Raw genomic sequence first — 42029 nt, forward strand, 5'->3', positions numbered from 1 at the left:
GTGCACTGACAACGCCGCCTAGTTCGAGACCCATTCCATTTCGTCGACGCCTGCGACAGGCGTCAGTAGGGAACGGACCTCACCGGCGTACATGGTGCGTTTGATCTCGCCCAGTACCTCACCGCGGGTGCTGGCCAACGCGGCTGCGCGGGCGATGGCGTCGTCGCGCACACGCTCCTGCGTCGAGACGGCGTCGACCAGACCGAGCGCCATGGCGTCGCCACCGCCGTAGCGGCGTCCGGTGGTCAGCGCCTCGTGAAAGGCGTGCGGAACCAACCTCGCCCGCACCATGTCGACGGTTCCGGGGCTGTAGGTCGCACCGATGTTGACGCCGGGGAAGCACAGGAAGCCTCGATCGGAACGCATGATGCGGTGGTCGTGTGCCATCACGAAGAACGCGGCACCGCCGTAGGTGTGACCCTGCATAGCGGCGACGGTCTGCATCGGGAACGTCAGGAAGCGCACCAGCATCTCCTGCACGGTGCCGATGAACCGATTGATCTGATCGAGGTTGTCGGCACCCCACGACAGATCCACGCCGGTGGAGAAGAACTTGCCGGTTGCCGTCGTGACCAGGGCGGCCGGGCCGGAGGAGGACTCCACCTCGTCGAGCAGTGCATTGATCTCGGCAACCCAGTCGGGGCTCATGCGATTTTCGCTGTCGTCCACACCTCGATTGCCGAGGTTGAGCACGAATACACCGTCAACACGATCCAGGTATGGCATATCCCGAACGTACCCAGTTTTTCTTGTTCTAGCTCACAACGCGAACCACGTGGCGATTTTCAGGACGAGGAGGTGGCCGACCGACGACGAATCAACTCGCGATGACCGTAGGTGGCACCGAGAATGTCCTCGCGATCTGCCACCGACGACCCGACTGCACCGGCCACCGTGCCCAGCGACGCAGCGAGCCACGCTAGAGAAAAGTAGTCGCCCAGAGTCGCGGTACGACCGATCTGCATTGCCAGGAATTCCGGTGAGATCACGACCGCCGCCGAGCCCAGCACCACGGCGAACAACAGCGCGTACATACAGAGAGCGCCGGTCAGAACGGTTCCGACGGTGGCTGCGTTGTACATCCAGCGGTCGATCGTGGCACTTCGGAACGATCGCCTCTCCCACAGGCCGTTGGGAAAGATGACCCAGACGGTCATGGCGATCACTGCGGTGAGCCCGATCATGGCCAGTCGGCCGAGGCTCATCGACGCTGCCATCTGCCAGATGCTGGCATAGAACACGCCGAAGGCGGACGCGGCGCTCGCGGCAGCGAGTGCGCTCGACAACGTCGGAACCAATCGCCACGGACGATTGCATCGAATCATCCCCGACACCAACCTGATTCGACCGAAGATGCTCGACGTCAGCAGCACCTCGTCGCCCTCCTCGGAGTCACTGGAAGCCCAGCGAGACTTGAAGTACCTCCGCGGTGGTCGAGACGAATCGTCGGCTTCGATCAACTCGTGCAACACGGCCAGTGCAGCCGCGACGGCACGTCGTCGAACCGCCAGCGTTCCGAAGGAGGGCACGTACAGCGCGCCGGTCGTACCGTCACGGGTCTCGGCGATCACCGGACGCGACCCGAGACGGCGAGGAACCTCCGACACACACAACACGATGTCGTAGTCGGCGTCGGCCTTCACCGACGCGAGCCACTGTCCCAGCGGGGCCGCTCCGGTCGCGGTGGGCGGGAGCGGCACCGATGCTCGGGACACGCAAATCTCTCGCCGCTGCCCGTCGATTCTCGCGTGATCGGGCAACTTGGCGACAATGGCAGACGCCACCGTCGCCGCGAAGCCGTCGTCGCTGACCACCCCCACCGAGAGCGGCGCGTCGTCTGCGTCGGTGGTGTCGTCGTTGCCGGTGGTGTCTCGGCTTGCCGATTGCGGTCGATCCGAATGCATCCCGATCGCTTACCCGATGGAACTCGAAACACACACCCGATCCGCGACGTCGTGCGAGGTTTGTCGCCGTGCAGACCGGGTAGCGCTTCGACACGAACCAATGAAAGGAAGTTCCGATGCCGGCGAAGAAGAGCGACACCGAAGACCAACCACAGCTGAAGGACCAGGGCCTGTACGACAAGCTCCGCGAGGAGGGCAACTCGAAGGAGAAGGCCGCCCGCATCTCGAACGCCGCCGCGAAGAAGGGGCGAGATCAGATCGGTAGGAAGGGTGGAGAATCCGGATCCTACGAGGACTGGACGGTCGACGAACTGACCGAGCGAGCCAAGGAACTGGGTCTCGAAGGCTATTCCAAGCTGAACAAGGAAGAACTGATCGACGCGTTACGTAAGCACTGATTCACCGCGGGCGAAGAGATGAGTAGTACTCCTGCTGTGATGGGTAGTAATCGTCGAAACTCGGGTGTGGGTCGCCGTTTCCGGCGGCGATGAACATGTCCAGGTAGTACTCCCACCCCGGTCCGATGTCGCCCAGACCGTCCGTGCTCGTGCATCTGTGTGCAAGCACGAGAACGGTCGCAGGGCCTGCCTCGGTCAGACGGACCTCGAGTGGCCATTCGACTTCGCCGGTCAACCGCACTGCCAGGAGGCCCGGCGGCTCACACGCGTCGATGATCATGTCCGACGCGGGCGCATTCTCCTCGAATGCCATCGTGACGCGAATGATGTTGTGCGAGATCCGCTCCCATGGACCGAACCACTGTGCCGTCCGGGTCGATTCGGTGAGGCGTGCCCACACGTCCTCACGCGGAGCCGAGATGGTTCTGGTCAGCTCGAGAGCGACGCCGGTGTCGGTGCTGCGCAACGTGCCTGTGGGGGTCGGTGCCATCGACCGATTATGCATCGCGGTCAGCTCGTGGCGTAGAGCTTCTCCACCAGGTCGAGGGTCCACAGCGCGGTCAGCGGGCCGCCGTCGTTGGTGAACTTGTCGGTCCGGACGATGCGGTCGGTGCGCACCGCCGGCAATCCGGTCCAGAGCGGGTTGGCGTTCATCGCCTGCAGATCCTGCTCGGACGTGATGGCGGCAATCATGGCCACCGCGTCGGATGCGGCAGTGACGTTCTCGGGGCCGTACTCGATTTCGGGATCGGCGTCGTTCCAAGCGGAGGCGAACCGGGCTCCCACGTCTTCGAGCACGATGGACGGCACTCGTTGCCTGCCCACCGAAATTCCACCTTCCTCGGACGTACTGATCGGCAGAACCGCGGTGTTCGCGATCGCGTCGGCATGCCGCACGATGAGCTCGTCGACGCGAGAGTCGTACTCGGCCACGATCGTTGCCGCTCGGTCCTGCAGGTTCAGTGCATCACCCACCGTGGTCACGTCCTGTTGCCAGCTGACACCGCTGCCGGTGGACCCCACCGGCAGCACCGGTGCGATGTCGCTGAGCCGGCCGTATATCTCCTCGACCACTTCGTCGCGCCCGATGATCAGATCCGGCGCGACTCGCGCGACCGCCTCGAGGTCGACCGTGTTGCGGGGATACAGCTCCGGCACGCCGTCGGCGAGCAGCATCCGAGTCGGTTCGGTCAGCGGCCCGGCCATCTCCGGCGGAGCCTCGGTTTCCACCGGCATCCCGACTATGGGGAGGTCGAAGGCCAGCGCGATGTCGAGATCGCGTCGGCCGTCGATCACGACCACCGAGTCGATCCGTTCCGGCACCACGATCGTCCCGAACTGTGTGGTGACCGGTCGGCCTGCCGCGTCGTCCGCCGGTTCGGCAGCGGAACTGCACGACGTGATCAGCGATACGGCAACAAATGCGGCAACGGTAACGGGCGCGAGGGGGAGAGTCTTCACTAGTTAAGTAAAGCAAACCTAAGTCGTAAGTGAAGAACCGGTCAGTCGTCGAACTCGATGCGGACCGAGATCGGATCGGTCTGGAGAGCTCGGAAGCCGGCTCCGATGATGCGTCCGAGGACGGGATTGCCGGAGAACGACCGCGCTCTGACGACGACATCGTCATCGGGAACGAATGTGGCTGTGCCGGTGCGCCATCGGTTGCCCACGCGAATTCGGATTCTGGGCTCGTCGGTGATGTTTGCGCCCCAACCGGACCTGGTGCCGTGCTGCGACACCAGCCACGCACCGGAATCGTCGAATGTCGCCGACACCGGCACGCGACGGGCGAGCCCGGTCTTGCGTCCTACGGTCTCGAGGTCGGTCACCAGGGAGGTCGTCACTCCCAGCGACGTCAATCCGTTCACGATGGGATTGGCGACATACTTCCCGATCAAGCGCTCGCGGCGGAACTTCGTCACGGCAGCAGAGGTGTCCACCCGAGCGGAGCCTCGACGATTACGGAACGCGTCCCAGCCGTTGCGCTGCAGCATCGTGGCCGCAGTCTTCCATGCCGGACGGCTCGAATTCGGCTGTTGCCCAGCGCCGATGAGCTGCAATTGGTCGGTGTGCCACTGCAGATCGAGAGCGCCGTTGATCTGCTTGAACGCGCTGGACTTCGACGGGACGCGCAGAGCCACGCGCGGCGATTCGACCCGATCCACTGTGCCGTCGACCAGTGATGTCGCGACGGCCGGGGCGAGGGCAGTCGGACGGCCGAGACCAACCATGTCGCACTCACCCGATTGCACTGCCGCGCTCATGACCGAGCGGGTACGGAAGCCGCCGGTGACCGCCAATGGCACTGTTCCGGCCGCGTCGCGCACCGTCCGCGCGTACTCCAGGAAGTACGCCTCCCGATCGCGCGTGCTCGCGGTGCCCATCATTGCGGGTGATTCGTAACTGCCACCGCTGATTTCGATCAGATCTATCGATTCCCGAACGAGATGCTCGACGGTGATGCGCGATTCTTCCTCGCTGAAGCCGCCGCGTTGGAAGTCCGCCGAGTTCAGCTTGATTCCCACCGCGAAACTCGGCGACACCGCCGCTCTGATTGCGCGGACGACTTCGATCACGAACCGCATGCGTCCGTCGAGGTCGCCGCCCCAGGCGTCGTCGCGCCTGTTCGACAGAGGGGAGAGGAACTGCGACACCAGGTAGCCGTGCGCGCCGTGGATCTGGACGCCGTCGAAACCGGCCGTCTCGGCCACGGCCGCCGCGGTGGCGAATCGGCCGATGATGTCGTGAATCTCGTTCTCGCTCAACGCCCGCGGTGCCGGAATGCCCGGGATGTTGGGGGCGATGGCGGAGGGTGCAACGGGCTTGGTGCGAGTGACGATCGGGTTGGCCTGCCGACCGGGGTGATTGAGCTGCATCCAGATGGGGGCACCGCCGTCGGACGTCGCTTTCGCCCAGCGGGCCAGCGCATCACGGTCTCGGTCGTCCTCGATGACGACATTGCCCGGTTCGCCGAGATGGGACCGATCGACCATCACGTTGCCGGTCACCACCAGGCCGTAGCCGCCCGCGCCCCACTGGCGGTACAGCGTTTCGAGGCGGGAGTCCGGGCCGTGCTCGGCGGTGGACAGTCCTTCGCTGAGCGCTGCCTTCATCACGCGATTCGGCAGGATCTGCCCGCAGGCAAGGGTGAGCGGGCTGCTCAGGTCGATCACATCGGTGTCAGGGGACATGCGTTGCTCCGGTTCCGGGACTGCGGTTCCAGCTATGATGGACAACATAGCTACAGAGCGACTGTAGGTGTAACGGAACGTCACGTCAATCATTGTGGCGTCCACGGGAGGGGTTCGGATGACGAATCGAAGCAGTGCTCGGGACGACATGCTGCGCAGCGCTGCCCAGCTGTTTCGTCGACGCGGCGTCGACGCCACCTCGCTGGCCGACGTCATCGATCACGCGGGCGCTCCCCGCGGCTCGATCTATCACCACTTTCCCCGCGGCAAGCCTCAGCTGGTGGAAGAGGCGACGCGTACTGCGGGAGCCGACATGAGCGCGATGATCTCGGCCGGCCTGGCGTCGGCCGGTCCGTCGGCGACCGTACGGGCCATTCTCGAGGGATTCCGCAGCGAACTGCTGGCCACGGATTTCGTGGCGGGCTGCCCTGTCGCGCCGGCCGCGCTCGAGGGGCTGCATGCGCCGCAGGCGGTGGCCGCGGCAGGTGAGTCCTTCTCGTCCTGGGAGGACGTCATAGCGGCATCCCTGTGGCAGCGCGGATTGACTCGCGAGCGGTCGTACACGTTGGCAACATTCGCGATCGCCGCCATCGAAGGTGCGCTGATCATGGCCAAGGCGCAGCGCTCGACCACGGCTCTGGATCGGACCGAGGGGGAGTTGTCGGCCCTGCTCGAGGCGGTTCTGGAGGCTTCGGCGGGCCGCTGACGTCGACCAGAAAGAGCCGGGCGATGTTGCTATAACTATCAGTTACAGCTAACTTCCCTTCAGGAACTATGCCGACCGTCATAGTCGAAGGGATTCCGATGTCGTCACCCACCACCTCCAGTCAACCGGTGAACTTGCCGCAGTTCCGTCGGCGATACCTCGCGCTGATCGTGATCTGCGCAGCCGAGCTGCTCGTCGTTTTGGACAACACCGTCGTCAACGTCGCGCTGCCTTCGATGGGACTGCAGCTACGTGCCGATATGAGCGGCCTGCAGTGGGTGGTCGACGCATACACACTGACGTTCGCCGGACTGCTGTTGGCGTTCGGTCATCTCGGCGATCGCTACGGCCGCAAGAAGGTCATGATTTTCGGACTGGCGGGCATCGCTGTGATGTCGATCGGCGGCGCTGTCGCCGCCGATCTGGGACAGGTGATCGCGGCGCGCGCGGCCATGGGAGTCTGTGCGGCCGCAGTGTTTCCGGCGACCCTTGCCCTGATCATCAACATCTTCACCGATGCCAAGGAGCGCGCACTGGCCATCGCGGCCTGGACGGCGATGGCCGGGTTCGCCATCGCAATCGGCCCGACTGCCGGTGGGTTTCTGCTCGAGCACTTCTCGTGGCACTCGGTGTTCTGGATCAATGTTCCTGTGGCACTGCTCGTTCTGGTGGCCGCGCTGGCCTGCGTACCGGAATCCAGAGCAGAGCACGTCGGCAAGTACGACCCCCTGGGTATCGCGCTGTCGTTGGCCGGCATCACCGTGCTGGTCTGGGCGATCATCGAAGCGCCACACAATGGTTGGTTGTCTGCAACGAGCATCGGAGCCTACCTGGCAGGATCGGCAGCCATCGTCGCGTTCGTCTGGTGGGAGCTGCGGACGCCGTCTCCGGTACTGGACTTGAACCTGTTCCGGAATCGACGATTCTCACTGCCCGCCTTGGCCATTGCCGTGGCGTACTTCGGCATGTTCGGCTTCCTGTTCATGATCACCCAGTACTTCCAGGGTGTGGTGGAGCTGACCCCACTGCAGTTCGGCGTTCACTCACTGCCCTTCGCAGTATCCATCGCCATCGGCGCGCCGCTGGCGACCATCATTGCGCAACGCATCGGAACCACGGCGGTGATCGTTTTCGGGCTGATGGTGATGAGCATCGGGATGTTCGTCGCCGGTCAGGTGGAGGTCCAAACGCCCTATCTGGGGCCGGTTCTCGTCTCGATGGTGCTGATGGGCCTCGGCTTGGCGATCGTGCAGGGCCCTGCCACCGAGTCGATCATGTCCTCGGTGACGCTCGACGAAGCAGGTGCGGGCTCCGCGGTGAACGACACCACCCGAGAGGTCGGTGGAACGCTCGGAGTTGCCGTGCTCGGATCGATCGTCGCGTCGATCTACACCTCACAGGTGAGTCCGAAGATCGACGCGATACCCGACGCGATCATGGAGCCTTACCAGAAGGCGTTCGCTCGCGAAACGGTCGTCAGCGTCATCGAAATCGTGAAAGCGCCCACCAACCCGATCTTCGCGACGCAGAAGGCCGAGCTGATCCACGCGATGAAAGCGGCCTCGCTGGAGGGCTTTCAGCTCGCGTCGTTCGTGACCGTCGGTGCCGCTGTGGCATGTGCGCTTGCCGTCGCATTGTTCCTACCGTGGCGACGACCGGAGGGAAACGGTGTGCTGCTTGCGTGGCGCGACACCGCAGAGGGCGACAAGATCAGTTGAACGGCGTGCCGCCGGTGACCGCGATGGTCTCGCCGGTGATGTAGCTCGACTCGTTCGATGCCAGGAAGACATATGCCGGTGCCAGCTCTGCGGGTTGACCCGGTCGTCCCAGCGGGACGGTCTCGCCGAACTTCTCGTACTTCTCCGACGGCATCGTGGCCGGGATCAGCGGCGTCCAAATAGGCCCGGGTGCAACGGCATTGACGCGAATTCCGCGTTCGGCGAGATCACCGGCGAGACCCTTGGTGAACGCCACGATTCCAGCCTTGGTGGTGGCGTAGTCCATCAACTCGGGAGAGGGATTCGATGCCTGGATCGAGGTGGTGTTGATGATGGTGGAACCCGCGTCCATGATTTCGGCGGCGCGTTTCGAGATCCAGAACAGGGCGTACAAGTTGGTCTTGAGTACGCGATCGAACTGCTCGGTGGTGATGTCTGCGATCCCGCCCATCTGCGCCATCTGAAACGCGGCATTGTTGACGACGATGTCGAGCCCGCCGAGAACCTCGGACGCGGTGTCGACCAATTGCACGCACTGCAACTCGTCGGTGAGATCACAGGCGATGGCTCTACCTGCGCTGCCTGATCCCTCGATCAGGTCGACAGTGGTCTGCGCGTCCGGACCTTCGGATTCGAGGTGTGCAATGACGACATCGGCACCCTCGCGCGCGAATGCCAGTGCAACGGCACGGCCGATACCCGAGTCGCCGCCGGTGATCAATGCTTTACGGCCGTGCAGGCGATCCGATCCACGGTAGGAATCCTCGCCGTGATCGGGAGCGGTGACCATGTCGCGGGTCAGACCGGGATGCTCGAGACGACTCTGTTCGGCCCGATCGGGCATCGGAAACGCGCTGGTCGGGTCGGATTTGCTGAACTGGTCGGACATTGTCGATCCTTGCCTCGGTGTGCGTGAAATGCTCCACGCGGCAAGTCGAACGAGCCGCTTCGATTCCGTGGAGACGACTCGCGGCACATGTGCCGTCCGGAGTCGCTGTCCTCCTCGGGTTTGCCGAATCGGCCGGACCGCAAACCTCCACCGGTCAGGCAGCGCGCGGATCCGCCCCGATCGTCGCCGCGCCCAGTGCGTCGAGAACGATGCGCGCGGGCCGCGTCGGAGCAAAGACCTCGAGGCGGCCAGCGCTGCGGGCGACAGCGTCGAGGACCACGCACGCAGACCCCGAGTACATGAAGGTGACCGCAGACAAGTCCAGCAGCACAACCGTTTCGCCGCGCAGAGCGTCGTCGAGCGCCTGTGCCAGATCGGTACGAGCCCGCAGATCGACATCGCCCGTCGCGCGGACGACAGTCAGGCGAGGGGAGTAGAACTCGGTGCGGATGGAGTAACTAGCATTGCCGCGTTCGACGGGTGCGAGGCGAGAATCGAAGTGGTCGGTGACAGTCACGGTGCGAACCTCTCAGTTCGGATGGCCTAACGACCGACGTGCACGGGGTGGAACCCGAGGGCTACAGGTTCCGGTGCATGCCGTGCGGTAATCCTGACAGCGCAACGTCACCGAACCGAGGCCTGATCATCACGGACCGATAGCTAGTCGGTAACGAAAAGGTAACGGCAGATGTGACGCCGCTGAGCCTCGTTCAGGGCAATGTGTGGCCTGCCGTCCGGAACAGGCGGTACCACTCCTGCCTGGTCAGGCGTAGGTCCGAACCGGCGGCGGCTTCGACGACTCGATCGGGATTCGTGGTTCCGAGCACGACCTGGATATCGGCCGGGTGCCTGGTGATCCAGGCCGTTGCCACCGCCGACGGCGTCGACCCGTAGACGTCGGCGATCTCGTCCAATGCCACGTTCAGATCCGGGTAGTTCTCGCGGTCGCCCACGAACACGCCGGACGGCGTCCCGCTCTGGAACGGAGACCACGCCTGCAGGGTGATGCCGCGCGTTCTCGCGTAGTCCAGTAGACCGTTGTCGCGGTCGATCGACTGGTCCTCGGTGCTCATGTTGGCGGTCAGGCCCGCCGCGATCAACGGCGAGTGCACGATGCTCAGCTGTATTTGATCGAACAGAATCGGTTGATTCACTGCAGTTTTCAGCAACTCGATCTGGCCGGGCGTGTGATTGGAGACGCCGAAGCCGAGGACCTTGCCCGACGCGTGCAGGTGGTCGAACGCTGCTGCGACCTCCTCCGGCTCGACGAGGGTGTCCGGGCGATGCAACAGAAGGGTGTCCAGGTGATCGACGCCGAGGGCTTCGAGTGACGCCTCGACCGTGGTGACGATGTGATCCCTGGAGAAGTCGAACCAGCCCTCGCGAATACCCACCTTGCTCTGAATGCTGATGCGCTCGCGTTGCGACGGGGTCAACGTCACCGCATCGCCGAATCGTTTCTCGCACGTGTGCGGTGACCCGCCGTAGATGTCGGCGTGGTCGAACACCGTCACGCCCACATCGAGCGCGGTGGCCACCAATCTCCTGATCCGGTCGTCGTCCAGATCGGTGATGCGCATGAACCCCAGCACGATGCTCGAGACTTCGGTCCCGGTGTGGGGGAGGGAGAAGGTTCGCATGTCGGTTACTCGAACTCCAGACGCATGGATTGGGTGGTTGCCTGCAGCAGCAGGGCGAAGCCGGTGAAGGAGATGACGATCGGAGCCCACAGAACCACTGCCACGAACGTATCCACACCGCGCTCGACGACGATGTAGACCGCGACGACCGTGGTGCCGAGCAGGCAGAGAGCAATGTGGGTGGCCAGCCGCCACTTGTCGAAGAAGAAGCCGACCAGCATGCCGATCGGGATGAGGAACGCGCATTTGCCGAGCGTGACCTCGGGTGCGAAATCTGCCGTGATGGTGGCACCGAAGATTGCGAAGTTGGCGATGACGACGAAAGCGAACGCCTGCCCGAGCGTCGGCCATGGACCGAACCACCAGAACGCGCCCATGATGTACGCGGCGATCATGCACGTCCACTGCACGATCGACGGGATCGCCGTCGTGGCTCCGTAGCCGAATGCGAGCTCGAGGGTCACGACCACAGCCATGGCCAGGGCTGCAGCAGAGACGATGCGTTTGACGGCGGTGGTCAACGCGAGGCTGGTCATCACGCCGATACACCATTGATAATGCTCGTTGGATCTCGTCACGGCGCGAGTCATATCAGCCCCCATCGTTCCCATCGGGCCCCGATTGAAACACAGCCGTCTGTGCCGGGGGTCGGCTTCGTTCGATTTCCTAACCGAATACGCGCGGTCGGGCGGTCTGTCAGTCGGTGAGACGGTGCAGAAGTTCGGGCAGTGTCCGGCCGATGTCGTGGCAGCTGGCAACACGGTCTCTCGCAGTGTCCCCGAGTGCGCGTCGTCGGTTCGAATCGCCGATGACCGTGGAAATGGCTGCGGCGAGGGCTGCTACGTTGCCGGGTTCGACGAGAATCCCTGCACCGTCGGCGAGGAACTCGTGGGTGCCGCCGTGGTCGGTTCCGATCACCGGCAGCCCGTGTGACATCGCTTCGAGCACCGACAACGGGCCCGCCTCCGGCGACGTGCTCGAGGAAACGACCACGTCCCACCTCTGAAGCGCCGATTTCGCGTCGGTGTGCCCGAGGAATTCGACCCGACCCGCGAGGTCCGATCGAGATGCTCGCTCGTGAAGTTCTGCGACGTAGTCACGATCACCGGGGAAGCTGCCGCCTGCGAGTTCGACACGAATCTCGGGGAGTGTGGCCACGGCGTCGAGCAGAACTCGATGGCCCTTCCACGGCGTGAGGAGGGCAAGTATGCCGACGACAGGAGGGGCGTGCAGCTCACCGCCGAAACGCGGAACCGGCCATGGAACTCCGTTGTGCGACACCACGACCGGGAGTCCGGCCGCTCGCAGGGGTACAGCGGTGGCTTCCGATACCGAGACTGCGACACGAACGGCCGACCGTGCGAACCGCACCACCACGCGCTGTTTGGCAGAGGTCATGGTGTCGTGGACGAGCCACGACGCACCGCGAGGAGGACGGGCCAACCGTGCGACCGGGAGCGCGAAGAGTGAGTTCACGACGGTAACGGTGCCCGGCGCGCGGGCAACGGTACGCACCGCGCGGGCTGCGGTGACCCAACGCGCCGACATGCGTGCCGCTGCGACGCCTCGGGCGGCTCCTCGTTCACCACCGAGCCCGAGCTCCCCGATGGGGATGTGTCGCGTCGCCGTGGGCACTCGGTCGGTCAGGGGGCCGGAGGGACAGGCGATCACAGTGTCGTAGCCGCGGCGCTCGGCCTCGTCGATCAGATCCAGAAGCACCTTTTCGGCACCGGAAACCTGCCCGGTGTGGGCAAGGAACAACACAGTCGATCCGGCGGTCATGATCGAGCCTCGTTCCTGTGTCAGAAAGCATCTCGGAGTAGCGCGACGGGGTCGTCGCACATGCGCCGCAATGCTGCGTCCACCACAGCGGCGTCGATCATCTTGCTGCAGAACGATGCCGTGTAGGTCCGCCCACCCGCAATCTCGGCAATGAGCATCGTGCAGCCATCCGGGCCGTCGGGCTCGAGTGATGCTGCCATCTGCGGCGGCCTGCCGTCGTCGGCCCAATCGAGGTGGTCGAAGACGCGCAGTCGCCCGAGGTCGCTGACGGCCAACCTCAAGGTCTCGGGAACCTCGACGACCGAATCGGTCTGCGCGCGAGCGGAAGACCGAAATCGCGTCGCAGCATCGCGCAGTAGCGACATTCCCAACACCGCTATCGGCCATCCCGATTCGATCACCTCGCGCATTGCCGCAGTGATACCGACGGGTGTCGTGCCCGAAGGGAGGTGAAGCGGAATGCCGACGGCAAAGTTCCCGTGCGAACTCTGCTGCGCCGGATCGAGATAACGCCTGCTGTTGAACAACACCATGATGTGATCGTCGACGTCGACGCCCTCGGCCCGCAGCGCTGCGCTCCACAGCGCTGTCGAGATCGACGCGGCGGTCGCTCCCGGCATGTACTCGGCCGTCCAGTGCTTGAGTTCGTCCACTCGGGTTCGGTTCATGTACCCGGCGCGGCTGACTTTCGCGGACTCCCAGTTCTCGATTCTTCGACGTGGAGCAGAATCGCCGTCGGCCTCGGCTCGATGGCGACCGCGCAACTTCCAGAAGTCCGCCAATGTCTTCGGTTTTCGAGAATAGTGACGCCACAGCGCTTTCCACGTTGCGCTGGCCGGTAATCCTGTCGCGAGCGCGGGAACCAGGGTTCCATCGGCGTCGTCGGAGAAAGCCGCCAGCATCATGACGCCGATCTGGCCGTCGCCGATTCCGTGCGAGTAGTCGACAGCGAGATGGTCCTCGAACACGATCACCTCGAGCGGTCCTCTCGCACCGTCTCGCCGTCGTATGTCGGTGAGCATACGGCCCAGATCCTCGGTGGCTCCGGTGCCGGCAGTGACGTTGTCTCCGGCGATGTCGCTGCGGTAGCGCCACTGTCGTGTATCCGACCGCGGTTCGAGCGCAACGTGAGGTGTCCGGGCGACTCGTTCGGCGGCGCGCAGCGTTGCGCGTGTGCGCTCGATGTCCAGGCCACGAACGGGACCGACGGCAGTCACTATCCGGGTGTCGGCGAAGACTCGGTCCAGTGCGGTCGAACGATATCGGCGTTCAGCGGACCGCATCGACTACCTCCTGCATACGACTGCGGAACTGGGCCCTCGAGAAACCCTCTGCCCACGTGCGAATCTCCCTGCGGTCGAAGTCTCCGGGGGCGAACGAACGCATGGCGTCGGCGAATCCGGCGACGACTGCCTCGTCCGACCCCGGTGGCACATGCATTCCGGTCTTTCCCGGTACGACCGAGTCCATGGCACCGCCGTCGCCCAGCGCAATCACGGGAGTCCCGCAGGCCATGGATTCGACGGGGACGATGCCGAAGTCCTCCACTCCCGGCATCAACAGGGCCCGCGTCGTTCGGTGCAGCTCGAGGAGCTTCTCGTGTGAAACTCGGCCCAGAAAGGTCGTTTTCGGACCGGCGAGCGCCCGGCAGGCATCCATTGCTCGTCCGTCTCCGGCCACCACGAGCGGAACGTCGGCCTCGGCAGCGGCCCGGACTGCGATGTCGGGCCGCTTGTAGGGAACGAGGCGACCGGCGAGGAGGAAGAAGTTCTCCCGCTCGACGGACGGATCGGGAACGAAGCCCTCGGTGTCGACGGGCGGATGGACCACCACTGCGTCGTCACGGCCCCACCAATCCTCGATACGACGTGCAACTGCAGTCGAGTTGGCCACCACTGTGTTCAATTTCGGGGCGGCAGCGATCTCGCATCGACGGGCAACGGCCGACAGTGCCGTCAGTATCGCTGCTCCTGCTCGTCCGCCACCTTCACCTGCCCGTAGTTCGGGGTCCCAGGCCCATCGTGCCGGGCTGTGTACGTAGGCGATCACCGGGGAGTCGGTGGCGAACACGGCTTGAGTGGCGAATGCGTGGTGACTCACCACGACTGCATCGAAACCGTCGAGCGGCATGCGCCGAAAGGCGAGCGGCATCATCGGCAGAACGGGTGCGTACGACCGTTGGCCCAAGGCGTTGTACACACGATTGAGGGCGGTCGTGTGCGGCTCCCGGCCGATTCCCGACGGAACCCCGGCCGGCCGAGAGATCGCCGCGAACACCTCGGCCGCAGGCCAGTGCAGCGCGAGCTGTTCGATGACGTGCTCGGATCCGGCGATCTCGGTGAATCTTTCGTGTACGACGGCAATTCTGTCAGCTGGCATGGCGTTGGCCTTCCGGCGCAATGGTCTGCGCGGTCTGTTCCACCCGTCGGGTCGAGTTCTTGTTCTGCAGGACCACGTGCACGGGAATGTCGAAGTCGTCGAGCCGCCGCAGCGCGGCGGTTGCCGCCTTCTTGTCGCGTCCACGTGTCGACACCAGCACCACGACGGTCTCGACGTCGCCCACGTCGGTGTGCTGCCACCACTGCTCCGACAACCCGAATTCTTCGGTGACCCGAGGACGTTCGCCTGTCCGGTCCGGATCCTGAGTCGAGGCCGTCACGGCGCCCTCGCCGACCAACAGGACGATCACGTTGTCGCCCTTGGGCGCAGCGTGCCGAGCACCCCTGGAGACGGGTCGATCGCCGCGTTCGAGCGCTGCGATCCGCGCGGCCACGGCGGGCGGCATGGTGTCGCCCGCTGTCGGGTCGAATTTCGCTCCGTATTTGCGAGACACCCGACGAGCCCAGGACCGAGAGGGCTTGCGTCCGAGACGTCCTCGCAGCAACACGATCAGTTCGGCGGCAACGATCAGTGCAGCGAGCGCAGCGACGAGTGCCTCCGAGACCGGTTTCGGTGACACCGCTGTGGTGCTCTGTTCGGGGTTCGACAGCACGACCAGTCGGTCTCCGCCCGCAGTGGCCTGCAGCTCGCTCAGGCGGGTGCGTAGTTCGGCCAGTTCCGACACGGATGCGGGCCGGCTCGGGTCGTCGGCGGGCAGAGCGTCCACTCGCGCCTGTTGCGCGTCGATCGCGGACTGCGCTTCGTCCGTTCGCTCCCGCGAGTCGCGGATCGCGTTGGCAGTGCTGGTACTTGCCATCGTCGACACCATCGCGCGAGCCAGATCTGCGGCGAGCTCAGGAGAACGGGTCGTCACCGTGACGGTCAGCAGTGCAGGTGAAGTACCGGGGGAGAGTTCGACGCTCGACGCCAACTCGGCAGCGTTCAGTCCGGAGTCGACCTGTGTGAGGACCTGATCGAGCACACTGCGGTCGGTCGCCAACTCGACGAACGGTGCGCGCATCTGCTCGATGAACGCGTCACCGGGAACAAGGCTTTGGGCCGGTTCGATCTCGGCCACGACCGACGCGGCGTACTGCTTGTCGGTGAGTTCGCTCCTGAGGTAGAACACGCCCGCACCCACCAGCACAGCAACGATCACGGCGGGCAGCAATGCCCGGCCGAGTTCCCGCATGTGTCCCGCGAGGTCGATAGGTGGGGGCACGTCGCCCCGGTGTACGGCATCGTGGACGGACATCAACCGTGTACCCTTCCGTCGTCGATGCGAGCGGACGTACCGCTTCGGAGATTCGTGGAGCCGACAGGCTCGATGATAGCCGGGCTCGTATGCCGTTCGCGTTGCCGTGCCGCTCGTGAATGGAACTGCACATCAACAACATTCGAAGAACGGGCGCAACGGTCTTCTACCTTCGCGAAACCCGACTTCGACTCCGCAGGGCGGGGTCCGAATCGGGCGATGTGTCCGTTGTGTCGATGGTCATTCGGAACGCGCACGGTGACGTCCTTTCTCGGCCGGTCCCGGCAGTGGTGACTCGACGAGTCCGATGGCGACGAACACGTAGAGCACGATTGCGACCAGCAACGCTGCCGCAACCGAGACGAGCAGCCACAGGCCCGGATAGTGTTGCACCAGGAACCAGCCGCCGACCGTAGTGGCTGCGGTGACCACCAGTATCACCGAAATGGATTGCACGGGAAGCAGTCCGGATATGGGCATGCTTCGCGCGATCACGATCCACAGCAGAACGAGAGTGGTGCCGATCGTCACGACGGTGGAGATGGCGGCTCCGTCGTACGACATCCGCGGGATCAGGAACAGGTTCAACCCGACGTTCAGGGCCAGACCGACCAGTGCCACCACGGGGTAGTGTCGCTGCATTCCGGCCGACGCGAGCAGGAAGATTCCCAGCATCACCAACGACATCAGTGCCGCGCCGATGACGAGTAATCGGGCTGCGTCGGCTCCGTCGACGAACCGTTCGCCGTACAGCAGCCCGATCAACGGCTCGGCCGACGGTACGAACGCCGCGACAGCCATTGCGCCGAAGAGTGCGAACAGCAGTGCGGCCGAACGCGAGCGTGCGCGAAATGCGGTGGCGTCGTGGGGCCACGACGCGACGAGCAAGGTGCTGATCGGTGCGACTGCCGCCAACACGAAGGTGTCGATCATGTCCGAGAATTTGTAGCCGATGGAATACAGTCCCACGGCCTCGAACGTGTCGAGCAGGCTGAGCATCAGCATGTCGATCTTGAGCATCGCGATGGTGAGGGCGAAGCCGATCGCGAGTGGTACGGCCTCTTTCAGGTAGGGCCCCCAGCGCCGAATGTCGATGTGCCGCGACGGTCGCAGGCCCATGGAACGGTTGCCGATGCCGAAACCCTTGGTCACCAACTTGAACACTTCGTTGGCCACGGCCGGGAGAACGAAGATCAGCAGGGTGGGGGCCAGCACGGCGGCCAGCACGGTCAACGCCAATTGGATTGCTTGCCCGGCGCTTTCGGCAACGGCCACGAGTACCAGGCGGTGACGGCTCTGAAAGAGCACACTCAGGGCGTGACCCGGGGTTGCGAACACGACCACCAGTCCGCCGACCACCGTCGCGAGGACCACCTCGCTCGGATACTGCAGCAGCAGAACGTATGCGACGGCCAGTACGTACCCCACCAAACCGAGCACGGTTCGGAGCGCCAGGAACGCCGACGCCGTTCGACCGATTTCCTCGGAATCGTCGTCCATCAATTTCGCCAGCACGACGCGTCCGACCCCCAGATCGGTCACGACGGACATCAAGCCCAGCAGCGCGAAGACGAAGCTGAACTGGCCCCACTCGTCCGGTCCGAGGGACCTCGCGACGACGACGCTGCCCACCCACCCCAGCGTCGCGATGATCACTCTGCTGATCAGAACGGCAATCGTCGCTCTGGCCGCGGCTTTCGGATCCGCTGCGATGGCGCGGTAGTCCGGTGGCTGCTCGGTGCCGTCGAGCGCGAGCTCCTCGGCCATCAGACGATGCCCGCGGCTCGATACGCGTCGGCGGTGAGCTCCGCCGTTCTACGCCAGCTGATCTCGCGGGTGGCTACGGCTGCCGCGTCGAGAAGAGCTGCGCGCGCGCCCCCGTCGAAAGCGAGTGGTTTCATCGCCTGTACCCAGTCGTCCACGTTCTCGGACTCGACGAGAACGGCACCGTCGCCGACGACGTCGGGGAGGGCACCGACGGCACTGGCGACGACCGCGCCGCCCGACGCCATCGCCTCCACCGGCGGAAGCCCGTAGCCCTCGTACCGAGAGGCGTACGCAGTGACTGTCGCGGCAGCGTAGAGGCCGGGCAGATCCTCGACATCGACGTACCCGAGCCCCCGCGAATTGCGAGGGGCGTGGGGACCGGTGGAGCCGGCCCCGGCCAGCAGACACGGTATTCCGAGACTCTCCGCTGCGTCGGCCACGAGCTGAACGTTCTTGCGGGGCTCCACCGTTCCGACCTGCATCACGAAACGGTCCGGCAAGTCGTACTTGCGCCGAACCAGATCTATCCGGCTGTCGGTGGGGACAGCGGCCCACGCTGCGGGTGCCAAACCGACCACCGTGGCGTCGCGGCCGCTGACCGCCTTGATTCGATCGGCGGTGAACTGCGAGACCGCGATGAGCAGATCTGCGCGGCGCAGTGCGCGCCGTACCAGTCTCTGTTCGCCCAACGCGCGAAATCGACTGGAGGCCGACGGCATGTCGATGACCGATAGGTCGTGCACCGTGGCCACCGTGAAGGCCTTGGTCAGAAACGGCAGGTCGACGTCCAGGCCGTGCACCACATCGCAACGACCGACGGGGAGGGCACCGAGCACTGCACGAGCGGCACCGCTGGTGACAGGCCGTTCCAACGCCGTGACCGAGGGTGGGAGCTCACCGACGGCGTCGCGCTGGACGGTCGCGGCGAGATCGGCAGCGGGTAGGCACTGGGGGAGCTCGTTCAGGAGCTCGCGAATGTAGGTCTGTACTCCGCTTCCTCCCGGTCTGAGGGCGAGCGCCCCGAAGATGATTCGTGTTGCGCTGCTGCGCATCCCACCACTCCTAACAAGAGCCAGAAATAGACATCGATCGGAAAGATCTCGAAATACGTCGAGACGAGACTGGCGAACATCGCTGCGACGATGGAAGCACCGACGCCCAGGGCGAGCGCACCGTCGTTGCCCGGTAGTGCTCGGGACAGGCGCGTGCACCACAGCAGCGACGTCACGAGCAATGCGACCACTGCCCACAGGCCGATCGGTCCGAGTTCGAGCAGTGCCTTGACGTAGTAGTTGTCGGGTTGGTAATTGGTCGAGAGCCCGGACTGCGTGAATGCGACACCCTCGGCGGTGGAAATGCGGTCTGCCGCAGACCCACTCGATCCCAGCCCCGTCCCGACGGGATGAACCAGGATGCTGGCGATGATGTTGGCCCAGCCGTCACCGCGTTGACCCAGACTGCTCGACGAGAAGAAGACCGACGTGATCCTGGGAACGAAGGGAACGGTGACCGCCACGGCCAGCGCCGCCAGAGCCAGCGGCGCAGCGAGGTACCGAAACCGCACAGCGATCAGGTAGACGACCCCGACCGCGAGTCCCAGGATGGCCCCTCGCACGATCGAACTGGACATCGCGACCACCATCATCGGAGACGCGAACAGAAACAACATGTTTCGCCGTCGGCGCGGATCGGCCAGCGCCACCGCACCGCCGACCAGCAACGCCAACATCACGTACAGCCCGAACGGGAACGGGAGGTTGAACGTACTGAACGTGCGCAGTAGCCCGCCCGATGTGCGGACCTGAGTGCCGTATTCGTAACCCAGCGACACCAGTGCGGCGGGCCCGGCCAGAAGTTGCGCGATACCGACCGCCGACGTGAACACGCCCATGCCCATGAGAACGGAGACGAGGTGGTCTCGGTCCGTGGCGTCGAACGGCGCGAGCCGCAGGACGACCACCAGCAGAATGTAGAAGAAGGTCACCTTGATGCCGAACACGCCGACGATTCCGAAGGTGGCGAACGCAGACACGCTGCCGAACACGACGAAGACAGCAGCGGCGGGCCACCACGGCACGAAGACCCGAGGCATCGAGCCACGGACGTGTCGCGGTCGGCGTAACCACGCGCACAGAACCGTGAAGACGACCAGCCCTTCCTTCCAGCCGGACACCACACCTGGCAGGGGCACCAGAACCAGAAGTCCGTGCAGCGGAACGAATGCTGCGAGCAACAGCACGCCGCGCTGCGGGCGGCGGTAGATCGCCGATGCCACCGCGCAGCCGAGCGCGAGGACGACCGCTGCGCCGAAAGCGAGCGCAACGTACGTGATCACGGGGTGACCCGAACGTGGCCGTGTTCGGCGGAAACCACGATCAGTCCTCGGCGCGCTTCAGCACGGCCAGGACGGTGAGGAACAGGATCTTGACGTCGAGCCACACCGACCAGTTCTCGATGTAGTAGTTGTCCCACTCGGCGCGGTCCGCGATGGACGTCTGGCCGCGGAGGCCGTGCACCTGAGCCCATCCCGTCACGCCTGCCTTGACGCGGTGCCGCTCCCCGTACCTACGGATCTGCATCTCGAACAGGTCGACGTATTCGGGGCGTTCCGGGCGCGGACCGACCAGACTCATGTCGCCGCGAAGTACGTTGAGCAGCTGCGGAAGTTCGTCCATCGAGGTCTGTCGCATGATCTTTCCGATCCGCGTTCGTCGGTCGACACCTTCGACACCGCCGGGTGCGTCCCCGGCCTTTCGCTCGAACTCGGCGTCGGACGCACGTGGAGGCCGCATGGAGCGGAACTTCAGACAATCGAACGGCAATCCGTCGCGGCCGATTCTCTCTTGCTTGAAGAAGATCGGGCCAGGTGAGCTCAGGCGTACGAGCAGCATGAGTGTGAGAAAGACGGGGGAGAGCAGCAGGAGTCCGAATGCGGTCAGGACTCGATCGAGAAGTCCTTTGAGGGCGAATTGCCACCCCTTGGGGTTCACGTGCGGAAGCACCATCAGCGGCAGACCGCCGATGTGCTCGACGCGAGTGTTGACGCCCACGGCGTCGTATAGCCTGGGCACCACCCACACTCGCATACCGAGGCGGTGCGCAGTCCTGATGGCGGCGATCAACTCGCGATCCTCGGTCGGTGCGAACGCGACGATCAACTCCTCGGCACCGGTCCCGCGGGCAACCGTTTCGAAATTGCGGGGAAGTCCGAGGTGCGGTAGGTGGGGCACCTCGTTGCTCGAAGGGATGTCGGCGACCGGTGCCTCACCCACATAACCGATGGGTTCGAGACCGTACTCGGGGAACTGCCTTGTGCGCGAGACGAGTTGATGCGCGATCGGATCGTTGCCCAGCACGATGGTCGGCGCTGCCGATCCGAACTTGATGCGCAGCGTGCGCTGGACGACGACACGTATCAAGCGGGCGACTGCGATCGTGAATGCGCTCAGCAACCACAGTCGCAACACGACCTCGCTGGGCCGGTAGTCGGTGTCCGCCAGGAACATCAGGACCAACAGGGCGAGCGACGCGAACGCGACAGCGGTTTCGGCAGGACCGATCTCGTCGAGGAAGTTGCGCCGGAGACTGCGTCGGTACATCGACTTTCCGGCGAGGATTCCGATCAGCAGTGGCAGGAACAGCCATGGGAGCCAACCGGTGTCGGTGAGACTGCCCGAGTGCCAGAGCAATGCTCCGATCAGAGCGACGGCTGCAGCGAGCAGATCCACTGCGACGGTGATCGCGGTATTGAGTGGATCGACTCTGAGCCGATCGACAAGGGGGCGACCAACTGCAACGGTGTCGGCCTCGGCAGCATTCGGGCGAGTGCGCGGTGAATCCAGTGTCTCAGGCACAGCTACTTCCGGTGGCTAGTTCGGATCGGTTGGTCCCATATATCCCATTCAATGTATACCGGCGCGAAAGCGGCTACCTGGTCGACGTATCGAAAAAAACCTGAAGTCGGTTGTAGGCCGAGAATGCTTATTTTCGTCGGGTAATAGCCTGCTTATTCGAAAACGCGCTCGCGAATTATCCACGCCAGATCCTGCAGTATCTGCACATGGCCCGTAGTCCACTGTCGCGGCTGCTGATCCCACACGCACAGGGTGCCCACCGAGTTGCCGGCGTCGTCGGTGAGCGGAACTCCGAGGTAGGACACGAGAAGGTTGCTCTGAACGGAGGGGTGGTCCTTGAGGATGTCGTTCAATCGTGCGTCCTCGACCACCAATGGTTGCCCGAGATCGATCGCGTAGCGGCAGATCGACCCGTCCATGGGGACCTCCTGTGCGCCACCGAGTTCCGCTGGAAGTCCAAGGGCGCTCTTGAAGTACTGACGCTTGTCGTCGAGAAGCGAGAATGCGGCCGACGGGGCACTCAGAGCATCGGCGACCATGCTGACGACCCGGTCGTAACCCGCGTCGGATCCGGTGTCCATCAGTCCGGTTCGAGCTACAGCGGCCAACCTGTCGGGGTCGTCGATCGGGGTGCCGAACACTCGCGTGACCTCGGCTGGGCCGACGCCTCTCTCCGAGCCCTCCTGCAGCGCACGAAGCAATGCGCCGACGTCGGAATCCTGATCTTCGGACAGTTCCCGCACGAGTCGGTCGACCACCGCTCCTCGAACGAATTCGTCGGTGGAAAGACCGGATTTCTCTGCCTGCCGGGCGAGCAGATCGTTCAGACGGTCGTCGAAACCGGGAAATCCTGTCGTCATTGTCCAGATAGTAGTACAGGCCGGGTTGTCATACCGACGCTCGCGTCGGTGTATTCCACTATTCGAATTTCCGGTGTGTTTGTGCTGCCGAGGAGTGAGACAAAGCACGAAACAACAGAGCAATATCGATACCGCGATATTCCGTTCCTGGTCGTTGCTAGCATCTGCCGATGAGAAGGAATGCGACGCGACGAGCGAGTGCAGCACTGATGGTCATGCTGTTGTCGTTCGCGGCCGGGGCGGTACCCGCAGCTGCATCTGCTCTGCGAACGCAGCAAGCACCCGCAGGAGATTCAGGATGTGCGCGGCAATCGGACGCGGTCCGGATCGGAGTATCACCCGGAGCAACCATAGGTGGGCTGTCTCCTGCGGATCTCGATCGGGAACTCACGCTCGCTCGTGACGCCGGAGCTTTCGCGGTTCGTCTCGACATCGACTGGTCTGCCATCGAGTCGACCCGGGGCAGATTCGATTGGAGCCGAACCGACCGGGTGATCGACGCTGTTGTGGCCCACGGGATGTGCGTGCACGGCATCATCGCGTACACCCCGAGGTGGGCGCGAGTAGCCGCCGCCGTCAACGATTCGCACTCCCGTCCTGCGAACCCCGCCACCTTCGCGGCGTTCGCCAAGACTGTGGTTCAGCGCTACCAGAGCCGGATCGAGATATGGGAGGTGTGGAACGAGCCGAACATCGTGACGTTCTTCAAGCCTGCCCCCGACGTGACGGCGTACTCGGCGCTGATCAAGGCGACCTATACGGCGATCAAGCAGGTGCAAGCCGATTCCACCGTGCTCGCGGGCGGGATGGCACCCGCCGAGGACACGAACGGCAACATCGCGGGTACGACGTTCCTGTCGAAGATGTACGCGCAGGGATCGAACAAGTACTTCGACGCCTTCAACGTTCACCCGTACACGTGGCCCTACCTACCCAACGACCCCAGCACGGCGTCGTGGAACACCGCCATGAAGATGTGGTCCATGCGCGACACGATGATCGCCGGCGGTGACAGCGGCAAACAGATCTGGATCACCGAGTTCGGAGCCCCCACCGGCACCAATCCCAACAGTGTCAGCGAGCAGACGCAGGCGGACAGCATCGGGATTGTCCTCGACGCGGTTCTCGGTAACGACTGGCTGGGGCCGGCCTATGTCTACAGCCTCCGGGACGCCGGTTCCGACACCGCCGACACCGAACAGAACTTCGGCTTGGTGCACAGAGACTGGTCGCCCAAGATCGCCTACGGACGCGTCGACGCCTACGCCGCGGAGCATTCCGGCCGTTGATCGACCGATGGCACGTTTCGTCTCGGTTCCACCGACTCAGTAGACGTCGCGGACGTATCGCTTCTCTGCGGCAAGAGCTTTGACGTAGGCCTCGGCACTGCTCGGCGCGAGTTTGCCGTGTTGCGCCACCACGCCCTTCAGCGCGGCGTCGACGTCCTTGGCCATTCGGGACGCGTCGCCGCACACGTAGAAGTGGGCACCGCGGTGAATCCAGTTCCACAACTCGGCCCCGTGTTCACGCATCCGATCCTGGACGTAGACCTTGTCCTTCTGATCGCGTGAGAATGCGACGTCCAGGCGGTTCAGCGAACCGTCGCCGAGCATCGCCGTCAGTTCGTCGCGATAGTAGAAGTCCGTGTCGGCGTGCTGTTCACCGAAGAACAGCCAATTGTGGCCGGTGTGCCCGAGCGCGCGACGCTCGTGCAGGAAGGCGCGGAAAGGGGCGACACCGGTACCCGGGCCGACCATGATCATCGGGGTTGTCGGGTCCTCCGGCGGTTTGAAATGCGAGGACTTCTGCACGAAGATCCCCACGTCGTGGTTCGACGCATGGTCGGCCAGGTAGGTCGAGCACACGCCGCGCCGGGGAACTCCGTGCACGTTGTACCGCACCGCCGAGACGGTCACCTGTACTTCGTTGGGGTTCTCTTTCGGACTCGACGAAATCGAGTACAGCCGTGGCTGCAACGGTTTGAGAACTGCCAACCAGTCGTCCACCGAAGCTCGAACCGGATGGGCAGCAAGCACGTCGATCGACTGACGACCCCACATCCAGTCGGACAGCGCATGCTTGTTGTCGGGGTGCAGCATCGACTCGAGATCGTCGTCCGCAGTCCGTCGGTGGACGAACTTCAGGAGATCCGGTGTTGCACGAGCAATTTCGAGGTGGCGGCTCAGCGCTGTGCGCAGCGACATCGAACCGTGTCCAGCAAGATCGACAGCGGTGTCCCGGTCCAGTCCGGTGGCCTCGAGCCACTCGTCGACGTAGGCATCGCTGTTGCGCGGCCACACTCCGAGTGCGTCACCGACCTCGTACTCGAGAGTCCCGTCGGGTACATGGAATCCGAATTGGCGGACGTCCTTGACGGATCCGCGTGCGGTCAGTATCCGATTGCGTACGAGAGTCGTCACCAGCGGTGACTTCTTGCTGTACTGTTCCGGCTCCGTTCGGGTTTGCGGAACGGTGCGAGCGGTGGACTCCACCGCTGCTTCGGTGGTGGTGTCGTCATCGCGTCGAAGCCGCTCGACCACCGCATCGAGCCACGCCGCCGCCTCGTTCTCGTAGTCGGGCTCGCAGTCGACCCGCTCGAGAAGTCGCCGGGCACCCAACTCGGTGAGGCGCTCGTCGATCCTGCGTCCGTGGCCGCAGAAGTCCGCGTAGCTGGAGTCACCGAAAGCGAGCACGGCATAACGGATTTCCGGGAGCTTCGCCGTGGTCTCGGCGACGAGACTGTCCCAGAACGTCGCACCGTTGTCCGGCGCTTCGCCGTCACCGGTGGTACTGCTGACGATCAGCACATCGGCCTCGGCGGGCAGGGAATCGACGGTGAACGTATCCATCGAATGCTCGGCGATCGACACGCCTGCTCCCCGCAGGTGGGACAGGCAGGCCTGGGCGTACTCCTCGGCGGTGCCGGTTTGCGAGGCCCAGAGCAACAGCACCGGCCGTCGCCCCGGATCGGCGGTCTCGGCCGGTACATCGGCACCAGCACCGCCGGTGGCGGGTCCACGCGAGAACAGGCCCGCGAGAACGCCGTCGAGCCATGCGTGGGTCTCGGGGGACAGGGGAGTGCGCGACGGCAGAGTGGGCGTTCCGGCGGCGCTGCGGCCGGCCTCACTGCCCAGACCTTCGAGAAGCCCTGCGATATAACGCTGTTCGACGGTCGTCAGCGGCTGAGAAGGACGCGCAGGGAGACCGACGATCGTGGCGAGCGCCTCGACGGGATCGTGGGAAGGTTCGTCGCCCACGGGTGAGGGTGATTGGGCTGCAGCAACTCTGGTGAGAGTGACCGCGCACGCCTTGAACTCGGGCTGCTGAGAATACGGATCGATGGCGTCGTTGGTGACGGCATTGATGGCGAGGTACTCACCGAATTTTTCGTTCCAGTGGAAGGGCGCGAAGCAGCTGCCCGGGAGCACTCGATCGGTGACGACGGCAGGAAGGACGGCTCGGCCTCGGCGGGACGCGACCTCGACACTGTCGCCGTCGATCACGCCGAGCCGGTCTGCGTCGAGTGGGTGTACCTCGACGAACGGGCCGGAATCGAGTTTGTTCAGCTTGGCTACCTTGCCGGTCTTGGTCATGGTGTGCCACTGGTGTGGCAGGCGTCCGGTGTTGAGCACGAACGGGTAGTCGTCGTCGGGCATCTCCGCGGGTGCCATCGCAGGCCTGGCGAAGAACTGGGCCCGACCGCTCGGAGTGGGGAAGGACAGTGCGGGGATCGAACCGTCGTCGGACACTCGTTGCCGTTGGCTGACTCCGTCGTTGAGGTATCGGATCGGATGCCGGGTGGTGGTCGCGTCGGGCGGGCACGGCCACTGGATGGGACTCTCGCGCAACCGTTCGTAGGTGACTCCGCGAATGTCGTAGCCGGTGTTCGGATTCCAGAACTGCTTGATCTCCTCGAACACCTCCTCGGCGCTCGCATAGGTGAAGGCATCTGCATATCCGAGCGCGCACGCCATGTCGGCGATGATCTTCCAGTCCGGTAGTGCACCGCCCGGTGCCTCGAGCGCCGGTTGGAACAGCGTGAGATTGCGTTCGGAATTGACCATCACTCCGTGCGCTTCCGTCCACAACGCGGCGGGCAGCATCACGTCGGCGTAGTCGTTGGTTTCGGTATCGGCGAACGCATCCTGAGTGATGACCAACTCGGCGCGCTCGAGACCGTCGATCACCGTTGTTCTGTTGGCCACCGAGGCAACCGGATTGGTGCAGATGATCCAGCAGGCCTTGATCTCCCCGGCAGCGAGCTTGGAGAACATCTCGATGGTTCCGCCGCCGACGTCGGTGCGCAGCGTTCCGCGCGGAACGCCCCATCGATCCTCGACGAATGCGCGGTCGGCGTCGTTGACCACCGCTCGTTGTCCCGGCAGCCCGGGGCCCATGTATCCCATTTCCCGACCACCCATGGCGTTCGGTTGCCCGGTCAGGGAGAACGGGCCGCTGCCGGTCTTGCAGATGGCACCGGTCGCCAGATGGAGGTTGCACAGCGCATTGGTGTTCCACGTTCCGTGCGTCGACTGGTTCAGACCCATCGTCCAGCAGCTCATCCAGTTCTCTGCACCGCCGATCATCGCGGCCGCGGCTCGTAGGTCCTTCTCGTCGAGACCGGTTGCGGCGCAGACCTTCTCCGGGGTGTAGTCGCCGAGGAACTCCGGCATCGCGTCCCAGCCGTCGGTGAACTCCGCGATGAACTCGGTGTCGAGGTCGCCGTTCTCCGCAATGAGCGCCAGCAGACCGTTGAGCAGCGCCAGGTCCGACCCCGGCTCGAGTTGCAGATGCAGGTGGGCCTTGTCCGCTGTGGCGGTGCGACGGGGATCGACGACGATCAGCTTCGCCCCTGCCTTGACGCGGTCCATCATCCGCAGGAACAGAATGGGGTGACAGTCTGCCATGTTGGAGCCGATGACGAAGAACACGTCGGCGTGGTCGAAGTCCTGGTACGACCCGGGCGGGCCGTCGGCTCCCAGTGATTGCTTGTATCCGGTTCCTGCGCTCGCCATGCAGAGTCGGGAATTGGATTCGATCTGGTTGGTGCCGATGAACCCCTTGGCCAGTTTGTTGGACAGGTACTGGGCCTCGATCGACATCTGCCCCGACACGTACAACGCGAGCGCATCGGGCCCGTGTTCGTCGATGATGGTGCGCAGCCGCCGAGCGGTGTCGTGGATCGCCACCGCGGTGTCCGTGCTCTCCGGTTGCTCGCCGCGGCGATGGCGAATCTGGGCCTTCTCGAGCCGCCCGGGCCCCGCGAGCATGTCCGCGGTGGTGGTCCCTTTGGTGCACAGTCGGCCGAAGTTGGCCGGGTGGGACTTGTCGCCGACGGATTTGGTCACGACTGGCCTGGTCGGGGTCGCATCGGAGGACGCGGTTCGGCCGCCGATCTCGAGCACCATGCCGCATCCCACGCCGCAGTACGCGCAGAGTGTCTTCACCGTGGTGACCATGGATTCCACAGTGCCCGGCCCAGGGTGCGCCGTCATTACACGTCAGTTAGCCGGATATGACGTTGTCCTCACCGTGCCCCGCCAGGAGCGGTGATGTCCGCCCTGGAGCTGGTGAGAGGCGGATGGGAGGTAACACGAACTTCCTGGTCTGCGATTGGTACTCGAACGTTACTCATCGAACGGGCTGTCGAGTGGAGTGTCCGATTTTCCGCTGGCACAATCGTCCGGGTCGGGCTCGAAGTGGGAAGTGGTGTGATTCATGAGGGTGTATCGCGGATTCGTACTCGCCGCGGTGGGAGTGGTTGCTTCGGTGGCAGTCCTGTCGGGATGTAGTTCTGCATCGGACGTCTCCGAACCGTCGGTGCCGATCGATTCCAACCCGATGACCGAGCTGATGAAGCCGAAGCTGACCTCGAGCGTCCTCGACGGAGCCGTCGGATTCTCGCCGGCGGACCCGGTGACCGTCTCGGTCGCCGACGGCAAGTTGTCCTCGGTGACGATGCTCAACCCGGAGGGCGAGCCGGTCTCGGGCGCGATCTCGCCCGACGGATTGTCGTGGACCAACACCGAACCGCTCGGCTACGACCGTGAATACCGCGTCCAGGCCGACGCGTACGGACTCGGGGGAGCGTCGAGCACGGTATCGAGCTTCACCACCAGCCAGCCCGGCAACTTCACCAAGCCCTACGTTCTGCCGAACCCCGGCGACATCGTCGGAATCGGTCAGCCGGTCGCGGTTCAGTTCGACGAACCGATCACCGACAAAGTGGCCGCACAGAACGCCATCACCGTCACCACGACGCCTGCCGTCGAGGGCGCGTTCTACTGGGTCAACAACAAGGAAGTTCGCTGGCGTCCGCAGAACTACTGGGCACCGGGTACCAAGGTCGACGTGGCGGTGAACGTGTACGGACGCGATCTCGGTGACGACATCTTCGGTCAGGAGAACGCCACGACCTCGTTCACGATCGGTGATGCGGTCATCGCCACCGCCGACGACAACACCAAGCAGGTGACGTTCAACGTCAACGGTCAGGACGTCATCACCATGCCGACATCGATGGGCAAGGACAGCACGCCCACCGACAACGGCGTCTACATCATCGGCGACCGCTTCGAGCATCTCGTGATGGATTCCTCGACCTACGGTGTGCCGGTGAATTCGTCCAGCGGATACCGCACCCCGGTCGACTGGGCGACGCGGATGTCCTACAGCGGCATCTTCTTCCACTCCGCACCGTGGTCGGTGGGACAGCAGGGTTACTCCAACGCCTCGCACGGGTGCCTGAACCTGAGCCCCACCAACGCGAAGTGGGTCTACGACAACACCAAGCGCGGCGACATCGTCGTCGTGAAGAACACCGTCGGTGGGACGCTGTCGGGTACCGACGGCCTCGGTGACTGGAACGTCCCGTGGGACGAGTGGAAGGCCGGGAACGCCACTACGGTCTGATCGAAGCGGAGTTCGGCCGATCAGCTTCGGTCGCGGGTCTGGTAGAGCGAGGGATCGATACCCAGCGTCTTCAGGTAGGCCACCGGTTCGACGCTCGAACCGTTGTTGCGCACCTCGAAGTGCAGATGCGGTCCGGTCGAGTTTCCGGTGCTGCCGACTGCGCCGAGTACATCGCCCGGTGCCACTTCGTCGCCGACCGACACCGCGATGCTGGACTGGTGGCCGTAGTAGGTCTCGGTGTTGCCACTCTTGACCCGCACGAGCTTGCCGTAGCCGTCGCCTGCATCTCCGGCCTGAACGACGGTTCCGCCGGTGACCGCGTGGATCGGAGTTCCGCTGTCCGCAGCGAAGTCGACACCCTGGTGGAACTGCGCGCCGTTGCCGGTCGGGTTGTTGCGCCCGCCGTAGCCGGAGGTGATGCGGTAGTCGCCTGCATCGATGGGCAGCACTGCTCCACCGAGCCCGACGGTCGGCGGAGCGGTCGGGAGTTCGATCTCGGGTACTTCCACCGTGCTCGGAGCGTCCGGTGAGTCCGGTGCGGAGAGCACGTCGCTGTCGAGAACGATGGCTGCGACCTGGTTGATCAGGACGCCGGTGGCGTCCAGGACAGCCGCGAGAATCGCGGCCCGCTGCTGCGCGTCGGGCTGCGGTATCGGGATCTGGGGGAGTTCGATGGTGGGTTGAGCGGTGGCCACCGCTGGGCTGAGCAAGCCGGTTGTGCCGATGCACAGTGCTGCCGACAAGATCGAACCCGCTATGACTCTGTGCATTCTGCGACCCACGAAAAGCCTCCTCGTCTGCGTCCTCCGCGCACCCATCCGAGGTGCGCGCAGGACGTAAGAACATGTTCGGTGACGCTTCGGGGCACGCTGAACTCACGTAGCAAAAAACACATGAATCACATTGGTACTTTTCTTCCCCAAAAGTGCCATTGGTAACCGTACGTCACATTAACCCCACAAGAAACCTGAAAGTTGAATTACAACAACGTAATTCGAGGTCAGCGTGGTTGCGGCGGGACCGGGGGGCTCGTCGCTCGGGGAATGGAGACACGAAAAAGGCCGGCCTCACGAGGAGACCGGCCTTGTTCGTATGGGGTGAGCGACGGGACTCGAACCCGCGACATCCAGGATCACAACCTGGTGCTCTACCAGCTGAACTACGCCCACCATTGCACGCATCCGCAGAACCTTTTCGGGCTCTCCATCAGCAGCGTCGACAATACTAGCGGGTTGAATCCCGGGTTGCTAATCCGCCCCTGACTGCGTGTCGAGATCGTGAACGACAGCTGCAATATCGCTGGTGGAGGGCCCCGGCTGCGCTACGAAGGCAGTCCGGCGGTAGTACTGCAGCTCCTTGATCGACTCCTTGATGTCCGCGAGAGCGCGGTGCGCAAGGCCCTTGGGCGGCTGTCCGTAGTAGATACGCGGGTACCAGCGGCGGGCGAGTTCCTTGATCGAGCTGACGTCGATCATGCGGTAGTGGAGGTAGGTGTCGAGCGCGGTCATGTCGCGAGAGATGAAGCCGCGATCGGTGCCGATGGAGTTTCCCGCGAGGGGAACCGTTCCGGCTACCGGGACATGCTCCTTGATGTACGCCAGGACGCGCTGCTCGGCTTCCTCCAGCGTCACCGTCGACGCGCGCACCTCGTCGGTCAAGCCCGATTTGGCATGCATGTCGGTGACGACGGCAGGCATGTTCGCCAACGCGTCGTCGTCGGCATGGATGACGATGTCGACACCCTCCCCGAGGATGTTGAGCTCGCTGTCGGTCACCAGCGCCGCAATTTCGATCAGCTTGTCCTTGCTCAGGTCCAAGCCGGTCATTTCACAATCGATCCACACAAGTTTGTCCTGCACTCGCACCACACTAGTGCGAGCCGCTGTGCCACTAGGGTTTGCGGTGGCGATCGAGCCAGTTCAGCATCAGCACACGTTCATGGAGGACGCGGACATGACAGTCGACCCGACGCAGCCGGCACCCACGCTCAGCCCGGCAGAGAAGGCGAAGGCTGCCAAGGCCGCCGCCGTCGAAGCGGCACGGGTCGCCGCCGAAGCTCTGGCCGCAGCGGACGCCGCCGAAGCCGAAGCGTTGGCCGCGGAACAGGGGCAGCCGCAGGCATCGACGGGCAAGGCCGCCGAGATCGCCGCCGGATACGCGTCGGAGGGGGCCGCGTTGGAATTGGGAACCGTGGTGCTCGACGGCGTCACCGATCCGTCCGCTCGTATCCGAATTCCGTTGGCCACATTGAACAGACATGGCCTCGTGGCCGGGGCCACCGGAACCGGAAAGACGAAGACGCTGCAGGGCATTGCCGAACAGCTCTGCGCCGCAGGCGTTCCCGTGGTCATGGCCGACGTCAAAGGTGACTTGTCCGGCCTGTCGCAGCCGGGAGCAGGCAACGAAAAGATCCGCAGCCGAGCAGCGGACACCGGTATTCCGGACTGGGCTCCCTCCGGCCATCCGGTCGAGTTTCTCTCCCTGGGCACCGACGGAATCGGCGTCCCGGTGCGCGCCACCATCACTGCGTTCGGCCCGATTCTGCTCAGCAAGGTGTTGGGGCTGAACAACACTCAGGAATCCACTCTCGGCTTGATCTTCCACTGGGCCGATTCGCAGGGACTCGCCCTGCTCGATCTCAAAGACCTGCGGTCGGTGATCATGCACCTGACCAGCGACGAGGGCAAAGCCGACCTGAAGGGCATCGGCGGCGTCTCCTCGGCCACCGCAGGAGTGATTCTGCGCGCGTTGGTCAACCTCGAAGCGGACGGCGGCGACACCTTCTTCGGCGAGCCCGAGCTCGAGACCGAGGACCTGCTGCGCGTCGGGCCGGACGGCAGAGGCGTGATCACCTTGTTCGAGCTCGGGGCGCAGGCTTCGCGGCCGGTGATGTTCTCCACGTTCCTGATGTGGGTGCTGGCCGATCTGTTCCAGACGCTGCCCGAGGTGGGTGACGTGGACAAGCCCAAGCTGGTCTTCATCTTCGACGAGGCACACCTGCTGTTCGCCGACGCCTCGAAGGCGTTTCTGCAGCAGGTGGAGCAGACCGTCAAGCTCATCCGCTCCAAGGGTGTCGGTGTCTTCTTCTGCACGCAGCTGCCCACCGACGTCCCCAACGATGTTCTCTCGCAATTGGGGGCGCGGATTCAGCACGCCCTGCGCGCCTTCACGCCCGACGATCAGAAGGCCTTGAACAAGACGGTCCGCACGTACCCCAAGACCGACGCCTACGACCTGGAAAAGGCGCTGACCTCGTTGGGTACCGGCGAAGCGATCGTGACTGTGCTCTCGGAAAAGGGTGCACCGACTCCCGTGGCGTGGACCAAGATTCGGCCGCCCCGCTCCCTGATGGACACCATCGGCAACGACGCCATCGCGGCGGCCGCATCCTCGAGCACCCTGTCCTCGAAATACCGAGAAACGATCGATCGCGAGTCGGCCTACGAGCGGATGAACGCGCGGGTGGCGAACGTACCGGCCCCGGCCGAGAAGTTCGACATACCGCCCCTGCCTGCGGATCTGCCGGATCAACCGCCGAGCGAGCCGGATGGGCCGTCGGCCGCAGAGCGGATCATGGGCAACCCTGCCGTCAAGAGCTTCCTTCGATCGGCCGCCTCGGCCGCCGGGCGGGAGATCTCGCGCAGCATCTTCGGAACCGGACGTCGCCGCCGACGCTGAGCTTGCTCGGTCGGGAGTGGAGCCCGCGGAACGACCGAAATTCGGGTATCAGTTGCCGAGCTTCTTGTAGAAGCTGCCGATGATCGGTGCGGAGATGCTGCGCGGGCTGTACTGGCCGGCCGCCGACATGCCCTTGCTCAGCAGACCCGGTACGACGCGCATCTTGTTCTTCTCGAGGCCCTCGAGAGACACCTTCGCGGTGTAGGCGCTGTCGATCCACAGGAAATCGGGAACCATCTTGTCGACGATCGAGGCCTCGGCCGGGTCCGGTGTCTCGGTGCGGACCGGGCCGGGAGCGAGGAGGGTGACATTGACTCCGGTACCCGCGAGCTCACCGCGCAGCGATTCCGAGAACGTGTTCACGAAGGCCTTGGTCGCGGCGTACGTCGCGTTGTTGGGGATGGCCATGTTGCCTGCCGCCGAACCGGTGATCAGGATGCCGCCCGCTCCACGACCGATCATGCCGGGCATGACCGCCAGTGTGAGGTCGTGCACCGCAACGGCATTGAGCTCGACCTGGTCGCGCTCGTACGCGGGATCGAGACCGGACAACGGCCCGAACGTTGCGATCCCTGCGTTGTTGCACAGGATCGAGATCTCGCGCTCGGACAGCTCGGTCACCAGTTCCTGTCGCTGCTCACGGTTCGACAGATCCGACTGACGCACCTCGACGGTGACGCCGTACTCGGCCGTGAGCTTTGCGGCCAACGCCTCGAGCAACTCGCCGCGTCGAGCCACCACGATCAGTGAATGACCACGGGCGGCGAGTTCGGTGGCCAGGGCTTCACCGATTCCGGAGGAGGCTCCGGTGACGACGGCGCGGGCATCTGGGCTGGGCTTCGGCAGGCTCACGGTGAGACAGGCTAGCGGACAGATCAGATCGTGGCCGCGAGCCGGGTGCCTTGCTCGATGGCCCGCTTGGCGTCGAGCTCCGCAGCGACGTCCGCACCGCCGATGATGTGCGTGGTGGTGCCCGCTGCCTTCAGCTCGTCGACCAAGTCGCGTACCGATTCCTGGCCGGCGCAGATCACGATGGTGTCCACCTCGAGAACGCGGGGACGCTCGTGCTTGTCCCCGAAGGAGATGTGCAGCCCCGCGTCGTCGATCTTCTCGTAGTTGACACCGGAAAGCTGTTGCACGCCTTTGGCTTTCAATGCAGCTCGATGAACCCAGCCGGTCGTCTTCGCCAGCCCGGCGCCGATGCGTCCCGGCTTGCGTTGCAGCAGATACACCTCACGCGGAGACGGTGCGGGTACCGGAGTAGTCAACGCCCCCGGCGCGGCCTCGGGCTCGGTGACGCCCCACTCCTGCTTCCATTCCTTCAGATCCAAGGTGGGGGAGGCGTCGGTGGTGAGGAACTCGGAGATATCGATGCCGATACCGCCTGCACCGATGACCGCGACCCGATCGCCGACGGGCTTGCCGTCGCGCACCAGTTCTGCGTACGACAGCACCGAGGGGTGCTCGATGCCGGGGATGCGGGGAATCCGGGGGGTGACGCCGGTGGCGAGCACCACCTCGTCGAACTCGCCTGCGACGAGTTCGGCCGCGGTGACTCGGGTGTCGAGGTGAACGGCGACGTCTGCGCTGCGAAGTGCACTGGAGAAGTACCGGATCGTTTCGGCGAACTCCTCCTTGCCTGGGATGAGTCGTGCGATTCCGAACTGTCCGCCGATCTCGTCTCTGGCCTCGAAGAGGCTGACGGCGTGTCCGCGTTGCGCGAGATTGAGCGCGGCGGCCAGGCCTGCGGGCCCGGCTCCGACGACCGCCACCTTCTTGGTCTTCTTCGTCGGCAGCAGTTGCAGGTCGATCTCGCGTCCGGCACGCGGGTTGACCAGGCACGAGACCTTCTTGTGGACGAAGGCGTGGTCCAGGCAGGCCTGGTTGCAGGCGATGCACGTGTTGATCCGGTCGGCGGAGTCGGTGGCGGCTTTCTCGACCCAGAACGGATCGGCCAGCATCGGCCTGGCCATCGCGATCAGCTGCGCATCGCCGCGAGCCAGAATGTTCTCGGCGATCTCGGGCATGTTGATGCGATTGGACGCGGCGACCGGGATGGACACGTGTTTTTCGAGCTTGCCGGTGATGTCCGCGAATGCGGCGCGCGGAACCGAGGTGACGATGGTCGGCACCCGCGACTCGTGCCAGCCGATGTCGGTGTTGATGATGTTTGCACCCGCAGCTTCGACGTCCTCGGCCAGCGCGACGATGTCGTTCCAGCTCTGGCCTTGTTCGACCAGATCCGCCATCGACAGCCGGAACACGACGATGAAGTCGGGGCCGACGGCTGCCCGCGTCTGCCGCACGATCTCCACGGCCATCCGCCGACGGTTCTTCGCCGAACCGCCCCACTCGTCGCGTCGCTTGTTGGTGCGCTCGGAGAGGAACTGGTTGATGAAGTAACCCTCTCCGCCCATGATCTCGACGCCGTCGTAGCCGGCGCTCTGTGCGAGCCGGGCGCAGCGTACGTAGTTACGGATCTGCCAGCGGACGCCCCTCGATGTCAGTCGCCGCGGCCGAAAAGGATTGATGGGAGCCTTGATCGACGACGCCGACACGCTCAGCGGCTGGTAGGAATAGCGCCCGGCATGCAGGATCTGCAAGGCGATCTTGCCGCCTTCGTCATGGACGGCAGCAGTGATCCGGCGATGCCGACGGGCTTCGATGCGATTGGTCAGCTTGGCTCCGAACGGCAACAGCCAACCGGTGCGATTGGGCGCATAGCCCCCGGTGATGATCAGCGCGACTCCGCCGCGGGCACGCTCGGCGAAATAGGCCGCCAGGCGGCCGGTGTCGCGGGCGCGATCTTCGAGGCCGGTGTGAATCGATCCCATGATCACGCGGTTCTTCAGCGTGGTTGCGCCGACATCCAACGGAGACAACAGAATCGGATACGGGCCAGCAGTCTGCTCGGTCTTCACAGCTTCTCCAATACCTCGGTGCACCACTCGGTGAATCCTTCTTCGACGCGAATTCCGCCGCGCAGCACCAGGTATTGATGCAACGCGGTGCCGGTGAGGGCAGCGGGGGCCGGAAAGTCCTGCTTCTCGATCAGTCGGTAGACGTCGAGGCGGGTGGCATGAACATCGCGATGGCGGGCGACTTCGATCTTGAGAGCATCGATGTCACCGTTGGCGGCCCCGCGGATCTTGACGGCGAGTTCCTCGCGTAGCTGCGAAGGATCGGTCGGAGCGGCGATCCAGCGATCGAGCTCCGCGCGACCCGCAGCGCTGACGGAGTAGACCTTCTTGTCCGGCCGGCCGTCCTGCGCGACTGCTTCTCCGGTGATCCATCCAGCCGCGTCCATCCGCGTCAGCGTCCGGTAGATCTGCTGATGCGTTGCGCTCCAGAAGAATCCGATCGACTTGTCGAAGCGGCGGGCGAGCTCGTACCCCGAGCCGCTGAGCTCGGTGAGGGAAACCAGAATCGCGTGTTCCAAAGCCACACCCGAGAGTATGTATGCAACACGGTGACTATGCAACTAGGTGCACCGATGAATTCGGATGCCGCGGTCTAGTGTTGGCAACCATGGGAACCCAGCCGGAGGCCGCTGTCGTCGGAGTCGCCACAACGCGTAAGCAGGTCACCGCCTGGGGGTTCTGGGACTGGGGCTCGGCCGCGTTCAACGCCGTCATTCTCACGTTCGTGTTCTCGGTGTATCTCACCGACGCCGTCGGCGACGATCTGCCCGGTTCCATCTCGGCCACCACCTGGTTCAGCTGGTCGATTGCCGTATCCAGCGTTGTCATCGCACTCCTCGCGCCGGTCTGCGGGCAGTACTTCGACGCGCGCGGCAAACGTAAGTGGCTGCTGGGGGTCTTGACCGCGCTGACGGTCGTCGCCATGGCGGGCCTGTTCTTCGTCCGAGACGACTACCACTATCTGTGGCTCGGCCTGTTGCTGCTCGGTCTCGGATCCATCATGTTCGAGCTGGCCAGCATCCCGTACAACTCGATGCTGCGGCAGGTCTCCACTCCGGCGAACATCGGCCGAGTCTCCGGGTTCGGTTGGTCGATGGGCTATTTCGGCGGAATCGTACTGCTGCTCCTGTGCTACGTCGGCTTCATTGCCGGCGACGGCGACACCCGCGGAGTTCTGGGGCTGAGCACCGACGGCGGACTGAACATTCGACTCGTCGCTCTGCTCGCTGCAGTATGGTTCGCCGTCTCGGCCATCCCGGTGCTGTTCGCCGTTCCCGAGGTACCCCGCGCCGTCGCCGATCCCAAGGCCGCTGAAGCCGGGTTCGCGGCCTCGTACCGTGTGCTGGTTCGCGATGTCCGGGAGCTGTGGAGCGTGGACCGTCGCGCGGTCTACTACCTGATAGCCAGTGCACTGTTCCGGGACGGATTGGCGGGGGTCTTCACCTTCGGAGCCGTACTGGCCGTCAGCGTCTACGGCATCGGAGCGGGCGACGTCCTGCTGTTCGGTGTCGCTGCCAATGTCATAGCCGGGCTCGGAGCGATCGTGGCCGGACGGTTCGACGACAGAATCGGCCCGAAGAAAGTGATCGTCTTCTCGCTCACCTGCATGATCGCCGCCGGGACGATTCTGCTGTTCGTCTCGGGACCGACGATGTTCTGGATCTTCGGGCTCATCCTGTGTCTGTTCGTCGGGCCGGCGCAGTCGTCCGCCCGCACCTTCCTGGCCCGGCTGGCTCCACCGGGACGCGAAGGTCAGTTCTTCGGACTGTTCGCTACGACGGGACGCGCCGCCTCGTTCCTCGCACCGTCCCTGTTCGGTCTGTTCGTGTGGATGTTCGACGCCGACCGCGCGGGTATCGCCGGGCTGATCATCGTCCTCGCTGCCGGACTGCTGGCGCTGCTGAAGGTGCGGGCTCCCGAACGGGTCTAGGCGGAGTCGATACGGGCCAGGATCTCGGCCGTCAGTTTTTCGGGCGCTTCTTCCGGGATCCAGTGCGAGATTCCGTCCAATTCGACGAATCTGTACGGCGCATCGACGAATTCGCCGCAGCGCTCCGCTCCCGCTCGACCGATGGCGGTGTCGCCGTTGCTCCAGACGTAGGTGGTGGGCACGGTTACCGGAGGAAGGTTTGCGAACTCCCTGGTCATCGCGGCGTACCAGCTCGATGCGGCCGTCAGCGCCCCGGGGACGGTGAGATGCCGAACGTATTCGTCGTCGAGGCTGTCCGCACCGAACATCGCGCGCAGCCGCTGGGCGTCGTTCTCGACCAGAACTCGCTCGGCTTTCTCCGGTTTTCGGAGCAGCCCGAAGTACGTGGACCGCTCCTGCTGATCCGGATCCTCGCGGATGGCCCAGTTGAACGCGGCCGAATGCGGGACCGACGCCGCTGTGAGAGTGCGGACGCGGTCCGGATGTTCGGCTGCGAGATGCCACGCGACCACCGCACCCCAGTCGTGTCCGACCAGATGCGCCGACGGCAGCTCGAGCGTGTCGAGCAATCCGAGAATGTCGCCGGTGAGATGTTCGATGCGGTAGTGCTCGACGCCGACCGGACGGGCACCGGGGGAGTAGCCCCGCTGGTTCGGGGCGATCACGCGACAACCTGCGCCGACCAGGCCGGGCGTCACCGCGGTCCACGACGCGTTGGTCTGCGGAAAGCCGTGCAGCGCAACCACCGGAACACCGTCCGGTGGTCCCGACATCTCGACCTCGAACACGTACTCGCCGACACTTAACTCGGTCATGAACATCCCTTCGCGGCCGTCTCGTTCTCGAACGGTCAAGCCCGTCGTGGTTCCCATCGGCTCATCCCGAGCATGATCATGCGGATCTGCTTCTCGGTCCGCTCGATGAGATCCTTCTCGTTCTGACTACCCGGTCTGTCGATTTCCAACAGGCCGACCACCGCAGTGAGCATCGTCGAGACGAGCAGGTCTGCGGTCATCTCCAGATCGGCGACGTCCCACCGCTCCAGACCGGGCATGCGGGACAGGTCGATGGTCAGCTCGCTGACGAACAGTCGTAGTTCGGTGGCGAAGGCGCGGCGCACTCCGGTCACGCCGCCGTACCGTTCGCGACTGAGAAAGCGGAATTGATCCTCGTGGGAGCGAACCTGGCGAACCAGGATGCCGAAGGACTCGGTCGCCGTCTTGGTGCTGGGGTTGCGTCGGGCGTCGCGCAGCATCTGTCGCAGCATCCGCATGCTGTCCTCGACGAGAGCGACGCCGAGGTCCTCCATGGAGGCGAAGTGTCGATAGAACGCGGTGGGGACGATGCCGGCGGATCGAGCGACCTCACGGAGGCTGACGCTGGCGAAAGAACGCTCGCGGAGCAGGTCCAGGGTGCCCTCGATCAGTGCTTGCCGCGTGCGCTCCTTGCGCTCGGCGCGGGTCCCCGGTTCTGTCACAACGTCCAGTTTATGGGCGCGCATTCTGTGATCTCCCTTCCGGTTCCTCCCCGGCACCCACAGAACTGTCGATTCGCTCTGTAACGGCGGTCACATAAACGTTGACAGGTACCGGTGTCGCTCTGCCACACTCATGTTAGTGCACAATCGTTCACTGAATGGGTCGTAGGTTTCGATCCGGTAAGGGAGGATGGAATGACGCTTCAAGAACGTCCGTCGCGGGCCTCGGGTTCGCGCAAGTTCTCGCTTCTTTCCCTGTTCGAGGCCATGGCCACGCCCCACGCGCTCGATCGTTACCTCGAACTCGTCGACCCGATGACGACCGTTCGTGACCTTCGCGGCGAAGTGACCGAGATACACCGGTCCACCGAAGACTCGTTGACGCTCACCATCCGTCCCACGCGTCAGTGGAAGGGTTTCAAGGCCGGCCAGTTCGTTCAGGTCGGAGTCGTCATCGACGGAGTACGCCACACCCGCTGCTACTCGCCCGCGTGCTCGCAGTACCGCAAGGACGGCCGGATCGAACTGACGATCAAGGCGCATCCCGAGGGTCTGGTGTCGCAGTACCTGCACAAGAACGCGTACGTCGGCCTGGTGGTCAGCCTGTCGCAGGCGGACGGCACGTTCGAGCTTCCCCAACCACGCCCGGCAAAGACGTTGCTGATCAGCGGTGGCAGCGGTATCACGCCGGTGCTGTCCATGCTCAGGTCGCTGCTGGACGAGGGGTACAGCAGCGACCTGACCTTCCTGCACTACGCGTTCACCGAAAACGACGTCGCGTACAAGAAGGACCTCGAGAAGATCGCCGCCCAGCACGAGAACGTGAACATCGTCTTCGCGTACACCGAGCAGAAGACCGGCGGCGACCTGCACGGGTTCTTCGGCCAGGAACATCTCGATGCGGTGGCCCCGTGGTTCGCCGAGGCCGACACCTTCCTGTGTGGACCTCCCGGACTGATGAAGAGCGTGACGTCGTACTTCGACGACGCAGGTCTCAGCGAGCGGCTGCACCTCGAGGAGTTCACGCCCTCGTTCGCCACCGTCAGCGACGACGTCACCGGCACCACCACGTTCTCCGGCAGCGACGTGTCCTCGGAGAACGACGGCGAAACGCTGCTCGAACAGGCCGAAGCAGCGGGACTCTCACCGGCCAACGGCTGCCGGATGGGCATCTGCTTCACCTGTACCTCGGTGAAGAAGTCCGGCTGCACCAAGAACATCAAGACCGGTGAGACCGACACCGAATCGGACAAGAAGATCCAGCTGTGCGTGTCCGTCGCCGTGGGCGACGTCGACATCGACATCTAGATCCACCTCGAACAGCGACAACCCCAAGACCCATCTCGACCCGATCGAATTGGAGATCATCAGATGCTCGGAACGATTCTCTCGATCCTGCCCACCACCGTCCTGCCCTTCCGCCGTGACGAGACCCTGCTGGACCAGCCGACCGTGCTGACCTACGAACAGGTGGAGGAGCTCGGCCGCGAACTCGACGACCTGCGCGCCCGCACCGTCGCCAAGCTCGGTGACGAGGACCGCGAATACATCTACAAGATCATCAAGGCGCAGCGCGGCCTCGAGGTCGCCGGACGCGCGTTGATGTACCTGCCCTTCCTTCCGCCTGCATGGCTCGCAGGCGTCGGTGCCCTCGGAGTGGCGAAGATTCTCGACAACATGGAGATCGGCCACAACGTCATGCACGGCCAGTACGACTGGATGCGTGAGCCCGGCCTCAACTCCGAGGTGTTCGAGTGGGACACCGTCTGTCCGGCAGACCAGTGGAAGCACTCGCACAACTACATGCACCACACGTTCACCAACATCGTCGGCATGGACCGCGACATCGGTTACGGCATCCTGCGGATGGACCAGGACCAGAAGTGGAATCCGTACTACCTCGGCAACCCGGTGTACGCATTCCTGCTGATGACGTTCTTCGAGTGGGGCGTCATGCTGCACGACCTCGAGACGGAGAACATCGTCGCGGGCAAGCGCAAGTGGCACGACGTCAAGCCGCTGCTGCAGGGCATGTGGCGCAAGGCGGGCAAGCAGGCGCTCAAGGACTACGTGATCTTCCCCGCGCTGACTGGGCCGTTCTTCGCGTCCACCGTGGTCGGCAACGTCGCCGCCAACCTCATCCGCAACGTGTGGACCTACTCGATCATCTTCTGCGGCCACTTCCCGACCGGAGTCCAGACCTTCAGCAAGGAAGAGACCGCCGAGGAGAGCCGCGGCGAATGGTACGTGCGGCAGATGCTGGGATCGGCCAACATCGAGGGAACTCCGCTGTTCCACATCATGTCGGGCAACCTCTCGCACCAGATCGAGCACCACCTGTTCCCCGATCTGCCCGCGCACCGCTACCCGCAGATCGCGCCGGAGGTCAAGGCCCTGTGCGAGAAGTACGACCTGCCGTACAACACCGGTGGCTTCTTCCACCAGATCGGCACCGTGTGGGGCAAGATCTTCAAGCTCGCCCTGCCCAACTCGCTCACGGGATCGGCGGCTCCGGCCGGTGTTATCGTCGAGCGTAAGAAGACCAGCGCAGCGTGACGACTTCGAAGGGGGCGGTCCTGTTGGTAGGAAAGTTCGAGCGCAACAAGGACACCGTGCAGGAGTTCACCGAATCGGCCGCGACTCACGTCGGCCGGATCGTGGTGATCATCGCCGGAGCCGTCCGCGACGTCACTCGTGAAATCGGTGATCTGATCACCGACGGAATCGAAATGCGTGAGGCGGCGAAGAAGGCGGAGCGTGACGCGCCG

General features: G+C 64.3%; 36 protein-coding genes and 1 tRNA gene. 10 read left to right on the forward strand and 27 right to left on the reverse strand.

Translation table 11 applies throughout. The annotated features are described in order from the left end of the window. Window positions 1–18 precede the first annotated feature (18 nt). Both CH256_RS16430 and CH256_RS16435 read right to left on the reverse strand, forming a co-directional pair. The gene (locus tag CH256_RS16430) at window positions 19–648 is read right to left on the reverse strand and encodes an enoyl-CoA hydratase/isomerase family protein (protein ID WP_231893818.1); all 630 of its coding nucleotides are present in this window, start codon (window positions 646–648) and stop codon (window positions 19–21) included. 137 nt (window positions 649–785) lie between these two features. Continuing rightward, window positions 786–1904: a hypothetical protein gene (locus CH256_RS16435; protein WP_256989453.1), complete on the reverse strand. Its 1119-nt coding sequence runs from the start codon at window positions 1902–1904 to the stop codon at window positions 786–788. Between the two features lie 116 nt (window positions 1905–2020). Between CH256_RS16435 and CH256_RS16440 the strand changes: the two genes are divergently transcribed. Continuing rightward, a complete protein-coding gene (locus CH256_RS16440) occupies window positions 2021–2302 on the forward strand; it encodes a Rho termination factor N-terminal domain-containing protein (protein WP_068049973.1) in 282 nt (93 codons plus the stop codon). A gap of 1 nt (window position 2303) precedes the next feature. Here CH256_RS16440 and CH256_RS16445 read toward each other — a convergent pair whose 3' ends face one another. From CH256_RS16445 to CH256_RS16455, 3 genes are read right to left on the reverse strand one after another with little or no spacing between them, the layout of a single operon-like run. Further along, window positions 2304–2792, reverse strand: coding sequence for an SRPBCC domain-containing protein (locus tag CH256_RS16445; protein WP_094640362.1), 489 nt, complete (start codon window positions 2790–2792; stop codon window positions 2304–2306). 20 nt (window positions 2793–2812) lie between these two features. After that, complete coding sequence (locus tag CH256_RS16450; RefSeq protein ID WP_255183245.1) at window positions 2813–3763, reverse strand: ABC transporter substrate-binding protein; 951 nt, start codon at window positions 3761–3763, stop codon at window positions 2813–2815. 41 nt (window positions 3764–3804) lie between these two features. After that, window positions 3805–5493: a nitroreductase family deazaflavin-dependent oxidoreductase gene (locus CH256_RS16455; protein WP_094640441.1), complete on the reverse strand. Its 1689-nt coding sequence runs from the start codon at window positions 5491–5493 to the stop codon at window positions 3805–3807. A gap of 118 nt (window positions 5494–5611) precedes the next feature. On the opposite strand from CH256_RS16455, the gene CH256_RS16460 reads away from it, so the two are divergent. Together CH256_RS16460 and CH256_RS16465 are read left to right on the forward strand one after the other, a co-directional pair. Continuing rightward, a complete protein-coding gene (locus CH256_RS16460) occupies window positions 5612–6199 on the forward strand; it encodes a TetR/AcrR family transcriptional regulator (protein ID WP_255183244.1) in 588 nt (195 codons plus the stop codon). A 98-nt stretch (window positions 6200–6297) separates the two neighbouring features. Further along, the gene (locus tag CH256_RS16465) at window positions 6298–7917 is read left to right on the forward strand and encodes an MFS transporter (protein WP_094640360.1); all 1620 of its coding nucleotides are present in this window, start codon (window positions 6298–6300) and stop codon (window positions 7915–7917) included. On the opposite strand, the gene CH256_RS16470 is transcribed toward CH256_RS16465, so the two are convergent. The 13 genes from CH256_RS16470 to CH256_RS16530 form a co-directional block, all read right to left on the reverse strand. Next, on the reverse strand, window positions 7910–8806 hold the full coding sequence (locus CH256_RS16470) for a glucose 1-dehydrogenase (protein WP_094640359.1): 897 nt from the start codon (window positions 8804–8806) through the stop codon (window positions 7910–7912). The two genes, CH256_RS16465 and CH256_RS16470, sit on opposite strands and share 8 nt — an antisense overlap. A gap of 154 nt (window positions 8807–8960) precedes the next feature. Next, on the reverse strand, window positions 8961–9323 hold the full coding sequence (locus CH256_RS16475; RefSeq protein WP_094640358.1) for an STAS domain-containing protein: 363 nt from the start codon (window positions 9321–9323) through the stop codon (window positions 8961–8963). Window positions 9324–9516: 193 nt separating this feature from the next. Further along, entirely contained in the window at window positions 9517–10446 is a 930-nt protein-coding gene (locus CH256_RS16480) for an aldo/keto reductase (protein ID WP_068049985.1), read from the reverse strand. A gap of 5 nt (window positions 10447–10451) precedes the next feature. Beyond that, window positions 10452–10982: a giguanylate cyclase gene (locus tag CH256_RS16485; protein ID WP_231893815.1), complete on the reverse strand. Its 531-nt coding sequence runs from the start codon at window positions 10980–10982 to the stop codon at window positions 10452–10454. 160 nt (window positions 10983–11142) lie between these two features. Next, window positions 11143–12228: a glycosyltransferase family 4 protein gene (locus CH256_RS16490; protein ID WP_068049989.1), complete on the reverse strand. Its 1086-nt coding sequence runs from the start codon at window positions 12226–12228 to the stop codon at window positions 11143–11145. Between the two features lie 20 nt (window positions 12229–12248). Next, window positions 12249–13511: a hypothetical protein gene (locus CH256_RS16495; RefSeq protein WP_256989454.1), complete on the reverse strand. Its 1263-nt coding sequence runs from the start codon at window positions 13509–13511 to the stop codon at window positions 12249–12251. Beyond that, on the reverse strand, window positions 13498–14607 hold the full coding sequence (locus tag CH256_RS16500; RefSeq protein WP_094640439.1) for a glycosyltransferase: 1110 nt from the start codon (window positions 14605–14607) through the stop codon (window positions 13498–13500). The genes CH256_RS16495 and CH256_RS16500 overlap by 14 nt, the downstream gene beginning before the upstream one ends. Further along, complete coding sequence (locus CH256_RS16505) at window positions 14597–15862, reverse strand: hypothetical protein (protein WP_256989455.1); 1266 nt, start codon at window positions 15860–15862, stop codon at window positions 14597–14599. The genes CH256_RS16500 and CH256_RS16505 overlap by 11 nt, the downstream gene beginning before the upstream one ends. 240 nt (window positions 15863–16102) lie before the next feature. Then, on the reverse strand, window positions 16103–17629 hold the full coding sequence (locus tag CH256_RS16510) for a flippase (RefSeq protein ID WP_094640357.1): 1527 nt from the start codon (window positions 17627–17629) through the stop codon (window positions 16103–16105). Further along, window positions 17629–18681: a glycosyltransferase family 4 protein gene (locus CH256_RS16515; protein WP_094670056.1), complete on the reverse strand. Its 1053-nt coding sequence runs from the start codon at window positions 18679–18681 to the stop codon at window positions 17629–17631. The genes CH256_RS16510 and CH256_RS16515 overlap by 1 nt, the downstream gene beginning before the upstream one ends. Continuing rightward, the gene (locus CH256_RS16520; RefSeq protein ID WP_094670057.1) at window positions 18591–19964 is read right to left on the reverse strand and encodes an O-antigen ligase family protein; all 1374 of its coding nucleotides are present in this window, start codon (window positions 19962–19964) and stop codon (window positions 18591–18593) included. Before CH256_RS16520 ends, CH256_RS16515 begins: the two co-directional genes overlap by 91 nt. A gap of 40 nt (window positions 19965–20004) precedes the next feature. Then, on the reverse strand, window positions 20005–21483 hold the full coding sequence (locus tag CH256_RS16525; RefSeq protein WP_231893812.1) for a sugar transferase: 1479 nt from the start codon (window positions 21481–21483) through the stop codon (window positions 20005–20007). Between the two features lie 152 nt (window positions 21484–21635). Continuing rightward, the gene (locus CH256_RS16530; protein ID WP_068049997.1) at window positions 21636–22343 is read right to left on the reverse strand and encodes a GAF domain-containing protein; all 708 of its coding nucleotides are present in this window, start codon (window positions 22341–22343) and stop codon (window positions 21636–21638) included. A 170-nt stretch (window positions 22344–22513) separates the two neighbouring features. Here CH256_RS16530 and CH256_RS16535 point away from each other — a divergent pair, with 170 nt between their 5' ends. Further along, window positions 22514–23632, forward strand: a complete 1119-nt coding sequence (locus CH256_RS16535) for an endo-1,4-beta-xylanase (RefSeq protein ID WP_094640354.1) — start codon at window positions 22514–22516, stop codon at window positions 23630–23632. Window positions 23633–23668: 36 nt separating this feature from the next. On the opposite strand, the gene CH256_RS16540 is transcribed toward CH256_RS16535, so the two are convergent. Beyond that, entirely contained in the window at window positions 23669–27802 is a 4134-nt protein-coding gene (locus tag CH256_RS16540; protein WP_094670063.1) for a bifunctional nitrate reductase/sulfite reductase flavoprotein subunit alpha, read from the reverse strand. Between the two features lie 259 nt (window positions 27803–28061). On the opposite strand from CH256_RS16540, the gene CH256_RS16545 reads away from it, so the two are divergent. After that, complete coding sequence (locus CH256_RS16545; protein WP_094670058.1) at window positions 28062–29255, forward strand: L,D-transpeptidase; 1194 nt, start codon at window positions 28062–28064, stop codon at window positions 29253–29255. Between the two features lie 20 nt (window positions 29256–29275). On the opposite strand, the gene CH256_RS16550 is transcribed toward CH256_RS16545, so the two are convergent. The 3 genes from CH256_RS16550 to orn form a co-directional block, all read right to left on the reverse strand. Continuing rightward, entirely contained in the window at window positions 29276–30037 is a 762-nt protein-coding gene (locus CH256_RS16550) for a M23 family metallopeptidase (protein ID WP_068050006.1), read from the reverse strand. Window positions 30038–30348: 311 nt separating this feature from the next. Continuing rightward, window positions 30349–30424 (reverse strand) — tRNA-His (locus tag CH256_RS16555). A gap of 78 nt (window positions 30425–30502) precedes the next feature. Beyond that, window positions 30503–31114 (reverse strand): oligoribonuclease, encoded by a 612-nt coding sequence (orn, locus tag CH256_RS16560; RefSeq protein ID WP_082898768.1) that lies wholly within the window; start codon window positions 31112–31114, stop codon window positions 30503–30505. Window positions 31115–31208: 94 nt separating this feature from the next. Between orn and CH256_RS16565 the strand changes: the two genes are divergently transcribed. After that, window positions 31209–32933 carry a helicase HerA-like domain-containing protein gene (locus CH256_RS16565; RefSeq protein WP_094670064.1) on the forward strand — a complete coding sequence of 575 codons (1725 nt, stop codon included), beginning with the start codon at window positions 31209–31211 and terminating at the stop codon, window positions 32931–32933. 48 nt (window positions 32934–32981) lie between these two features. Here the strand turns inward: CH256_RS16565 and cmrA are convergent, their stop codons facing one another. The 3 genes from cmrA to CH256_RS16580 are packed head-to-tail and all read right to left on the reverse strand — an operon-like array spanning window position 32982 to window position 36378. Then, window positions 32982–33785 carry a mycolate reductase gene (gene cmrA, locus CH256_RS16570; RefSeq protein ID WP_068050011.1) on the reverse strand — a complete coding sequence of 268 codons (804 nt, stop codon included), beginning with the start codon at window positions 33783–33785 and terminating at the stop codon, window positions 32982–32984. A gap of 23 nt (window positions 33786–33808) precedes the next feature. Then, window positions 33809–35854: an NADPH-dependent 2,4-dienoyl-CoA reductase gene (locus CH256_RS16575; RefSeq protein ID WP_094670059.1), complete on the reverse strand. Its 2046-nt coding sequence runs from the start codon at window positions 35852–35854 to the stop codon at window positions 33809–33811. Then, window positions 35851–36378, reverse strand: coding sequence for a PadR family transcriptional regulator (locus CH256_RS16580; protein ID WP_068050015.1), 528 nt, complete (start codon window positions 36376–36378; stop codon window positions 35851–35853). Before CH256_RS16580 ends, CH256_RS16575 begins: the two co-directional genes overlap by 4 nt. Window positions 36379–36461: 83 nt before the next feature. Here CH256_RS16580 and CH256_RS16585 point away from each other — a divergent pair, with 83 nt between their 5' ends. Continuing rightward, window positions 36462–37784, forward strand: coding sequence for an MFS transporter (locus tag CH256_RS16585; RefSeq protein ID WP_094670060.1), 1323 nt, complete (start codon window positions 36462–36464; stop codon window positions 37782–37784). On the opposite strand, the gene CH256_RS16590 is transcribed toward CH256_RS16585, so the two are convergent. Both CH256_RS16590 and CH256_RS16595 read right to left on the reverse strand, forming a co-directional pair. Next, window positions 37781–38605, reverse strand: a complete 825-nt coding sequence (locus CH256_RS16590; protein WP_068050019.1) for an alpha/beta fold hydrolase — start codon at window positions 38603–38605, stop codon at window positions 37781–37783. The genes CH256_RS16585 and CH256_RS16590 overlap by 4 nt on opposite strands. A 29-nt stretch (window positions 38606–38634) precedes the next feature. Then, window positions 38635–39285: a TetR family transcriptional regulator gene (locus CH256_RS16595; protein WP_179272127.1), complete on the reverse strand. Its 651-nt coding sequence runs from the start codon at window positions 39283–39285 to the stop codon at window positions 38635–38637. Window positions 39286–39456: 171 nt separating this feature from the next. Here CH256_RS16595 and CH256_RS16600 point away from each other — a divergent pair, with 171 nt between their 5' ends. The 3 genes from CH256_RS16600 to CH256_RS16610 all read left to right on the forward strand — a co-directional run. Then, the gene (locus tag CH256_RS16600) at window positions 39457–40569 is read left to right on the forward strand and encodes a ferredoxin reductase (RefSeq protein WP_094670061.1); all 1113 of its coding nucleotides are present in this window, start codon (window positions 39457–39459) and stop codon (window positions 40567–40569) included. A 63-nt stretch (window positions 40570–40632) separates the two neighbouring features. After that, window positions 40633–41817, forward strand: coding sequence for a fatty acid desaturase family protein (locus tag CH256_RS16605; RefSeq protein WP_179272128.1), 1185 nt, complete (start codon window positions 40633–40635; stop codon window positions 41815–41817). Window positions 41818–41840: 23 nt separating this feature from the next. Beyond that, window positions 41841–42029, forward strand: a 189-nt coding sequence (locus tag CH256_RS16610) for a hypothetical protein (RefSeq protein ID WP_094670066.1), incomplete at its 3' end; no start/stop codon positions are given.

Origin of the sequence: Rhodococcus sp. 05-2254-6 (genome assembly GCF_002258565.1) — a bacterium.
In the GTDB taxonomy this organism is placed as follows: Bacteria; Actinomycetota; Actinomycetes; order Mycobacteriales; family Mycobacteriaceae; genus Rhodococcoides.

Coding starts and splice junctions, on each gene's coding strand:
- CH256_RS16430 (WP_231893818.1), bottom strand. CDS start 648: ATGAGCCCCGACTGGGTTGCCGAGATCAATGCACTGCTCGACGAGGTG.
- CH256_RS16435 (WP_256989453.1), bottom strand. CDS start 1,904: ATGCATTCGGATCGACCGCAATCGGCAAGCCGAGACACCACCGGCAAC.
- CH256_RS16440 (WP_068049973.1), top strand. CDS start 2,021: ATGCCGGCGAAGAAGAGCGACACCGAAGACCAACCACAGCTGAAGGAC.
- CH256_RS16445 (WP_094640362.1), bottom strand. CDS start 2,792: ATGGCACCGACCCCCACAGGCACGTTGCGCAGCACCGACACCGGCGTC.
- CH256_RS16455 (WP_094640441.1), bottom strand. CDS start 5,493: ATGTCCCCTGACACCGATGTGATCGACCTGAGCAGCCCGCTCACCCTT.
- CH256_RS16460 (WP_255183244.1), top strand. CDS start 5,612: ATGACGAATCGAAGCAGTGCTCGGGACGACATGCTGCGCAGCGCTGCC.
- CH256_RS16465 (WP_094640360.1), top strand. CDS start 6,298: ATGTCGTCACCCACCACCTCCAGTCAACCGGTGAACTTGCCGCAGTTC.
- CH256_RS16470 (WP_094640359.1), bottom strand. CDS start 8,806: ATGTCCGACCAGTTCAGCAAATCCGACCCGACCAGCGCGTTTCCGATG.
- CH256_RS16480 (WP_068049985.1), bottom strand. CDS start 10,446: ATGCGAACCTTCTCCCTCCCCCACACCGGGACCGAAGTCTCGAGCATC.
- CH256_RS16485 (WP_231893815.1), bottom strand. CDS start 10,982: ATGACCAGCCTCGCGTTGACCACCGCCGTCAAACGCATCGTCTCTGCT.
- CH256_RS16490 (WP_068049989.1), bottom strand. CDS start 12,228: ATGACCGCCGGATCGACTGTGTTGTTCCTTGCCCACACCGGGCAGGTT.
- CH256_RS16495 (WP_256989454.1), bottom strand. CDS start 13,511: ATGCGGTCCGCTGAACGCCGATATCGTTCGACCGCACTGGACCGAGTC.
- CH256_RS16500 (WP_094640439.1), bottom strand. CDS start 14,607: ATGCCAGCTGACAGAATTGCCGTCGTACACGAAAGATTCACCGAGATC.
- CH256_RS16505 (WP_256989455.1), bottom strand. CDS start 15,862: ATGTCCGTCCACGATGCCGTACACCGGGGCGACGTGCCCCCACCTATC.
- CH256_RS16510 (WP_094640357.1), bottom strand. CDS start 17,629: ATGGCCGAGGAGCTCGCGCTCGACGGCACCGAGCAGCCACCGGACTAC.
- CH256_RS16515 (WP_094670056.1), bottom strand. CDS start 18,681: ATGCGCAGCAGCGCAACACGAATCATCTTCGGGGCGCTCGCCCTCAGA.
- CH256_RS16530 (WP_068049997.1), bottom strand. CDS start 22,343: ATGACGACAGGATTTCCCGGTTTCGACGACCGTCTGAACGATCTGCTC.
- CH256_RS16535 (WP_094640354.1), top strand. CDS start 22,514: ATGAGAAGGAATGCGACGCGACGAGCGAGTGCAGCACTGATGGTCATG.
- CH256_RS16540 (WP_094670063.1), bottom strand. CDS start 27,802: ATGGTCACCACGGTGAAGACACTCTGCGCGTACTGCGGCGTGGGATGC.
- CH256_RS16545 (WP_094670058.1), top strand. CDS start 28,062: ATGAGGGTGTATCGCGGATTCGTACTCGCCGCGGTGGGAGTGGTTGCT.
- CH256_RS16565 (WP_094670064.1), top strand. CDS start 31,209: ATGACAGTCGACCCGACGCAGCCGGCACCCACGCTCAGCCCGGCAGAG.
- CH256_RS16585 (WP_094670060.1), top strand. CDS start 36,462: ATGGGAACCCAGCCGGAGGCCGCTGTCGTCGGAGTCGCCACAACGCGT.
- CH256_RS16590 (WP_068050019.1), bottom strand. CDS start 38,605: ATGTTCATGACCGAGTTAAGTGTCGGCGAGTACGTGTTCGAGGTCGAG.
- CH256_RS16595 (WP_179272127.1), bottom strand. CDS start 39,285: ATGCGCGCCCATAAACTGGACGTTGTGACAGAACCGGGGACCCGCGCC.
- CH256_RS16600 (WP_094670061.1), top strand. CDS start 39,457: ATGACGCTTCAAGAACGTCCGTCGCGGGCCTCGGGTTCGCGCAAGTTC.
- CH256_RS16605 (WP_179272128.1), top strand. CDS start 40,633: ATGCTCGGAACGATTCTCTCGATCCTGCCCACCACCGTCCTGCCCTTC.